52 protein-coding genes and 1 pseudogene are annotated in these 56,084 nt (G+C 70.7%); 26 read left to right on the top strand and 27 right to left on the bottom strand.

What is annotated here, in order from left to right:
• The 3 genes and pseudogenes from ACZ4S3_RS07815 to ACZ4S3_RS07805 form a co-directional block, all read left to right on the top strand.
• Positions 1-209, top strand: a pseudogene (locus ACZ4S3_RS07815) (Maf family protein); the annotation flags it as partial.
• 112 nt (positions 210-321) lie between these two features.
• Positions 322-1,185: an MOSC domain-containing protein gene (locus ACZ4S3_RS07810; protein WP_467929620.1), complete on the top strand. Its 864-nt coding sequence runs from the start codon at positions 322-324 to the stop codon at positions 1,183-1,185.
• Between the two features lie 163 nt (positions 1,186-1,348).
• Positions 1,349-1,918, top strand: coding sequence for a DJ-1/PfpI family protein (locus ACZ4S3_RS07805; protein WP_467927885.1), 570 nt, complete (start codon positions 1,349-1,351; stop codon positions 1,916-1,918).
• Positions 1,919-2,022: 104 nt separating this feature from the next.
• Here the strand turns inward: ACZ4S3_RS07805 and ACZ4S3_RS07800 are convergent, their stop codons facing one another.
• Positions 2,023-2,487: a hypothetical protein gene (locus ACZ4S3_RS07800; RefSeq protein ID WP_467929616.1), complete on the bottom strand. Its 465-nt coding sequence runs from the start codon at positions 2,485-2,487 to the stop codon at positions 2,023-2,025.
• A 489-nt stretch (positions 2,488-2,976) separates the two neighbouring features.
• On the opposite strand from ACZ4S3_RS07800, the gene ACZ4S3_RS07795 reads away from it, so the two are divergent.
• Positions 2,977-4,746, top strand: a complete 1,770-nt coding sequence (locus ACZ4S3_RS07795) for an acetyl/propionyl/methylcrotonyl-CoA carboxylase subunit alpha (RefSeq protein ID WP_467927882.1) — start codon at positions 2,977-2,979, stop codon at positions 4,744-4,746.
• Positions 4,747-4,849: 103 nt separating this feature from the next.
• On the opposite strand, the gene ACZ4S3_RS07790 is transcribed toward ACZ4S3_RS07795, so the two are convergent.
• Positions 4,850-6,034, bottom strand: a complete 1,185-nt coding sequence (locus ACZ4S3_RS07790) for an alpha/beta hydrolase (protein ID WP_467927879.1) — start codon at positions 6,032-6,034, stop codon at positions 4,850-4,852.
• A gap of 455 nt (positions 6,035-6,489) precedes the next feature.
• Here ACZ4S3_RS07790 and ACZ4S3_RS07785 point away from each other — a divergent pair, with 455 nt between their 5' ends.
• The gene (locus ACZ4S3_RS07785; RefSeq protein ID WP_467929614.1) at positions 6,490-7,041 is read left to right on the top strand and encodes a TetR/AcrR family transcriptional regulator; all 552 of its coding nucleotides are present in this window, start codon (positions 6,490-6,492) and stop codon (positions 7,039-7,041) included.
• Positions 7,042-7,166: 125 nt separating this feature from the next.
• Here ACZ4S3_RS07785 and ACZ4S3_RS07780 read toward each other — a convergent pair whose 3' ends face one another.
• Together ACZ4S3_RS07780 and ACZ4S3_RS07775 are read right to left on the bottom strand one after the other, a co-directional pair.
• Positions 7,167-8,111 carry a DeoR/GlpR family DNA-binding transcription regulator gene (locus ACZ4S3_RS07780; RefSeq protein ID WP_467927874.1) on the bottom strand — a complete coding sequence of 315 codons (945 nt, stop codon included), beginning with the start codon at positions 8,109-8,111 and terminating at the stop codon, positions 7,167-7,169.
• A 236-nt stretch (positions 8,112-8,347) separates the two neighbouring features.
• Positions 8,348-9,793 (bottom strand): NAD(P)H-quinone dehydrogenase, encoded by a 1,446-nt coding sequence (locus tag ACZ4S3_RS07775; RefSeq protein ID WP_467927870.1) that lies wholly within the window; start codon positions 9,791-9,793, stop codon positions 8,348-8,350.
• A gap of 151 nt (positions 9,794-9,944) precedes the next feature.
• On the opposite strand from ACZ4S3_RS07775, the gene ACZ4S3_RS07770 reads away from it, so the two are divergent.
• From ACZ4S3_RS07770 to ACZ4S3_RS07755, 4 genes are all read left to right on the top strand, one after another.
• Positions 9,945-10,382, top strand: coding sequence for a gamma-glutamylcyclotransferase family protein (locus ACZ4S3_RS07770; RefSeq protein WP_467927865.1), 438 nt, complete (start codon positions 9,945-9,947; stop codon positions 10,380-10,382).
• Positions 10,383-10,574: 192 nt separating this feature from the next.
• Positions 10,575-11,396 (top strand): purine-nucleoside phosphorylase, encoded by an 822-nt coding sequence (locus tag ACZ4S3_RS07765; RefSeq protein WP_467927861.1) that lies wholly within the window; start codon positions 10,575-10,577, stop codon positions 11,394-11,396.
• A gap of 219 nt (positions 11,397-11,615) precedes the next feature.
• On the top strand, positions 11,616-13,298 hold the full coding sequence (locus ACZ4S3_RS07760; protein ID WP_467927857.1) for a phospho-sugar mutase: 1,683 nt from the start codon (positions 11,616-11,618) through the stop codon (positions 13,296-13,298).
• Positions 13,299-13,448: 150 nt separating this feature from the next.
• Complete coding sequence (locus ACZ4S3_RS07755; RefSeq protein WP_467927853.1) at positions 13,449-14,705, top strand: hypothetical protein; 1,257 nt, start codon at positions 13,449-13,451, stop codon at positions 14,703-14,705.
• 17 nt (positions 14,706-14,722) lie between these two features.
• Here the strand turns inward: ACZ4S3_RS07755 and ACZ4S3_RS07750 are convergent, their stop codons facing one another.
• Positions 14,723-15,343 carry a PH domain-containing protein gene (locus ACZ4S3_RS07750; protein WP_467927850.1) on the bottom strand — a complete coding sequence of 207 codons (621 nt, stop codon included), beginning with the start codon at positions 15,341-15,343 and terminating at the stop codon, positions 14,723-14,725.
• Between the two features lie 213 nt (positions 15,344-15,556).
• Here ACZ4S3_RS07750 and deoC point away from each other — a divergent pair, with 213 nt between their 5' ends.
• Genes deoC through ACZ4S3_RS07735 form a run of 3 tightly spaced genes read left to right on the top strand, consistent with a single transcriptional unit; the run spans position 15,557 to position 18,898 of the window.
• Complete coding sequence (gene deoC, locus ACZ4S3_RS07745; protein WP_467929609.1) at positions 15,557-16,552, top strand: deoxyribose-phosphate aldolase; 996 nt, start codon at positions 15,557-15,559, stop codon at positions 16,550-16,552.
• Positions 16,553-16,557: 5 nt separating this feature from the next.
• The gene (locus ACZ4S3_RS07740) at positions 16,558-17,994 is read left to right on the top strand and encodes an aldehyde dehydrogenase family protein (RefSeq protein ID WP_467927845.1); all 1,437 of its coding nucleotides are present in this window, start codon (positions 16,558-16,560) and stop codon (positions 17,992-17,994) included.
• Positions 17,987-18,898, top strand: a complete 912-nt coding sequence (locus ACZ4S3_RS07735) for an aldehyde dehydrogenase family protein (RefSeq protein ID WP_467927840.1) — start codon at positions 17,987-17,989, stop codon at positions 18,896-18,898. The genes ACZ4S3_RS07740 and ACZ4S3_RS07735 overlap by 8 nt, the downstream gene beginning before the upstream one ends.
• A gap of 228 nt (positions 18,899-19,126) precedes the next feature.
• On the opposite strand, the gene ACZ4S3_RS07730 is transcribed toward ACZ4S3_RS07735, so the two are convergent.
• On the bottom strand, positions 19,127-19,531 hold the full coding sequence (locus ACZ4S3_RS07730; protein ID WP_467927835.1) for a hypothetical protein: 405 nt from the start codon (positions 19,529-19,531) through the stop codon (positions 19,127-19,129).
• 121 nt (positions 19,532-19,652) lie between these two features.
• On the opposite strand from ACZ4S3_RS07730, the gene ACZ4S3_RS07725 reads away from it, so the two are divergent.
• Both ACZ4S3_RS07725 and ACZ4S3_RS07720 read left to right on the top strand, forming a co-directional pair.
• The gene (locus ACZ4S3_RS07725) at positions 19,653-20,279 is read left to right on the top strand and encodes an ATP-binding protein (protein WP_467927831.1); all 627 of its coding nucleotides are present in this window, start codon (positions 19,653-19,655) and stop codon (positions 20,277-20,279) included.
• 70 nt (positions 20,280-20,349) lie between these two features.
• The gene (locus ACZ4S3_RS07720; RefSeq protein ID WP_467927827.1) at positions 20,350-20,826 is read left to right on the top strand and encodes an OsmC family protein; all 477 of its coding nucleotides are present in this window, start codon (positions 20,350-20,352) and stop codon (positions 20,824-20,826) included.
• A gap of 246 nt (positions 20,827-21,072) precedes the next feature.
• On the opposite strand, the gene ACZ4S3_RS07715 is transcribed toward ACZ4S3_RS07720, so the two are convergent.
• Positions 21,073-21,864, bottom strand: a complete 792-nt coding sequence (locus ACZ4S3_RS07715; RefSeq protein WP_467927824.1) for a SigE family RNA polymerase sigma factor — start codon at positions 21,862-21,864, stop codon at positions 21,073-21,075.
• Positions 21,865-22,089: 225 nt separating this feature from the next.
• Here ACZ4S3_RS07715 and afsQ1 point away from each other — a divergent pair, with 225 nt between their 5' ends.
• From afsQ1 to ACZ4S3_RS07690, 5 genes are all read left to right on the top strand, one after another.
• Entirely contained in the window at positions 22,090-22,767 is a 678-nt protein-coding gene (gene afsQ1, locus ACZ4S3_RS07710; RefSeq protein WP_026169550.1) for a two-component system response regulator AfsQ1, read from the top strand.
• Positions 22,768-22,871: 104 nt separating this feature from the next.
• Positions 22,872-24,491: an ATP-binding protein gene (locus ACZ4S3_RS07705; protein ID WP_467929605.1), complete on the top strand. Its 1,620-nt coding sequence runs from the start codon at positions 22,872-22,874 to the stop codon at positions 24,489-24,491.
• Positions 24,488-25,117, top strand: coding sequence for a hypothetical protein (locus tag ACZ4S3_RS07700; RefSeq protein ID WP_467927820.1), 630 nt, complete (start codon positions 24,488-24,490; stop codon positions 25,115-25,117). The genes ACZ4S3_RS07705 and ACZ4S3_RS07700 overlap by 4 nt, the downstream gene beginning before the upstream one ends.
• A gap of 180 nt (positions 25,118-25,297) precedes the next feature.
• A complete protein-coding gene (locus ACZ4S3_RS07695; protein WP_467929600.1) occupies positions 25,298-25,810 on the top strand; it encodes a VanZ family protein in 513 nt (170 codons plus the stop codon).
• A gap of 91 nt (positions 25,811-25,901) precedes the next feature.
• Positions 25,902-26,111, top strand: a complete 210-nt coding sequence (locus tag ACZ4S3_RS07690; protein ID WP_467927816.1) for a PspC domain-containing protein — start codon at positions 25,902-25,904, stop codon at positions 26,109-26,111.
• Between the two features lie 119 nt (positions 26,112-26,230).
• Here the strand turns inward: ACZ4S3_RS07690 and ACZ4S3_RS07685 are convergent, their stop codons facing one another.
• Together ACZ4S3_RS07685 and ACZ4S3_RS07680 are read right to left on the bottom strand one after the other, a co-directional pair.
• The gene (locus tag ACZ4S3_RS07685; RefSeq protein WP_467927811.1) at positions 26,231-26,515 is read right to left on the bottom strand and encodes a hypothetical protein; all 285 of its coding nucleotides are present in this window, start codon (positions 26,513-26,515) and stop codon (positions 26,231-26,233) included.
• Positions 26,516-26,677: 162 nt separating this feature from the next.
• Positions 26,678-27,838 carry an adenosine deaminase gene (locus ACZ4S3_RS07680; RefSeq protein WP_467927807.1) on the bottom strand — a complete coding sequence of 387 codons (1,161 nt, stop codon included), beginning with the start codon at positions 27,836-27,838 and terminating at the stop codon, positions 26,678-26,680.
• Between the two features lie 103 nt (positions 27,839-27,941).
• On the opposite strand from ACZ4S3_RS07680, the gene ACZ4S3_RS07675 reads away from it, so the two are divergent.
• Positions 27,942-28,757, top strand: coding sequence for an alpha/beta fold hydrolase (locus tag ACZ4S3_RS07675; RefSeq protein ID WP_467927802.1), 816 nt, complete (start codon positions 27,942-27,944; stop codon positions 28,755-28,757).
• A 77-nt stretch (positions 28,758-28,834) separates the two neighbouring features.
• Positions 28,835-29,182 carry a hypothetical protein gene (locus ACZ4S3_RS07670; RefSeq protein WP_467927798.1) on the top strand — a complete coding sequence of 116 codons (348 nt, stop codon included), beginning with the start codon at positions 28,835-28,837 and terminating at the stop codon, positions 29,180-29,182.
• Here the strand turns inward: ACZ4S3_RS07670 and ACZ4S3_RS07665 are convergent.
• Entirely contained in the window at positions 29,136-30,074 is a 939-nt protein-coding gene (locus ACZ4S3_RS07665) for a LysR family transcriptional regulator (protein ID WP_467927793.1), read from the bottom strand. The genes ACZ4S3_RS07670 and ACZ4S3_RS07665 overlap by 47 nt on opposite strands.
• A gap of 119 nt (positions 30,075-30,193) precedes the next feature.
• Here ACZ4S3_RS07665 and ACZ4S3_RS07660 point away from each other — a divergent pair, with 119 nt between their 5' ends.
• Positions 30,194-31,525, top strand: coding sequence for an MFS transporter (locus ACZ4S3_RS07660; protein ID WP_467927788.1), 1,332 nt, complete (start codon positions 30,194-30,196; stop codon positions 31,523-31,525).
• 86 nt (positions 31,526-31,611) lie between these two features.
• On the opposite strand, the gene ACZ4S3_RS07655 is transcribed toward ACZ4S3_RS07660, so the two are convergent.
• The 12 genes from ACZ4S3_RS07655 to ACZ4S3_RS07600 all read right to left on the bottom strand — a co-directional run bounded on the left by ACZ4S3_RS07655 (position 31,612) and on the right by ACZ4S3_RS07600 (position 46,386).
• Complete coding sequence (locus ACZ4S3_RS07655; RefSeq protein ID WP_467927784.1) at positions 31,612-32,208, bottom strand: Uma2 family endonuclease; 597 nt, start codon at positions 32,206-32,208, stop codon at positions 31,612-31,614.
• Between the two features lie 96 nt (positions 32,209-32,304).
• The gene (locus ACZ4S3_RS07650) at positions 32,305-33,582 is read right to left on the bottom strand and encodes a thymidine phosphorylase (RefSeq protein ID WP_467927779.1); all 1,278 of its coding nucleotides are present in this window, start codon (positions 33,580-33,582) and stop codon (positions 32,305-32,307) included.
• A 99-nt stretch (positions 33,583-33,681) separates the two neighbouring features.
• The gene (locus ACZ4S3_RS07645) at positions 33,682-34,077 is read right to left on the bottom strand and encodes a cytidine deaminase (protein ID WP_467927774.1); all 396 of its coding nucleotides are present in this window, start codon (positions 34,075-34,077) and stop codon (positions 33,682-33,684) included.
• Between the two features lie 73 nt (positions 34,078-34,150).
• Positions 34,151-35,440 carry an ABC transporter permease gene (locus tag ACZ4S3_RS07640; RefSeq protein WP_467927770.1) on the bottom strand — a complete coding sequence of 430 codons (1,290 nt, stop codon included), beginning with the start codon at positions 35,438-35,440 and terminating at the stop codon, positions 34,151-34,153.
• Positions 35,437-36,543, bottom strand: coding sequence for an ABC transporter permease (locus tag ACZ4S3_RS07635; protein ID WP_467927766.1), 1,107 nt, complete (start codon positions 36,541-36,543; stop codon positions 35,437-35,439). The genes ACZ4S3_RS07640 and ACZ4S3_RS07635 overlap by 4 nt, the downstream gene beginning before the upstream one ends.
• Entirely contained in the window at positions 36,540-38,168 is a 1,629-nt protein-coding gene (locus tag ACZ4S3_RS07630; RefSeq protein ID WP_467929596.1) for an ABC transporter ATP-binding protein, read from the bottom strand. The genes ACZ4S3_RS07635 and ACZ4S3_RS07630 overlap by 4 nt, the downstream gene beginning before the upstream one ends.
• Before the next feature lie 179 nt (positions 38,169-38,347).
• A complete protein-coding gene (locus ACZ4S3_RS07625; RefSeq protein WP_467927762.1) occupies positions 38,348-39,385 on the bottom strand; it encodes a BMP family lipoprotein in 1,038 nt (345 codons plus the stop codon).
• 735 nt (positions 39,386-40,120) lie between these two features.
• Positions 40,121-41,356 carry an amidohydrolase gene (locus ACZ4S3_RS07620; RefSeq protein WP_467929591.1) on the bottom strand — a complete coding sequence of 412 codons (1,236 nt, stop codon included), beginning with the start codon at positions 41,354-41,356 and terminating at the stop codon, positions 40,121-40,123.
• Positions 41,357-41,542: 186 nt separating this feature from the next.
• On the bottom strand, positions 41,543-42,598 hold the full coding sequence (locus ACZ4S3_RS07615) for a hypothetical protein (protein ID WP_467929587.1): 1,056 nt from the start codon (positions 42,596-42,598) through the stop codon (positions 41,543-41,545).
• 176 nt (positions 42,599-42,774) lie between these two features.
• Positions 42,775-43,707 (bottom strand): N-acetylneuraminate synthase family protein, encoded by a 933-nt coding sequence (locus ACZ4S3_RS07610; protein WP_467927759.1) that lies wholly within the window; start codon positions 43,705-43,707, stop codon positions 42,775-42,777.
• A gap of 67 nt (positions 43,708-43,774) precedes the next feature.
• Positions 43,775-45,058, bottom strand: coding sequence for a cytidylyltransferase domain-containing protein (locus ACZ4S3_RS07605; RefSeq protein ID WP_467927756.1), 1,284 nt, complete (start codon positions 45,056-45,058; stop codon positions 43,775-43,777).
• 44 nt (positions 45,059-45,102) lie between these two features.
• Positions 45,103-46,386: a DUF6716 putative glycosyltransferase gene (locus tag ACZ4S3_RS07600; RefSeq protein ID WP_467929586.1), complete on the bottom strand. Its 1,284-nt coding sequence runs from the start codon at positions 46,384-46,386 to the stop codon at positions 45,103-45,105.
• A 223-nt stretch (positions 46,387-46,609) separates the two neighbouring features.
• On the opposite strand from ACZ4S3_RS07600, the gene ACZ4S3_RS07595 reads away from it, so the two are divergent.
• The 3 genes from ACZ4S3_RS07595 to ACZ4S3_RS07585 are packed head-to-tail and all read left to right on the top strand — an operon-like array spanning position 46,610 to position 50,105.
• Positions 46,610-47,587: a glycosyltransferase family 2 protein gene (locus ACZ4S3_RS07595; RefSeq protein ID WP_467927754.1), complete on the top strand. Its 978-nt coding sequence runs from the start codon at positions 46,610-46,612 to the stop codon at positions 47,585-47,587.
• Complete coding sequence (locus ACZ4S3_RS07590; RefSeq protein ID WP_467927751.1) at positions 47,587-48,951, top strand: polysialyltransferase family glycosyltransferase; 1,365 nt, start codon at positions 47,587-47,589, stop codon at positions 48,949-48,951. Before ACZ4S3_RS07595 ends, ACZ4S3_RS07590 begins: the two co-directional genes overlap by 1 nt.
• The gene (locus tag ACZ4S3_RS07585) at positions 48,948-50,105 is read left to right on the top strand and encodes an acyltransferase family protein (RefSeq protein WP_467927747.1); all 1,158 of its coding nucleotides are present in this window, start codon (positions 48,948-48,950) and stop codon (positions 50,103-50,105) included. The genes ACZ4S3_RS07590 and ACZ4S3_RS07585 overlap by 4 nt, the downstream gene beginning before the upstream one ends.
• Here ACZ4S3_RS07585 and ACZ4S3_RS07580 read toward each other — a convergent pair whose 3' ends face one another.
• Complete coding sequence (locus ACZ4S3_RS07580) at positions 50,106-50,762, bottom strand: TetR/AcrR family transcriptional regulator C-terminal domain-containing protein (protein ID WP_467927743.1); 657 nt, start codon at positions 50,760-50,762, stop codon at positions 50,106-50,108.
• A gap of 38 nt (positions 50,763-50,800) precedes the next feature.
• On the opposite strand from ACZ4S3_RS07580, the gene ACZ4S3_RS07575 reads away from it, so the two are divergent.
• Positions 50,801-52,420, top strand: coding sequence for an FAD-dependent monooxygenase (locus ACZ4S3_RS07575; protein WP_467927739.1), 1,620 nt, complete (start codon positions 50,801-50,803; stop codon positions 52,418-52,420).
• Between the two features lie 210 nt (positions 52,421-52,630).
• Here the strand turns inward: ACZ4S3_RS07575 and ACZ4S3_RS07570 are convergent, their stop codons facing one another.
• From ACZ4S3_RS07570 to ACZ4S3_RS07555, 4 genes are all read right to left on the bottom strand, one after another.
• A complete protein-coding gene (locus tag ACZ4S3_RS07570) occupies positions 52,631-53,779 on the bottom strand; it encodes a DUF1266 domain-containing protein (RefSeq protein WP_467927734.1) in 1,149 nt (382 codons plus the stop codon).
• Between the two features lie 361 nt (positions 53,780-54,140).
• The gene (locus ACZ4S3_RS07565) at positions 54,141-54,500 is read right to left on the bottom strand and encodes a hypothetical protein (protein WP_467927731.1); all 360 of its coding nucleotides are present in this window, start codon (positions 54,498-54,500) and stop codon (positions 54,141-54,143) included.
• Between the two features lie 317 nt (positions 54,501-54,817).
• The gene (locus ACZ4S3_RS07560) at positions 54,818-55,015 is read right to left on the bottom strand and encodes a DUF397 domain-containing protein (protein ID WP_467927727.1); all 198 of its coding nucleotides are present in this window, start codon (positions 55,013-55,015) and stop codon (positions 54,818-54,820) included.
• A gap of 11 nt (positions 55,016-55,026) precedes the next feature.
• Entirely contained in the window at positions 55,027-55,872 is an 846-nt protein-coding gene (locus ACZ4S3_RS07555) for a helix-turn-helix domain-containing protein (protein ID WP_467927723.1), read from the bottom strand.
• Between the last annotated feature and the right edge of the window lie 212 nt (positions 55,873-56,084).

Below are 56,084 nucleotides of genomic sequence, written 5' to 3'. Positions count from 1 at the left end.
TACGGCGACCCCAGCGACACCGAGATCGCCGCCTACGTCGAAAGCGGCGAACCGCTCTTCGTCGCGGGCGCCTTCACCCTCGACGGCCGCTCGGCCCCTTCATCGACGGCATCGACGGCGACCCCGGCAACGTCATCGGCCTCTCCCTGCCGCTGCTGCGCCGCCTGCTCGCCGACCTGGACGTGGCCATCACGGACCTGTGGACGTGAACTGACCGCGCAGCTCCCGCGCACCTGACGCGGATGTGCCGCGGTCTGCCGCTGTCGGCGGCTTCGTCCGGCGCCGGGCGGCCCCGTGCAGCAAGCTGACCGCATGACGAAACTGGCGACAGTCGCAGAACTGATCAGTTACCCCGTCAAGGGCTGCGCGGGGGTCCCGGCGACCGAGGCGGAGCTCACGCCCGCCGGGCTCCCCTACGACCGGAGCTTCATGGTGGTCGGCGAAGGGGGCGTGTACCGCAGCCAGCGCAGAGACCCCAAGCTGGCACTGATACGCCCCGAGGTCGGCGCCGAGGGAACCCAACTCACCTTACGGACCACGGGAGTTGATCCGGTCCGTATCCCGGTGGCCATCGACGCGGCGAGGACCCCCGTCGACCTGTTCGGAGTGCCGTATCAGGGCATCGACCAGGGCGAGGCGGCCGCCCGGTGGCTGTCCGCCGTGCTCGGCGCGCCCAGCCGCCTGGTGCGGGTACCGCCGGAACACGACCGGGTGGAGGACGGTCACTACTCCGGCACCTCCGGTTACGCCGACAGCCACGCCCTCCACGTCCTGTCCCGGGCCACGCTCGACGACCTCAACGCCCGCTACGCCGCGGCCGGCAAGCCGGCTCTGCCGATGAGCCGTTTCCGGCCGAACATCGTGGTCGACGGATGGGATGCGCCGCACCAGGAGGACCACGCACGGCGGGTGGTGATCGGCGATGCCGAGCTGGGGTTCGCCAAGCCGGCCATCCGCTGTGCCGTCACCCTGGTCGACCAGGACAGGGGCGCCAAGGCCGGACCCGAGCCGCTGCGCATGCTCGCCTCCTACCGGCGGGCGCCGGAGGGGGGCGTGGCATTCGGGGCGCTGTACTGCGTACTGCGGACGGGGAAGCTGGCGGTGGGCGACGCATTCGCCGTTGCCGAAAGAGCCGGAGAAGTCGAAGGAGTTGAAGGAAGTCCGCCGGGCGCCGGGGCGTCGTAGTGGCCCGGAGCGCTCCGGCCGCCCGGGGGCCGTCCGGGTGGATTCTCCGGGCGGACCGTCCACGATGGCCTGAATCCGGCCCCGGATATTCCGTATCGGCGGGCCGGTACGCGCATCGTGGCGGGACCGCATCACCCCGATGTCAGCGCGAGGAGTGCCCGCCATGCCCAAGATCCTGATCATCGCCGGCGACGCCACCGAGGACCTGGAGTTCTTCTACCCGTACCAGCGGATGCTGGAGGAGGGCTACGAGACCCACGTCGCGGCCCCATCCCGCAAGAAGCTCTCGTTCGTCACCCATGACTTCGTCGACGGCTTCGACACCTACGTCGAGCGCCAGGGCCACTCCTGGCCGTCCGACCTCGCGCTGTCCGAGGTCGATCCGGCCGAGTACGCCGCCCTGGTGCTCCCGGGCGGCCGCGGGCCCGAGTATCTGCGCAACGACCCCGACTTCGGGCGCGTGGTGACGCACTTCTTCGACGCCGACAAGCCCGTCGCCCACATCTGCCACGCGGCCATCGCGCTCGCCCCGCTCGGCGTCCTCAAGGGCCGCCGCACCTCCGCCTACCCCGCCTGTGCGCCGGATGTGGAGCTGGCGGGAGGCATCTTCGTCGACGGCTCGGCGGTCGTCGACGGCAAGGTCGTCTCGGCCCGCGCCTGGCCCGACCAGCCGGACTGGATGCGGGCCTTTGTGCGGGTGCTGCGGGAGGAGGCGCCGGTCGAGGACCGCTGACCTCGTCATGTGTGCGACGGGACCGTAGGCCGCCCGCCCCGCACCGGGGCGGGGCGGCCTCAGAACACCGGCAACGCATACAGCGACTTGCCGCCTGCCGGCGGTCAGGCCGAGCTGGGCACCGTACCGATCCCTCCGCCGCCGCCTTCGCCCTCGCCGTCCGCCGCCGCCGCGATCCGCGTCTCGCCGTACGCCACCAGCGTCATCACGATCATCCCGAGGACGACCATCATCGCGACGAACGCCGCCCAGCCCACCAGCCCGATGGCGAACGCGCCGATCAGCCCGTGGACCACCGCGCAGCTGATGAGGACGATGCGGGTGAACCCGCCGGGCGCGCGGTCGCGCACCGCGATACGCGCCATCACAACGGCGCAGAAGAGCAGATAGAGACCGAAGAGGGCGCCCGCGGCCCACGCTCCGGTGGACATCGCGCCGGGCTTCAGGCCCGCGAGGGACATGTGCTGGTGGTCCACGACGATGCTCAGGATCCAGTTGAGCAAGACGATCCCGAGCGCCTCCAGGACCAGCACCACCGCCGCCACCAGAGCCACCGGTCTGCGTGCCACCACCCCGCCCACCCACTTCCGCCGTATGCCGCTCACTGGCTGATACCGCTGTTACCGCGAGTACCAAAGACATCGCGCACGCTACATGGGGGTCCCCCCTGCTCGTGAAGAGCCTGGGGGAGGGTAATAGCCAAGGCAAGGGTTCTGCGCGGGTGGTGTCACCGGTGGCGTGCGGGTGTACGGGAGACGGCGCGTCGGCCGGGCGAGCGGAGCGCAAAGTTTCCTTCGCCCATTCGTAGGGACTCCACAAAGAATTGACGACCCGCCGAACATCTGCGGCCAGAGACCTAGACCACATCGAGCCTTGGTGCCCGGCCCCCGATTCCGGGCCTACCCTGGGATATCAGGGGTCTTCGGCCCCTCACTGGCGCCATCGGCACGCTCCGTGTGGGCAAGGTCACCACTGGGAACGACTCGGCACGCGGTGTCGCCAGTCCCTAAACTCGCGACGTTAATTAGTTGCGGCGAAGCGCCAAGGAAGGACCCATCGTGCGCAAGGTGCTCATCGCGAACCGTGGCGAGATCGCCGTTCGGGTTGCCCGTGCCTGCCGGGATGCCGGAATCGGGAGCGTAGCGGTCTACGCCGACCCGGACCGGGACGCCCTGCATGTCCGCGCGGCAGACGAGGCATACGCCCTGGGCGGTGACACACCTGCCACCAGTTACCTGGACATCGCCAAGGTGCTGGCCGCCGCCGCCGACTCCGGCGCGGACGCCGTCCACCCCGGCTACGGCTTCCTCTCCGAGAACGCCGAATTCGCCCAGGCCGTTCTCGACGCGGGCCTGACCTGGATCGGCCCGCCCCCGCACGCCATTCGCGACCTCGGCGACAAGGTCGCCGCCCGCCACATCGCCCAGCGCGCCGGCGCCCCGCTGGTCGCCGGCACCCCCGACCCGGTCTCCGGCTCCGACGAGGTCGTCGCCTTCGCCAAGGAGCACGGCCTGCCCATCGCCATCAAGGCAGCCTTCGGCGGCGGCGGCCGCGGCCTGAAGGTCGCCCGCACCCTCGAAGAGGTCCCGGAGCTCTACGACTCCGCCGTCCGCGAAGCCGTCGCCGCCTTCGGCCGCGGCGAGTGCTTCGTCGAGCGCTACCTCGACCGTCCCCGCCACGTCGAGACCCAGTGCCTGGCGGACAAGCACGGCAACGTCGTCGTGGTCTCCACCCGCGACTGCTCCCTGCAGCGCCGCCACCAAAAGCTCGTCGAAGAGGCCCCCGCGCCGTTCCTGAGCGACGAACAGAACGCCGAGCTCTACCACGCCTCCAAAGCCATCCTCAAGGAAGCCGGCTACGAAGGCGCCGGCACCTGCGAATTCCTCGTCGGCCAGGACGGCACCATCTCCTTCCTCGAGGTCAACACCCGCCTCCAGGTCGAACACCCGGTCACCGAAGAGGTCACCGGCATCGACCTCGTCCGCGAGATGTTCCGCATCGCCGACGGCGAAGAACTCGGCTACGACGACCCCGCCATGCGCGGCCACTCCTTCGAATTCCGCATCAACGGCGAAGACCCCGGCCGCAACTTCCTGCCCGCCCCCGGCACCGTCACCCGCTTCGACGCCCCCTCCGGCCCCGGCGTCCGCCTCGACGCCGGCGTCGAATCCGGCTCCGTCATCGGCCCCGCCTGGGACTCCCTCCTGGCCAAGCTGATCATCACCGGCGCCACCCGCGAGCAGGCCCTGCAGCGCGCCGCCCGCGCCCTGGACGAGTTCACCGTCGACGGCATGGCCACCGCCATCCCCTTCCACCGCACCGTCGTCAGGGACGCCGCCTTCGCCCCCGAACTGACCGGCTCCACCGGCCCGTTCACGGTCCACACCCGCTGGATCGAGACCGAGTTCGACAACCAGATCCCGGCCTTCGCCGCACCCGGCGCCGACGAGACCGAAACCGACAGCCGCGAAACGGTCGTCGTCGAGGTCGGCGGCAAGCGCCTGGAAGTCTCCCTGCCGTCCTCCCTGGGCATGCCACTGGCCCGCGCCGCCGTCGCCGGCGGCGCCAAGCCCAAGCGCAAAGCCACCAAGAAGGCCGGCAGCGCCGCCTCCGGCGACGCCCTCGCCTCCCCCATGCAGGGCACCATCGTCAAGGTCGCCGTCGAAGAAGGCCAGCAGGTCACCGAAGGCGAACTCGTCGTCGTCCTCGAGGCGATGAAGATGGAACAGCCCCTCAACGCCCACCGCTCCGGCACCATCAAGGGCCTGACCGCCGAAGTCGGCGCCGCCCTCACCTCCGGCGCCATCATCTGCGAAATCAAGGACTGACGGCACGAGGGCACAAAGGACACAACGGAGGGCGCCCGGCGGAAATCCGCCGGGCGCCCTCCGTATGCCGGTACGACGTACGCAGCAACTCCGTATGCCGTGACTACGAGTTCCCGACCACATCCTCCGGGAACGTCAGCGACTTGCTCATCCACTGAAGCGCGGCGGGAAGTTCGCGCCGCCAGGTGGCGAAGTTGTGACTGCCGTGGTCGAGCACGATCGAGTCCGCCGTCATCGGCGCCCGCACGGCGCCCAGGAACGCCTTCGCCGCCGGATAGTTCTTCTCCCCGGTACGGCTCGTCCCCACCAGGACATTCACCTGCGGTACGGGCAGATGCTTCAGCCGCCACATCAGATCGTGCTCCTGGCGGCGGCGTATCCGGTCCTTGCCGTCCCCGAAGAGATTGCCGGTGGTGGGGTCGTTGCTGACTTTGTAATCGGGCGAGAGGGCCGCCGCAGCGGTGTAGGTCCGGTCGTGCCGCATGGCCAGCTGAAGGGCGCAGCTGCCACCGGACGAGTAGCCCAGCACGCCCCAGCCGCCCGGGTCGTGCCCGACGCGGTAGCGCGACCTCAGCGCGTCCGGCACATCCCTCGCGAAGAACGTCTCGGCCTGCGGGCCGCCGGGCACATCCACACACTGGGTGTCGCGCGGCGGCGCGATGGTGGGCCGCAGCATCACGATGACGGTCGGCTGCATCTTGCCCGTACGGATCAGCTGTGCGGCCGTCTGCGGCAGCCGCAGATGCTGGCCGAGCAGGAACGTCCCGCCCGGGTAGCCGCTGAGCGCGACGACGACGGGGAACCGCTGGCGCGCGTACTGCGGCTGGAAGTACTGCGGCGGCAGGTAGACGTACGCCCCGTCCACGACCCGGGTCCGCTTCCCCACTATCCGTACGGAGTCGACCTTGCCGGCCAGCTCCGGCCGCCCCTTCGGCAGCCCGTGCACCTTGTCCAGCCCGTCCGGCCCGGAGGCCTGGACGAGGCCCTTCGACGGGTCCCCGACGGGCCCGGCCGTCCCGCCGTCGCCCCACTTGCCGACGGCGGCCGGGGCGTCGTCGTACAGGCCCAGCAGCTCGTGCCAGGAGGCGTAGAACTCGAAGTTGGCGTTCACCGCGAGGCCGAGCGTGGCCACGATGGTCAGCTGCGTCGCCACGATGACCCCGAGCCGCCCCAGCAGCGCCCGCGGCCCCCGTCCGGCGAACCGCGGCCACAGCCGGAGGGTGAGCCCCACACAGACCACGGCGACCGCGGCCATGGCGTACAACAGCGATCGACTGGTCAGCCCCATGACGTTCTTCCCCAGATTTCGCCTGCCGTGGTTCCGTTACGTGACCCCACGCCGGACATTCCACGACGTTTTCCCACGGCCCCCGGAAGACCCCGGAAGACCTCATTGCGCCAGGTTTGATGGGCGTTGGGACGGTGGCGTTGCCAGGCGGGCGAGGTGTTCGGGTACGCGATGGCGGGGGTATTCCGGGGGTTCATTTGGTGTCCGCCGGGTGGCCATGAGGGGTCGCGGTGAGGGGCAGTACGGAGCGGGCCGCGCACCGGGGAACGCCCCCGCCCCCGGCCCCGCCCCCGGCCGGAGGAACCATCCGCTTCCGCAGTGGCATCCTGGACCCACCGGGCCGGGACCGGCCGGGGTGAGGGAGGACGGCGATGGGGACCGAGACGGCCGGGCCGCGGCCCGCGGCGAAGGGCTCGACGGCGCAGGTGTCCGCGGCAGCGTACGCGGTACGCCCCATGCGGGCGGACGCGCGCCGCAACTACGAGCGGCTGCTGAAGGAGGCCCGTACGGCCTTCATCGAGCACGGCACGGACAGCTCACTCGAGGACATCGCGCGCCGCGCCGGCGTCGGCATCGGCACCCTCTACCGTCACTTCCCCAACCGTACGGCCCTGATGGGCGCCGTCTTCCAGAGCGAGGTGGATGCGCTCCTGACGTACGCCAGGGAACTGGCCGACGCGCCGCAGCCGTGCCACGCCCTGGTCGACTGGCTGCGCGCGATCATCGCCCACGCCAGCACCTACCGCGGCCTGTCCCGCGCCCTGATGGCGGCGTCGGCGGACGACAGCTCGGGTATGGCGCGGTGCAGCGTGCCGATGCGGGAGGCCGGCGCGGCGCTGCTGAGCCGCGCCCAGCAGGCCGGCGCCGTACGTCCCGACGTGAACATCAGCGATCTGCTGCAACTGACCAACGGCATCGCCCTGGCCGTCGAGGAATCCCCCGACGACCCGAAGCTGGCCGACCGGCTGCTGACCCTCACCCTGAGCGGACTCAAGGCGGACTGCTGACCTCACGGGCCACCGCCCAGCCGGGCCTCAGCACCGCCCCGCCAACCCGCCGAACGACCACAGCCACCACAACGTCAACAGCAACCGACAACGGCTCCTGCCCCGGGTCACCACGACGTACGTGATCAGCGACGCCTTGGCGCCAGATCGGCGACCCGTCCCCCCGGTCCGTCGGTCAGCGACGCGGCCGAGCGCAGCGGTGAACTCCCGCTGCCCGGCGGGAGGTTACGGCGCTGGCCGGGCAGCGGCACGTCCCGTCGGGAAGCCCTGCGCTCCCCGGCGGCGCCCTCCGCGCCGGGCTGGCCCGCGCCCTGGCCGGGCCCCGCGCCACTGGCGACCGCGATCTGCACGCCCTGATCGGCCAGGGCCTGCAATTCGGTCGCGGCGCGGTCGTCGTGGGCCGGTGGCTCGTCCGTGACCAGCCGGGTGATGACGTCCGTGGGCACGGTCTGGAACATCGTGTCGGAGCCGAGCTTGGTGTGGTCGGCGAGCACCACCACCTCCCCCGCCGCCTGTACCAGCGCACGGTCGACGCTGGCGGAGAGCATGTTGGAGGTGGACAGGCCGCGCTCGGCGGTCAGCCCGCTGCCGGACAGGAAGGCGCGCGATACCCGCAGGCCCTGGAGGGACTGCTCGGCACCGCTGCCGACCAGCGCGTAGTTGGAACCGCGCAGTGTGCCTCCGGTCATCACGACCTCGACGCGGTTGGCATGGGCCAACGCCTGGGCGACCAGCAGGGAGTTGGTGACCACGGTCAGGCCGGGCACCCGGGCGAGCCGGCGGGCCAGCTCCTGGGTGGTGGTCCCGGCGCCGACCACGATGGCCTCGCCCTCTTCGACGAAGCCCGCGGCGAGATCGGCGATGGCCGTCTTCTCGGCGGTCGCTAGATGGGATTTCTGCGGGAATCCGGACTCGCGGGTAAAACCTCCCGGCAAGACCGCCCCGCCGTGGCGGCGGTCGAGCAGCCCTTCCGCCTCCAGCGCCCGCACATCCCGCCGTACGGTCACTTCGGAGGTCTGGACGACACGGGCGAGCTCCCGGAGCGACACCGCTCCGTTTGCGCGCACCATTTCAAGGATCAATTGGCGACGTTCTGCAGCGAACACGAAACTGACAGTAACGCCAACGCCCGTCTGTTTTCAGCAGGTTGCACCAAATACCGGAAGTTGCGCATGGCGCACCCGGTGTCGTGATATACGGCGCGCACCGCTCGAACTCATGGGTGCGGAATACGGTTTGACTGTTGGTCAGGTAATGCGCCCAGCCGTGTGTTCAGCCGTCCGGCCCATGCCCCCGGGGCCGCCGGCTACTCGTTCGCCGACTTGCGGGTGTGCAGCTGACGCGCGACCTCCGCGAGGGAGCCGGAGAGCGACGGGTAGACCGTGAACGCGCTGGCGATCTGCTCGACGGTGAGGTTGTTGTCGACCGCGAGGGAGATCGGGTGGATCAGTTCGCTGGCGCGCGGGGAGACGACGACGCCGCCGACGACGATGCCCGTACCGGGGCGGCAGAAAAGCTTGACGAAGCCGTCGCGGATGCCCTGCATCTTGGCGCGCGGGTTGCGCAGCAGCGGCAGCTTCACGACCCGGGCGTCGATCTTGCCGTTGTCGACGTCGGCCTGGGAGTAGCCGACGGTGGCGATCTCCGGGTCGGTGAAGACGTTGGCGGAGACGGTCTTGAGGTTCAGCGGTGCGACGGCGTCGCCGAGGAAGTGGTACATGGCGATGCGGCCCTGCATGGCGGCGACGGAGGCGAGGGCGAAGACGCCGGTGCAGTCGCCGGCCGCGTAGACGCCGGGCGCGGTGGTGCGGGAGACCTTGTCGGTCCAGATGTGGCCGGAGTCCTTGAGCTTGACGCCGGCCTCCGTCAGGCCGATGCCCGCGGTGTTGGGGATGGAGCCGACGGCCACCAGGCAGTGCGTACCGGAGATGGTCCGGCCGTCGGCCAGGGTGACCTCGACGCGGTCGCCGACGCGCTTGACGGCGGCGGCGCGCGAGCGGGCCATGACGTTCATGCCGCGGCGGCGGAAGACGTCCTCCAGGACGGCGGCGGCGTCCGGGTCCTCGCCCGGCAGGACGCGGTCGCGGGAGGAGACGAGGGTGACGCGGGAGCCGAGCGCCTGGTAGGCGCCGGCGAACTCGGCGCCGGTGACGCCGGAGCCGACGACGATGAGCTCTTCGGGGAGCTCGGTCAGGTCGTAGACCTGGGTCCAGTTCAGGATGCGTTCGCCGTCCGGCAGGGCGTCCGGGATCTCGCGGGGGTGCGCGCCGGTGGCGATCAGTACCGCGTCCGCGACGAGGTGTTCCTCGGTGCCGTCGGCGGCGGTCACCGTCACCCGGCGGGAGCCGTCCGGCGACTGACCCGGCTCCAGGCGGCCGCGGCCGCGCATCACGCGGGCGCCGGCGCGGGTCACGGAGGCGGTGATGTCATGCGACTGGGCGAGTGCGAGGCGTTTGACGCGTCGGTTGACCTTGCCGAGGTCGACGCCGACGACGCGCGCGGGGCGGTCGACGTACGGCGTGTCGTCCTCGACGATGATGCCCAGCTCCTCGTAGGAGGAGTCGAAGGTGGTCATCACCTCGGCCGTCGCGATCAGAGTCTTCGACGGAACGCAGTCGGTCAGTACCGACGCCCCGCCCAGACCGTCGCAGTCGACGACGGTCACCTCCGCGCCGAGCGAGGCGCCCACCAGGGCCGCCTCGTATCCGCCGGGTCCGCCACCGATGATCACGATCCGAGTCACGTACTCCATTGTCCCGCACGCCTCCGCGACGCTCTCCCCGGGGGCCGGTGTAGGCGTGTAGTGGCTGGCGGGGCGGGGTCCGTCCGGCCGCTTTGTACGAATCTCCGGTAGCAATCCGGTATCAAGAGCCGACCCGGGAACCTCCCGTACCCTCGGAACCATGTCGCTCTACGCCGCGTACGCCGGCAACCTCGACGCGCGGCTGATGTCCCGCCGCGCACCGCACTCGCCGCTGCGCGGCACGGGCTGGCTGAACGGCTGGCGGCTCACCTTCGGCGGCGAGCAGATGGGCTGGGAGGGCGCCCTGGCGACGCTCGTCGAGGCCCCGCGCTCGCAGGTCTTCGTCGCGCTCTATGACATCGCGCCGATGGACGAGGAGTCCATGGACCGGTGGGAGGGCGTGGGCCTGGACATCTATCGCCGGATGCGGGTGCGGGTGCACACGCTGGAGGGCGACGAGCCGGCCTGGGTCTATGTCCTCAACGGCTATGAGGGCGGTCTGCCCTCGGCCCGCTATCTGGGCGAGATCGCGGACGCCGCGGAGTCGGCGGGCGCGCCGCACGACTATGTGATGGAGCTGCGGAAGCGGCCCTGCTGAGCGGTGGCGGCCCGCTGAGGGCCGCGCGCCCGGCGGGATCACCGGGCGGGGCCGTGCTCCGTGCGGGTGTCGCCTCCGGTGGTGTGCGACGCGCCCGGGATACGGCGTTGTGAGAAGACACAAGCCGACGACCCCAGGACCGTGGGCAGTGACATCTACGCGCGTAGGGGATTAGCGGCTACCCTCGTCCGCGTGAACGCATCTGTTACCCCCGACATCGCCCGCGACCCCCAGGCCGCCGCGGACGCCGCCGCCGCCCGACTGCGCGAGCTCACCGGCGCCGAGACCCACGACGTCGCCCTGGTCATGGGCTCCGGCTGGGCGCCCGCCGCCGAGGCCCTGGGCGCGCCCGAGCACGAGTTCCCGGTCACCGAGCTGCCCGGCTTCCCGCCGCCCGCCGTGGCCGGTCACGGCGGCAAGATCCGCTCGTACCGCGTCGGCGAGAAGCGTGCGCTGGTCTTCCTGGGCCGTACGCACTACTACGAGGGCCGTGGGGTCGCCGCGGTCGCGCACGGCGTCCGTACCGCCGCCGCGGCCGGCTGCAAGACCATCGTGCTCACCAATGGGTGCGGCGGTCTGCGCGAGGGCATGCGCCCCGGCCAGCCGGTCCTGATCAGCGACCACCTCAACCTCACCGCGACCTCGCCGATCGTCGGTGCGAACTTCGTCGACCTGACGGACCTGTACTCGCCGCGGCTGCGCGCGCTGTGCAAGGAGGTCGACCCGAGCCTGGAGGAGGGCGTCTACGTCCAGTTCCCCGGCCCGCACTACGAGACCCCGGCCGAGATCAAGATGATCCGCACCCTGGGCGCCGACCTGGTCGGCATGTCCACGGTCCTGGAGGCCATCGCCGCCCGCGAGGCGGGTGCCGAGGTGCTCGGTCTGTCGCTGGTGACGAACCTCGCCGCGGGCATGACGGGCGAGCCGCTCAACCACGAAGAGGTGCTGCAGGCCGGCCGCGACTCCGCGACCCGGATGGGCAGCCTGCTCGCCCAGGTGCTCGGCAAGCTCTGAGCCCGTGTCCTTCGGCGGCCGGCCTGCGGGTCCCCCCGGACGAAGTCCGGGGGAGGGTGGTACGAGATGTACGGCACCCGCCGGGCCGCCCCGCCGCCCCCGCAGTGCCATTGGCCGGTACTGCGGCTCGAAGTACCCGCGCAGTGGGTAGGCGTGACGAGCCGAGCGCTCCCCCTCCGCACTGCCCGTCCGCATTGACCTGACCGTCAGGAGCATCACGTGGCTACCGATCGCACGGAGCTGATCACCCGGGCCGTGGCATGGCTGGCCGAGGACCCCGACCCGCAGACCCGGGAGGAGCTGGCCGGGCTCATCGCGGCCGAGGACACCGACGAGCTGGCCGTCCGGTTCTCCGGCACCCTGCAGTTCGGCACCGCCGGGCTGCGCGGCGAGCTGGGTGCGGGCCCGATGCGGATGAACCGCTCGGTGGTCATCCGCGCGGCGGCCGGTCTTGCCGCGTATCTCAAGGCGAAGGGTGACGGCGCGGGGCTGGTCGTCATCGGTTACGACGCCCGCCACAAGAGCGCCGACTTCGCCCGTGACACCGCGGCCGTGATGGTCGGCGCGGGTCTGCAGGCCGCGGTGCTGCCGCGTCCGCTGCCCACGCCCGTCCTGGCCTTTGCGATACGGCATCTGGGCGCGGTGGCCGGCATCGAGGTCACCGCCAGCCACAACCCGCCGCGGGACAACGGCTACAAGGTGTACCTGGGTGACGGCTCGCAGATCGTGCCGCCCGCGGACGGCGAGATCGCGGCCGAGATCGCCGCGATCCGCTCACTGACGGATGTACCTCGGCCCGAGGCCGGCTGGGAAACCCTCGACGACGAGGTTCTGCGGGCGTATCTGGCGCGTACGGACGCCGTGCTGACCCCCGGCTCCCCCCGCGATACGCACGTCGTTTACACGCCGATGCACGGCGTCGGCCGGGACACGCTCGTCGCCGCCTTCGCGCGGGCCGGCTTCCCCGCCCCGACGGTCGTCGCCGAACAGGCCGAGCCGGACCCGGACTTCCCCACCGTCGCCTTCCCCAACCCGGAAGAGCCCGGCGCGATGGATCTCGCCTTCGCCACCGCCCGGTCCGTGGGCCCCGGCGCCGTCGACATCGTCATCGCCAACGACCCCGACGCGGACCGCTGCGCCGTCGCCGTTCCGGCTCCCGGGACCGAGGACGGCTGGCGGATGCTGCGCGGCGACGAGGTCGGCGCGCTGCTCGCCGCCCACCTGGTCGGCAAGGGGGCGTCGGGGACCTTCGCGACCACGATCGTCTCGTCGTCCCTGATGTCCCGGATAGCCGCCGCGTCGTCCCTCCCGTACGAGGAGACGCTGACCGGCTTCAAGTGGCTGGCCCGGGTGGACGGCCTGCGCTACGCCTTCGAGGAGGCGCTGGGCTACTGCGTCGACCCGGAGGGCGTACGCGACAAGGACGGCATCACCGCCGCCCTGCTGATCACCGAACTGGCAGCGGAACTGAAGCGGTCCGGGCGCACCCTGAGCGATCTGCTGGACGACCTCGCGCTGGAATTCGGTCTGCACGCCACCGACCAGCTCTCGGTCCGCGTCGAGGACCTGTCGTTGATCGCCGATGCCATGGGCCGGCTGCGGGAGCAGCCCCCGGCGTCCCTCGCGGGCCTGACGGTGACCTCCTCCGACGATCTGAACAAGGGCACCGAGACGCTGCCGCCGACCGACGGGCTGCGCTACTACCTGTCCGGTTCGGCGGGCTCGGGCGTGGGTGCGGCCCGGGTGGTCGTCCGCCCCAGCGGCACCGAGCCGAAGCTGAAGTGCTACCTGGAGGTCGTGGTCCCGGTGGCGTCGGCGGCGGAGCTGCCGACGGCGCGGGAGACGGCCGCGGCGGTGCTGGCCGCGGTGAAGGGTGACCTGGCGGCGGCGCTGGGGATCTGAGGGGCCCGGGGCGGGCGAGCCCGCCCCTCCCCTGACGGGTGACCCCGTTACTGCATCTGCCGCAGCCCTCCCCCGCCCCGTGCCCCCGGCGCGGAACCCTGGAGCCGGACGACGACCACGTCGCGCCGCCCGGCCTCCAGGAGTTGCGCAGTGCCCACGACCGCGCCCCGTCCGCCCGCCGCCGTCCCCCCACCGCCGGCGCCGTCATCGGCCCGGCGTCGGGCCCTGGCCGCAGCGCCGGCCGCGGCGCTGCGCAGGGCCGCGCCCGCGCTGCTCGGGTACACCGCCGTCCGTCTCCTGGGCACGCTGGTCCTGATGCGGTGGGCGCATCTGCGGCACCACGGGCTGTGGCCGCTGCTCGCCGCCCAGTGGGATTCGCGCTGGTATCTGGGTATCGCCGAACACGGTTACGCCCGCGCCCTGAGCCCGGATGTGTTCGACGTGAACAACCTGGCTTTCTTCCCCCTCTACCCGGTGGTGGTCAAGGCCGTCGCCGCGATCACGCCCGGCTCCCGTGCCACCGTCGGGGTGGTCGTCGCCGTCGGGTGTTCGCTCGTGGCGGCGTGGGGGATCTTCGCGGTGGGTGAGCGGCTGCACGGGCGCCGGGTCGGCGCCGTGCTGGCCGTCCTGTGGGGGGCCACCCCGGTGGCCCTGATCCAGTGGATGGGGTACACCGAGTCCCTGTTCACGGCGCTGGTCGCCTGGTCGCTGTATGCCGTACTGGCAGGCCACTGGGTCCGGGCCGGTGCCCTCGCCCTGTTCGCCGGTCTCACCCGTCCTACGGGGCTCGCCATCGCCGTGGCCGTCTCGCTGTGTGCCCTGGTCGCCCTGTGGCGGTGCCTGCGCTCCACGGGTGCCGGGCGCGCCCCGGAGCCCGGCCGGTCCGCCGCCCCCACCGCCCCCGCCGTCCCGCGCCTCCTCGCCGCCGTCTTCCTCGCGCCTGCCGGCTGGCTGGGTTACGTCGGCTGGGTGGGCCTGCGTCTGCACCGGCCCGACGGCTACTTCGCCGTACAGAAAATGTGGCGCAACGAATGGGACGGCGGAGCCGAGACGCTGCGCTCGCTGCGGTCGATCCTCGGTTACCAGGCGCGGCCGCAGCTCTTCTTCGTCGTCGTCTCGCTGGTGCTCGCCGGGTCCGTGGTGCTCTATCTGCTCTGCCTCGCCGACCGGCAGCCGCTGCCGTTGCTGCTGTTCAGCGGTGTTCTGCTGGCGATCGTGCTGGGCAGCGGCGGCGTGTACTTCCCGCGCGCCCGGTTTCTGCTGCCGGGGTTCCCGTTGCTGCTCCCGGTGGCGGTCGGCATTGTCCGCGCCCGCCGCCGGACCGCCGTACTGGCGCTGGGGGGCGCGGCTGTGGGCTCCGCCTATCTGGGCGCGTACATGACGTTGGTGTACCCGGGAGCCCCTTGAACCCTGGCCAGGCGGTTCTAGAGGGCCAGCATCACGACCAGGCCGATCGCCCCCACCGCGATCGGCGCGAGGACGGGGTAGGACCAGCGCACCACGGGCTCGCCCTGGGCGCTGTCGCGGTGCCCGGCGCGTTCCTTGATCTCGCGCAGTTCGTCGAGGGTCTGGTCGGCCATGGCGCGCGGCACGGGGCCGGCGTCGGCGTCCATGCCGAAGCGGGCCCTGGGCGCGCCGCTCGCCGCCTGGCGGCCGACCTTCTTGCGCTGGCGCAGGGAGACCGGAATCGCCCACAGCTGGAACTTCCCGCGGCTGGTGAACACCTCGGCGGAGAACGCCGCCCGCAGGTCCTCGACGGCGCTCCAGGGCAGGGTGATCGTACGGAAGGGGTTGCGTACCGTCAGCCGGTCCGCGCCCGCCCGCACCAGCGGCCGCAGGGTGAACGCGATGACCAGCGGCACCCCGAGCAGCAGCAGGAACACCGTCGTGAGCTTGGTGTGCGCGCCGCCCCGCAGCAGTGCGTCGCCGCCGAGCCAGAGTCCGAGCAGGAGGAGCAGCGCACCGCCTACCAGGGCCGCGGGCGAGCGGTAGCTGCGGTCCGCGTACTGCTGCTGAGCGGGGGTGGACTGTTCCTGGCTCGTCATGCTGCCGATTGTGCCTGACCGTCCGGATGCCGGACATTGCGTTACGGCATCATTCGCGCCCGGTACGGAGGCCGTCCGAAGCCGCGGCGGGGCCGCCGGAAAGCCGTGGGTGAGCCGCCGTGGTGGTGCGACGGGGCGGTGCCGGAAGGACATCCGGCGGGCTTCAGGGGGATGACATGTTGCTACGCGCGTAGATATGCTCCCCTCGTGACCATGCCCATCACTGTTCCCGCATACGGCAAGGAAGCCGCGGGGCGTCTGGCGTCAATGGCGGATGTCACCGCCGACGACGGTGCGCTGCGCCGCTTCCTCCACGGCCTCCCGGGGGTCGACGCGGTCGGCCTGCAGGCTCGCGCCGCCACCCTCGGCACCCGCTCGATCAAGACGACGGCGAAGGCGTATGCCATCGATCTCGCCATCTCGATGATCGACCTGACGACCCTCGAAGGCGCGGACACCCCGGGCAAGGTCCGGGCGCTGTGCGCCAAGGGGGTCAGCCCCGATCCCTCCGACCGCACCGCCCCCAAGGTCGCGGCGATCTGCGTCTATCCCGACATGGTCGCGACGGCCAAGGAGGCGCTCGGCGACTCCGGCGTTCATGTCGCGTCCGTCGCCACCGCCTTCCCGGCCGGCCGCGCCGCGCTGCCGGTCAAGCTCGCCGACACCCGTGACGCGGTCGCGGCGGGCGCCGACGAGATCGACATGGTGATCGACCGGGGCGCTTTCCTCTCGGGCCGCTATCTGTCGGTCTTCGAGGAGATCAAGCAGGTCAAGGAGGCGTGCGTACGGCCCGACGGCAGCGCCGCGCACCTGAAGGTCATCTTCGAGACCGGCGAGCTCCAGACGTACGACAACGTCCGCCGGGTTTCCTGGCTCGCGATGCTCGCGGGCGCCGACTTCATCAAGACCTCGACCGGCAAGGTGGCCGTCAACGCCACCCCGCCGGTCACCCTGCTGATGCTGGAGGCCGTCCGCGACTTCCACGCGGCGACCGGCGTCCAGGTGGGTGTGAAGCCCGCCGGCGGCATCCGTACGACCAAGGACGCCGTCAAGTACCTGGTGATGGTCAACGAGACGCTGGGCGAGCCGTGGCTGACCGCCGACTGGTTCCGCTTCGGCGCCTCCAGCCTGCTGAACGATCTGCTGATGCAGCGCCAGAAGCTCAGCACCGGCCGCTACTCCGGCCCCGACTACGTAACGGTGGACTGACCGCTATGAACTCAGCATTCGAGTACGCGCCGGCCCCGGAGTCCCGCGCGGTCGTCGACATCGCGCCGAGCTACGGGCTGTTCATCGACGGCGAGTTCACCGAGGGCTCGGGCGGTGGGCTGGCCAAGACCGTCTCGCCCGCCACGGAAGAGGTGCTGGCCGAGTACACGCAGGCCAACGCCGAGGACGTGGACCGGGCCGTGAAGGCGGCCCGTAAGGCCTTCGAGAAGTGGTCCGTGCTGCCCGGTGCGGAGCGCGCCAAGTACCTCTTCCGGATCGCCCGGATCATCCAGGAGCGCTCGCGCGAGCTGGCCGTCCTGGAGTCGCTCGACAACGGCAAGCCGATCCGCGAGTCCCGCGACGCCGATCTGCCGCTGGTCGCCGCGCACTTCTTCTACTACGCGGGCTGGGCCGACAAGCTCGACCACGCGGGGTACGGGCCCAGCCCGCGCCCGCTGGGCGTCGCGGGCCAGGTCATCCCCTGGAACTTCCCGCTGCTGATGCTGGCGTGGAAGATCGCCCCGGCGCTGGCGACCGGCAACACCGTCGTCCTCAAGCCCGCCGAGACCACCCCGCTCTCCGCGCTCTTCTTCGCGGACATCTGCCGCCAGGCGGGCCTGCCCAAGGGTGTCGTCAACATCCTTACGGGAGACGGCTCCACCGGCGCCGCGCTGGTCGCGCACCCCGACATCAACAAGGTGGCCTTCACCGGCTCCACCGGGGTCGGCAAGGCCATCGCCCGTACGGTCGCCGGCACCGACAAGAAGGTGACCCTGGAGCTGGGCGGCAAGGCGGCGAACATCGTCTTCGACGACGCGCCCATCGACCAGGCCGTCGAGGGCATCGTCAACGGCATCTTCTTCAACCAGGGGCACGTGTGCTGTGCGGGCTCGCGCCTCCTGGTCCAGGAGTCGATCGCCGACGAACTGCTGGACGCCCTCAAGCGCCGTATGCAGACCCTGCGCGTGGGCGACCCGCTCGACAAGAACACCGACATCGGCGCCATCAACTCCGCCGAGCAGCTGGCCCGGATCACCGCCCTCGTCGACGCGGGCGCGGCCGAGGGCGCCGAGCGCTGGTCCCCGGCCTGCGAACTGCCCAGCGCCGGCTACTGGTTCGCGCCGACGCTCTTCACCGGCGTCACCCAGGCGCACCGCATCGCCCGCGAGGAGATCTTCGGCCCGGTGCTGTCCGTCCTGACCTTCCGTACGCCTGAGGAAGCGGTGGAGAAGGCGAACAACACCCCGTACGGGCTGTCCGCCGGAATCTGGACGGAGAAGGGCTCGCGGATCCTGTGGATGGCGAGCCGGCTGCGTGCGGGCGTCATCTGGTCCAACACGTTCAACAAGTTCGACCCGGCCTCGCCGTTCGGCGGGTACAAGGAGTCGGGCTACGGCCGCGAGGGCGGTCGCCACGGCCTGGAGGCGTACCTCAATGTCTGAGCGGCTCAGTGTCCTGAAGACCTACAAGCTGTACGTCGGGGGGAAGTTCCCCCGGTCCGAGAGCGGGCGGGTGTACGAGGTGGCGGACTCGAAGGGCGGCTGGCTGGCCAATGCGCCGCTGGCCTCGCGCAAGGACGCCCGGGACGCGGTGGTCGCCGCCCGTAAGGCGTTCGGCGGCTGGTCGGGCGCCACGGCCTACAACCGCGGTCAGATCCTCTATCGCGTCGCCGAGATGCTGGAGGGCCGCCGCGAGCAGTTCATCGCGGAGGTCGCCGACGCGGAGGGGCTGTCCAAGGCGAAGGCCGCCGCGCAGGTGGACGCGGCCGTCGACCGCTGGGTCTGGTACGCGGGCTGGTCCGACAAGGTCGCCCAGATCGCGGGCGGCGCCAACCCGGTGGCGGGGCCGTACTTCAACCTCTCCTCGCCCGAGCCGACCGGTGTGGTCGCGGTCCTGGCCCCTCAGGAGTCGTCCTTCCTCGGTCTGGTCTCGGTGATCGCCCCGGCGATCGTCACCGGGAACACGGTGGTCGTGGTGGCCTCCCAGGACTCCCCGCTGCCCGCGCTCTCCCTGGCCGAGGTGCTCGCCACCTCCGACCTGCCGGGCGGCGTCGTCAACATCCTCTCCGGCCGTACGGCGGAGATCGCGGCTCCGCTCGCCGCCCACCAGGACGTCAATGCCCTCGACCTGGCGGGCGCGGATGCCGAGTTGGCGAAGGATCTGGAGACGGCCGCGGCCGACAACCTCAAGCGGGTGCGGCGCCCGCCCGTCGCCCGCCACCGCCCTTCGCAGGAAGCGCTTCGCGCTGCCCCTTCTGATGGGACCGACTGGACCGCCGACCCGGGTACCGACCGCCTGCTCTCCTTCCTGGAGACGAAGACGGTGTGGCACCCGATGGGTGTCTGAGGCCGGGCGCCTTCGGCGTTGAGATACGGGGTCCCTTCCGCTGCGGAAGGGACCCCGTATCCGTGCGGCGGGACGATACGACCATGACGTCGGCAGGGACACGTCACATGCGTCCCGGACCGGCGATCCCCCAGGAGCGGGCAACGGATGAAATGGAGCTGTTCGTGGGCGCCTGGGACGGCCGCCGAGCGGACGGCCGGGCCCCTCACCGTGGCAGCACTCGGCGGCTTACCCGGGCAGCACCCGCATCGCGGTGCCGACCAGCGGCAGGTCCTTCGGGGCGGCGCCGCCCGCGAGGGTGCCGGTCACCGTCGTGGTGCCCACCGGCTTGAAGTCGGCGATCTGGGTTTCGACGCCGTTGGTCAGCGGGTCGACCGCGGTTTTGGCCAGCGGGTCGAGCTGGAATCTCTTGATCATGCCGGTGGTGCCCGCGACGTCGGTCCACAGGCCGCGGGCCGGCCCGTGCGCGGCGGCGTCGGCGCCGCGTGCGGGTCCGGCCGTGGGCGCGGTCGCCGCGCTCGCCGTTGCCGCGCTGCCCGCTGCCAGCGCGGCGCCGGCCGCGGAGACCGCCAGCGCGGTGTGCAGCAGCGTGCGGGGGATGCGGCTGGGCTTGGGGTGTGCGTGTGAAGCCATGAGCGGTGCCACCTGCCTTGGAGTAATCATTCGACTGCGTAGAGTAGTTGACGCCGCGTCGGCGGATCCACCTCGCACGCCGGGGTACTCCCAACGGCCCAATGCCCGACAATGGGTACCCGTGACCTCCCAATCCTCCGCCCGCGTCGTCCTGCTGACCGGCCCCTCGGGCTCCGGCAAGACGTCCCTCGCCGCGCTGACCGGCCTGCCCGTCCTCAACCTCGACGACTTCTACAAGGAGGGCACGGACCCGACGCTGCCACCGCTGCCCAACGGCGGTGGCGCCGACTGGGACTCGCCGCGGTCCTGGGACGCCGATGCCGCGGTCGCCGCGATCGCCGCGCTGTGCCGGACGGGAGGTACGTCCGTCCCCGTGTACGACATCTCCGTCAGCGCCCGCGTCGGCGCGTCGCGGCTCGAACTCGGCGGCGCCCCGCTGTTCATCGCGGAGGGCATCTTCGCGGCCGATGTCATAGCGGGCTGCCGCGCCGCGGGGCTGCTGGCCGACGCGCTGTGCCTGCGCGGCCGCCCCACCACCACCTTCCGCCGGCGCCTGGCCAGGGATCTGCGCGAGGGCCGTAAGTCGGCGCCGTATCTGGTGCGCCGCGGTCTGCGTCTGCTGCGCAACGAGCGGTCGATCGTCGCCCGGCACACCGCACTGGGCGCGTATGCCTGCGCCAAGCCGGAGGCGCTGGCGCGCATTTCGGCCGCGGCGGCGGCTGCGGTGGACCTGTCCGTGCGCTCCTGACGCACCCGGCCGTACGCTCACCGGGCGCGGCCCGAACGGCCGCCGACCGCGAACGAGGGGATGCAGGCCGATGCCCAGGCAGCACAGCTATCGCACCAGCGTCACTTGGACCGGCGACACCGGCTCCGGGACGAGCGGCTACCGCGCGTACGACCGGGATCACGAGGTGCGTGCCGAGGGCCCGCCGCCGCTGCCGGGCACCGCGGACCCGGCGTTCCGCGGCACGGCCGACCGCTGGAATCCGGAGCAGCTGCTGCTCGCCTCGCTCGCGCAGTGCCACATGCTGTCGTATCTGGCGCTGTGCGCGCTGGGGCGTGTGGTCGTCGTCGGGTACACGGACGAGGCGGTGGGCACGATGGCGGAGGACGGTGCCGGCGGAGGAAGGTTCACGGAGGTGGTGCTGCGGCCGCGGGTCGAGGTGGCGTCGGCGGACGATGCCGAGCGGGCGCGGGCGCTGCACGCCGAGGCGCACAAGAAGTGCTTCATCGCCAACTCGGTGAATTTCCCGGTGCGGCACGAGCCGGTGGTGGCGGTGCGGGGCGCGTAGCTCTGCCCCGGCCGCGGCGCTCCTGGCGTCCACGGTGCATACGAAGAAGCGGGCTCGGACAGACCCCCCGGCCGCCCGAACCCGCTTCTTCTCCCCCGTGTTCCCCCTACTTTCCCCCGTATCCCCCGATACATCCGGTCTTGGTTGATTGCTCGCCCTTGGCCGGTTTCCCCCGTATCCCCGTTTCCCCCGGTTTTCCCCCGTCCCCGTTCCCCTCGGGCACGTTCCCCCGGTTTCCCCCCGCCCTCAGGCCACCAGCTCGCCGAAGGACTCTTCCTCGTCACGGCCGAAGCTGAGGACCTCGTCCTCGCGCAGCCGGCGCAGGGCGCGCCAGATGCTCGACTTCACCGTGCCGACACTGATGTTGAGGATGTCCGCGATCTCGGGGTCCGTGCGGCCCTCGTAGTAGCGCAGCACCAGCATGGTGCGCTGCGTCTCGGGCAGCCGGACCAGTGCCTGCCACAGGACGGCGCGCAGCTCGGTGCCACGCATCGCGTCCACGTCGCCGGCCGTCTCGGGCAGTTCCTCGGTCGGGTATTCGTTGAGCTTGCGGCGGCGCCAGGCGCTGATGTGGAGATTGGTCATGGTGCGCCGCAGATAGCCGCCGAGCGCCGCCTTGTCGCTGATCCGGTCCCACGCCCGGTAGGTCGAGAACAGTGCGCTCTGCAGCAGGTCCTCGGCCTCGTAGCGGTCGCCGGTCAGGTGGTAGGCGGTGGCGTACAGGGAGGCGCGGCGCTCCTGGACGTAGGCGGTGAAGGCCGCTTCGGCCTCGGCCGCCTCCGACGCGGAGCGCCGTTCCCCCGTGTCCTCCCTGTACTCCGTTCCCCCGTTGTTTCCCCCGTGGCTCCCGTGTCCCCCGTCGGCCCCGGTGAATGACACCGACGTCGCGTCGATGGCCACCATGTACGGCGGCCGCTGACGCCCGGTGCCGCGCGCGCACCCCCGTCCGCTCACGGCACCGGACTTCTCCCCGGCCCTGACGACGTCATGGAGTCGCGTGATAACTGCGCTGGAAGTGGTGCCGTGCAGTGTGTTCATCTCGCGCCCCCCGTCGTAGAGCCAGCTCGTTCGGTGTGTCCCGGGTGTTGATCTCTCCCGGTGCCCAAAAGACTGCCAACCCAGTTTCATCACGTTGTCTGCCGACTGTCACAGCCCTGTCACAGGGGCTGGTGAGGTACGGCGCGGGGGCACCGCACGACCGGGGCACATATGAGAGGGGGCCACTGGTCGATCTCCTGGGGTCCCATGGGCCAGAATGGCGAGGTGCCTTTCCTGTTGCTGATCGAGGACGACGACGCCATCCGCACGGCCCTCGAACTCTCCCTGTCTCGCCAGGGTCACCGTGTGGTGACCGCGGCGACGGGCGAGGACGGCCTGAAGCTGCTGCGCGAGCAGCGCCCGGACCTGATCGTGCTGGATGTGATGCTGCCGGGCATCGACGGTTTCGAGGTGTGCCGGCGGATCAGGCGTACGGACCAGCTGCCCATCATCCTGCTCACCGCGCGCAACGACGACATCGACGTCGTGGTGGGGCTGGAGTCCGGTGCGGACGACTATGTCGTCAAGCCGGTGCAGGGGCGGGTGCTGGACGCCCGTATCCGGGCCGTACTGCGCCGCGGGGAGCGGGAGTCCAGTGACTCGGCGACCTTCGGCTCGCTGGTGATCGACCGCTCCGCGATGACGGTCACCAAGAACGGCGAGGATCTGCAACTGACGCCGACCGAGCTGCGGTTGCTGCTGGAGCTGAGCCGCCGGCCCGGACAGGCGCTGTCGCGGCAGCAGTTGCTGCGTCTGGTGTGGGAGCACGACTATCTGGGCGACTCGCGTCTGGTGGACGCGTGTGTGCAGCGGCTGCGCGCGAAGGTGGAGGACGTGCCGTCGTCGCCGACCCTGATCCGTACGGTCCGCGGTGTCGGCTACCGGCTGGACTCCCCGCAGTGACGGGACGCATCACCGAGAGCAGCAACGACGACAGGAGCGAAGACGCCGCGGCGCCCGTACCGGGCGGCCGTCCCGCGCGGCTGCTGCGGCGCGCCTCCGGGCTGCTGCGCTGGACGAGCCTGCGGCTGCGGCTGGTCGTCGTCTTCGCGCTGGTGGCGCTGACCGCCGCGGTCTCCGCGTCCGGTATCGCCTACTGGCTCAACCGCAACACCGTCCTGGACCGCACGCAGAATGCCGTGCTCAATGACTTCCGTAAGTCGCTGGAGGACAGTACGCGGTCGCTGGCGGCGCGGCCGCGGTGCTCCGAACTCCAGGATGCGGCGCGGCAGATGGCGGGCGGGCCGCAGAATTACGCGGTGCTGCTGATCGGCGTGGACCGGGAGGGCAAGGCCTGCGCGGCCACCACCGACAAGGATCTGCTGACGCTCAAGAGCGTGCCGAAGACGCTGCGTACGGCGGTGAACGAGGTGCGGCCGGTCGATGAGTCCAACCGCTTTGCGCACCATCTGTACTGGCAGCGCCAGGAAGTAGGGGACGTCCCCTATCTGGTCGCCGGGGCGAAGGTGATCGGCGGCGGCCCGACCGGTTACATGATGAAGTCGCTGGCCGCCGAGCGGCAGGACCTCAACTCCCTGGCCTGGTCGCTGGGGATCGCCACCGCGCTGGCGCTGGTCGGCTCGGCGCTGCTGGCGCAGGCCGCGGCGACGACCGTGCTGCGGCCCGTCCAGCGGCTGGGGTATGCGGCGCGGCAGCTGGGCGAGGGGCGGCTGGACACCCGGCTGCGGGTGACCGGCACCGATGAACTCGCGGACCTCTCCCGTACGTTCAACCGCACGGCGGAGCGGCTGGAGCAGCGGGTCGAGGAGCTGAGCGCGCGGGAGGCGTCCTCCCGGCGGTTCGTCGCCGACATGTCGCACGAGCTGCGCACGCCCCTGACGGCGATCACCGCGGTCTCGGAGGTGCTGGAGGAGGAGGCCGACTCCCTCGATCCGATGATCGCGCCCGCGGTGCAGCTGGTGGTCAGCGAGACCCGGCGGCTGAACGACCTGGTGGAGAACCTGATGGAGGTCACCCGCTTCGACGCGGGGACGGCCCGGCTGGTGCTGGACGATGTCGATGTCGCCGACCAGGTGACCGCGTGTATCGACGCGCGGGCCTGGCTGGACGCGGTCGATCTGGACGCGGACCGCGGCATCGTGGCCCGGCTGGACCCGCGGCGGCTCGATGTCATCCTGGCGAATCTGATCGGCAATGCCCTCAAGCACGGCGGCTCGCCGGTACGGGTGTCCGTGCACACCGAGGAGACCGAGCACGCCGAGCACACCGAGCACGCCGGCCTCCCCGAGCAGGCCGACCGCGCCGGGGATGCGGAGGATGCGGACGGCCTGGAGGGCGAGGCGGCCGGAAGCGGGGAGCTGGTGATCCGGGTGCGGGACCACGGTCCCGGCATCCCGGAAGAGGTGCTGCCGCACGTCTTCGACCGCTTCTACAAGGCGAGTGCGTCCCGGCCGCGGTCGGAGGGCAGCGGCCTGGGCCTGTCCATCGCGTTGGAGAACGCGCATATCCACGGCGGCGAGATCACCGCCGCCAATCTGCCCGAGGGCGGCGCGGTCTTCACGCTGCGGCTGCCGATGGACGCGTCCCGGCTGACGGACGGCGGGCAGGGCGGCGAGGGCCGCAATGCCGGCGGCGCGGCCGGCAAGGGCACGGAGGGGGACCGATGACGATCCGGGGTGCCCGGGGGTGGCGGCGGACCGCCGCGGTGGCGGCGCTGGCGCTGGCCGCCGCGGGCTGCGGTATCCGGGGTACGTCCGTGCCGGTGGATGCGGGCGGCGCGCCGTCGCGGGTGAGCTGCAAGGTCCTGGCCGGCGCTACGGAGCCGGCCGCGCCCGATGGCGTTCAGGTCCCCGTCTATCTGGTGTGCAGCTCCACGCTGGCCCAGGTGGAGCGTTCCGTGCCCCGGCCCAAGAGCACGACGGCCGCGGCCATCCGTCTGGATTCGGCGCGGGCGCTGCTGGCGGAGCTGCGGCAGCAGCCCTCGTCGGCGGAGAGCGGAGCCGGGTTCAGCAGCGCGGTGCCCGAGGATCTGAAGGTGACCGGCCCGCACGCGGGCGACCCCGCGGACGCGCTGCGGCTGAGCATCCGTCCCGACGATCTGCCGTCGTTCGCGCTGGCGCAGCTGGTGTGCACCTACGGCGCGGCCCCGGCGCTGGGCCGTAGGCATGCGGCGGTGCTGGGCGGGCCCGGCAAGGACGCGCCGCACCGCTACGACTGCTCCGCCGATGTGCTCGCCAACCCGGACATCGCCCAGAACGCGGGCTGGGGCGACCCGCTGTCCCAGGAGGACTGAGTACGGGGTTCCCCAGGGGGCGGGGCCTGTGCCCGTACAGGTCGGGCCACGGTGGCGGGTCCGGTCCCGGTGGCGGGCATCCGGCCAAGACGGGCGCAACAGGGCGGAACCGCGGCCCCCGCTACCGGCGTCCTGGCCTTTGTGCAGCGTCATGGTTCCGGCGACACCGCCGCCCTCCGTATGCGCGCCACCGGACTGCTCCTGCTGGTGGCGCATCTGCTGATCGTCGGCTGGCTGACGCTGCGTCCCCGTACGGTGCCATGGGTGCCGGCGCCCAATCTCGAGCCGCTGGCGTCGATCGGTGCGGAGCTGGCCCGCGGCCCCTGGCACGCGGTACAGGGCCTGAGCGGCCAGGTGCTGCTGCTGGCGCCGCTGGGGGTGCTGCTGCCGATGGCGGCCGGGCGGCTGTATGTGTCCCCGCTGGTGTCGCTGACCCGTACCGTCTTCGCCGGCGCGATGATCTCGCTGGCCATCGAGCTGCTGCAGGCCGGAGTGCCGGGACAGGTCCCGGATGTGGACTCGGTGCTGCTGAATACGCTCGGGGTGGCACTGGCCCATCTGGTTGTCGTACCTGGGTTCAGGTGCCGGCTCCGCCGCCGGAAGGAGCATCTCGGGGGTGCGACCCCGAAGATCTCCAGGGTTGGACTGCCACCACAGGCGGATGTTCTCTCCGCCACCCGGACCTACCTTTGAGACATCGGGGCAAACGCCCCGCGATGCCGGGCAAGGCCCCGCATCGACGTCGCCTCGTGCCGGAATCACGAGCCGCAAAGGAGTCGCCATCATGGCCGCCGCACTGGTCCGCCCCCGCAACAACCGAATGATCGCCGGAGTCTGCGCAGGCCTGGCCCGTCGCTTCGGCACCACCCCGACGACGATGCGCGTGATCTTCGTGCTCTCGTGTCTGCTGCCGGGCCCGCAGTTCCTCCTCTACCTGGCGCTGTGGATACTCCTCCCCTCGGAGGACAAGGCCACCAGCGTCGCCGCCTGGTAACCAGGCGCCCCGCCACGGCCGTGCGGCGGACAGCGGACAGGGCCGTGGACAGGGCGGTGCCCCGGCGCATACGCACTGCGGCGTACGCGCCGGGGCACCGCTCAGGGCTCGGCGACCGCTCAGCCGTTGTTCAGCGGCAGGTTCCTGGTGACACCGTCGAGCGGCAGACCGCCCAGGGTGTTGCCCTTCGAGCGGGTGTGGGTCTTGACCCCGCCGTCGGCCGGCTTGGCGTGGGTGGCACCCGACACGGTCTCGGTGGCCGCCTTGACCGGCAGCTTGTGCAGCAGCGCGGTGGCGTCGGCCGCGTCCACCGGCGAGGCCGCGGACGCGACGCCCGCGGCGGTGACGGCGAAAGCGGCACCGAGCATGGCGGTACCGAGAGTCTTGATGGTTCCCTGCTTCATCGAATTACGTCCTCGAGATGGGGTTTGTGATGAGGGCTTGACCGGCAAAACAACCTAGTGACGCGGTTACCGCCACCGCAAACACCCACAGTCGAAGAAAAACGGCCGGTGGACATCCACCGACCGTTCCGCTATATCGCGCGCCATGGCGCCCGATGGGCCTTACTCAGCGTCAGAACTCCTGCTCACGCTGGGAGTTGCACCTACCGACCGGAACAGCCATTCGGCCCGCAGTTCGGCATATCCGGGCTTGATGACGTCATTGATCATGGCCAGACGTTCATCGAAAGGAATGAACGCTGATTTCATCGCATTGACTGTAAACCACTGCATGTCATCGAGCGTGTATCGGAATGTCTTGACCAGGTGCTCGAATTCGCGGGACATGCTGGTGCCACTCATCAGCCGGTTGTCGGTGTTGACCGTGAGGCGGAACTGCAGGCGGCGCAGCAGCCCGATGGGGTGCTCGGCGTAGGAGGTGGCGGCGCCGGTCTGGAGGTTGGAGGTGGGGCACATCTCCAGCGGGATGCGCTTGTCGCGGACGTACGAGGCGAGCCGGCCGAGCTTGACCGCGCCGTCGTCGTCGACCTCGATGTCGTCGATGATGCGGACGCCGTGGCCGAGACGGTCGGCGCCGCACCACTGGAGCGCCTGCCAGATCGACGGCAGGCCGAAGGCCTCGCCGGCGTGGATGGTGAAGTGGTTGTTCTCCCGCTTGAGGTACTCGAACGCGTCGAGGTGGCGGGTGGGCGGGAAGCCGGCCTCGGCGCCCGCGATGTCGAAGCCGACGACGCCGAAGTCGCGGTAGCGGTTGGCGAGTTCGGCGATCTCCAGCGCGCGGGCGGCGTGCCGCATGGCGGTCAGCAGGGCACCGACGCGGATGCGGTGGCCCTTCTCCCGGGCCCGCCGCTCGCCCTCGCGGAAACCCTCGTTGACGGCCTCGACGACCTCTTCGAGGGTCAGGCCCTGCTCGAGGTGCTGCTCGGGCGCGTACCGGATCTCGGCGTAGACGACACCGTCGGCGGCCAGGTCCTCGGCGCACTCGGCGGCCACCCGGGCCAGTGCGTCGCGGGTCTGCATGACGGCGCAGGTGTGCGCGAAGGTCTCCAGGTAGCGCTCGAGGGAGCCGGAGTCGGCGGCCTCACGGAACCAGATCCCGAGCTTTTCCGGGTCGGTTTCGGGCAGTCCTTCGTAGCCGGTTTCGCGGGCCAGGTCGACGACCGTCGCGGGACGCAGCCCGCCGTCGAGGTGATCGTGGAGCAGCACCTTGGGGGCGCGGCGGATCTGTTCACTGGTCGGGAGTGTCGTGGTCTCGCTCGTCATCTCGGCACTCTAGACCCTACGCGCGTAGATCTCACCGAACGATACGTAACAGTGACCCGTCCACAGGGTGGCGGGCACGCCGCCTTCTGCCATCGTTCTCGTCATGGCTCAGCAAGCGCTGCCGGTGCGCGAGGCCCGGCTGGGAAAACCGCGCGGAACGGCCGGGGACGGAGGGGCGCGCGCGGCGCTCCGGTGGAAGAGCGGTGGTGGGCACGGGGCCGGGTCGGTGAGCGGCGTCGCCCTTTTACTGCCCGAGGGCGACCCGACCGGGGTACGGCGCCCATCGCCGATCTCCGCGCTGGCGGTCCGCCCGCTCGCGGTCCGGCTGGCGAAGGCCGGCCGCCCCGAAGGCCTGACCTCCCATGTCCTGCGCTACCGCTGCCGCGGCTGGAACGGCTCGGCCGCGCACCCCGCGCGGGACGCCACCTGGGCCCTGGACGAGATCGTGCGCCGCTACGGCGATGTCCCGGTCTGTCTGGTCGGTACGGGCATGGGCGCCCGCGCCGCCCTGCACGCCGCGGGCCACCCTGCCGTGCACTCCGTACTGGCCATCGCCCCCTGGTTCCCCGACCCCCATCCCGTCTCCGAGCGCCCCGATCCGGTGAAACAGCTCATCGGCCGCCAGGTCCTGCTCATCCACGGCACCAATGACGAACGCACCGACCCCGACCTCTCCTACCGCTACGCCGAGCGCGCCAAGAAGGTCAACCGTGACACCTGCCGCTTCGAGGTCCACTCCGACGGCCACTCCCTCCACCAGCACCGCGCCGAAGTCCTCTCCCTGGCCGCCGACTTCATGCTCGGCTCCCTCTTCACCCGCGACTACGCCCGCCCGGTGAAGGACGCGCTGGCTGCACCCCCGCCACTGGGCCTGCGGATGCCACTGGCGTCGGGGTTCGGGGCGTCGTTGCGGCATTGAGTACGGTGGGTAACGGGGCGGCGCCGAGGGGCATTTACCGGCGGCCGGGCCGATCCCGTACGGAGGCGGGACCCACCATGACGGACCACAGCATGCTGCAGATCCACCGGGTGGAGTCCGTGGACGGCGCGACGGTGAGGTGTGTCGTGCGGTGCGTCGGCGGCGTCGCGCGCGCCGGCCAGGTCTTCGTCGTCGGCGGCTCAGCGGCAGGGGCGGAGGCAGGCGACGGCGTTCCTCCCCGCCTGGAGCTGAGGGAAATCACGCGCTACGACCGGCGGGTGGCCTTCTTCGAACCTCCCCACTCCGCCCTGGTCGACCTGGTGGCCCTGGCCGGCCCGACCGGCACCGGAATCCGAACCCTGGCCAGAGGGACCGTCCTCACCGAGGCAGCAACACCCCCCGCCGGCTCAGCAGAAACTTCTTGAACGCGGCCACCGGCGGTGTGTCCTGGTGCCCGTCCAGCCAGGCCACGCCGATCTCCCGGACCGCCCGTGGTGCCGTCACGGTCAGCTCGGCGACGCCGGGCCGGGGTACCGCGGGCGGCGGCAGCAGCGCCACCCCCAGACCGGCCGCCACCAGCCCGCGCAGCGTCTCCGCCTCCTCCCCCTCGAACGCGACCCGCGGCGTGAACCCCGCCTCGGCGCACAGCGCGTCGGTGATCCGGCGCAGCCCGTACCCCGGCTCCAGGGTCACGAACAGCTCGCCCGCCGCCTCCGCCAGCCGGATCCGCTTGCGCCCGGCGAGCGGATGGTCGTCCGGGACGACGAGGCGGAGCTTTTGCTCGTCGAGGCGGCGGGCGACCAGGTCGGGATAGTCCGGCACCGGCGACGTCAGGCACAGATCGAGATCGCCGAGCCGCAGCCGCTCGATCATTGCCTCGCCGTAGTTCTGGACGAGCTGGAAGCGGACCCGCGGATGGTCGGCGCGGAAGGTGCGGATGAGGCCGGGGACGGTCTCCGACCCGAGGGTGTGCAGAAAGCCGAACGCCACCTTCCCGGCGGTGGGGTCGGCATCGGCCCGTACGGATTCCGTCGCCCGCCCCAGATCCGTCAACGCCCGTTCGGTGGTGGCGAGAAAGGCCCGGCCGGCCGGGGTGAGCGAGAGGGTACGGCCGTGCCGGGCGAAGAGGGCGATGCCGAGGTCCTCCTCCAGCCGGACGATGGCACGGCTGAGGGTCGGCTGGGGCATGCCCAGCTCCTGCGCGGCGCGGGTGACATGCTCGTGCCGGGCCACGGCGGTGAACTGCGCGAGGCGTGGCGCGAGCGCGTACGCCCACGAATCGACGCCAAGATCAGTGGCCTCCGCCACTTCCGGCATGACTTTTCTGTTGCGGGGTTGCGACAGAGCACCTCGTGAACTGGGATCATGCGTCACAGCATTGATTATGCCGTTTCTATGCATTGGACGCATGAAACGCAGGGTCCTACCTTCAAAGCATGCCTCCCGCTGATACCGGGGCGTCCGTCATCATCCGTACGGCCGCCTCTCCCCCGTCGTCCACAGACACTTCTTCCCCCGCAGCCGCTGCCGTCGACCCCGAGTCCGACAAGCTGCACCCGGGCGGCCCCGGCTACCGCCGGATGAGCTTCGCCCTCTTCGCCGCGGGAATCGCCACCTTCGCGCTCCTGTACTCCACACAGGCGCTGCTGCCCGCGATCTCCAGCGACCTCAAGGTCTCGCCGGACCAGGCGAGTTGGACCGTATCGGCGGCCACCTTCGGCCTCGCACTCGGTGTGATCCCGCTCAGCGCGGTCTCCGAGCGCTTCGGCCGGCGCACCCTGATGACCGCCTCCCTCTCCGTCGCCGCCCTGATCGCGATGCTGGTCCCCTTCGCCCCGTCGCTGGGCGTACTGATCGCGCTGCGCGCCGTCCAGGGCATCGCGCTGGCCGGTCTGCCCGCCTCCGCGATGGCCTTCCTGGCCGAGGAGGTACGGGCCAAGGCGCTGGTGGCGGCCATCGGACTGTTCGTGGCGGGCAACAGCATCGGCGGGATGTCCGGCCGGATCGTGACCGGCTGGGTCGCCCAGGCCTGGGGATGGCGGGCCGCGCTCGGCGCGGTCGGGGTGATGGCGGTGGTGTGCGCGGTGGCGTTCCGGCTGCTGGTGCCCAAGGCGCGGCATTTCGCGCCCCGTTCGGTGGGCCCGCGGGCCCTGGCCGGCACTCTGGCCGGCCACCTGGCCAACCCGCTGCTGCGCCGCCTCTACGGCATCGGCGCGCTCTTCATGACGGTCTTCGGCGCGGTCTACACCGTCATCGGCTACCGCCTGACCTCCGAGCCGTTCAACCTCCCGCAGGGCATCGTCGGCTCGATCTTCATCGTCTACCTGGTCGGTACGGTCTCCTCGGCCGCGGCGGGCACGCTCGTCGCCCGGATGGGCCGCCGCGGCGCCCTCTACCTGGCCGTCGGCGCGACCTCCACCGGCCTGCTCCTCTCCCTGGCCGACTCGGTCGCCGCGGTGCTGGCGGGCCTGATCCTGATCACCGCGGGCTTCTTCGCGGGCCACGCGGTCGCCTCGTCCGCCGTCAGCCGCACCGCCAGGACGGCCCGCGCCCAGGCGTCGGCCCTCTACCAGTGCGCGTACTACGTCGGCAGCAGCCTGGGCGGCGCGCTCGGCGCCGCGGCCTTCCACGCGGCGGGCTGGGAGGGCACCGTCGTCCTGGGCCTGGTGGCCATGGTCGGCGCGGCGTCGATCACGCTGTACGCGACGCGCAAGGCGGTCGTCGAGCGGCGGCTGCTGCATCGCACGCACCTGGAGAAGGCGGCGTAGCCGCACCCCCGTAAGCCGAAGGGCCCGCCCCGCCACCTGTCCTGGTGGGGCGGGCCCTTCGCCGTTCCCTGGAGTCCTCGTCGCCTTCAGACGCCGCCGAAGGGGAACACGCCGGTATCGATGGTGAGCCCGAAGGGGTCGGGGAGGTGGACCTCCTCGCCGAACTTCACCTTCTGCAGCTCCCGGTAGACCTCGCCCTTGGGCTCCCCGTACAAGGTGACGGTGGGCCCGGCAGGGGCGAAGCGGTCGATGAGGAGATACAGCGGAACACCCGCCTGTGCGTAGGCCGCCGCCTTGTTGATCCGGTCGAAGCTCGCGTTGGACGGCGAGGTGATCTCGACGACCAGTTCGGCTTCGGTCAGCGGGGCGGCAGCGCCCCCCTCCAGCGCGTCCACGACATCGTCCGGGAAAACGACGAGGTCAGGGATGTAGAGGCGCCCGCGAGTGGGGTGGGCAACTCCCAGGGTCTGATGGGCCCCCCAGTCTTTGGGAAGCACGGTGTACAGACTGCGCTGAACCTTGTCGGCAATGCGACTCTGGGGCGCGGCAGGCGGTGGTGTCACAACGATGATCCCATCAATGATCTCCACCTTGCTGCCCTCGGGCCAGTCCGACTCCTCCCAGAAGCGGACGAGCTCATCCCAGTGCTGCCCCGGAGCGGGGTCGGCGGGGAGTGCACTCATGGCGGTCTCCTATCTCGGTATGACGCCGATCCCAGCATGCCGAACAGGACCCGAACCGGTCCACAGGTCCCGTTCACCCATACGAGAAACCCCAGGTCAGCCGATACGTTCCAGCACCACGGGCGAGGCGGTGAAGTCCGCGTCCGCCGGGCCGACGAGCACCGCGCCGTCCAGTGCCTCCAGGGCGTACGGGAGCTTTTCCGGGGTGTCGGTGTGCAGGGTGAACAGCGGCTGGCCCTCGCGCACCGCATCCCCCGGCTTGGCGTGCAGTTCGACGCCCGCGCCGGCCTGGACCGGGTCTTCCTTGCGGGCGCGGCCGGCGCCCAGGCGCCAGGCGGCGAGGCCTACGGCGTAGGCGTCGAGGGTGGTGAGGGTGCCGGAGGCGGAGGCGGTGACGGTGTGCTGTTCGCGGGCCACGGGGAGGGGCGCATCGGGGTTGCCGCCCTGGGCGGTGATCATGCGGCGCCAGTGGTCCATGGCGGTGCCGTCGGCCAGCGCCTTGGCGGGGTCGGCGTCCTTGAGGCCGGCCGCGTCGAGCATTTCGCGGGCGAGGGCGAGGGTCAGTTCCACCACATCGGCCGGGCCGCCGCCGGCCAGCACCTCGACGGATTCGCGGACTTCGAGGGCGTTGCCGGCGGTGCGGCCGAGAGGGGTGGCCATGTCGGTGAGCAGAGCGACCGTCCGTACGCCGTGGTCGGTGCCCAGCTCGACCATGGTGGCGGCCAGTTCGCGGGCGTCGTCGAGGTGCTTCATGAAGGCGCCGGAGCCGACCTTGATGTCCAGGACGAGGGAGCCGGTGCCCTCGGCGATCTTCTTGGACATGATGGAGGAGGCGATGAGGGGGATGGATTCAACGGTGCCCGTCACGTCGCGGAGGGCGTAGAGCTTTTTGTCGGCGGGGGCGAGGCCGTCGCCCGCCGCGCAGATGACGGAGCCGGCGGAGTGGAGGACGTCCAGCATCTCGTCGTTGGAGAGGTCGGCGCGCCAGCCGGGGATGGCCTCGAGCTTGTCGAGCGTGCCGCCGGTGTGGCCCAGGCCCCGGCCGGAGAGCTGGGGGACGGCCGCGCCGCAGGCGGCGACCAGGGGGGCGAGCGGCAGGGTGATCTTGTCGCCGACGCCGCCGGTGGAGTGCTTGTCGGCGGTGGGGCGGGGCAGGGAGGAGAAGTCCATGCGGTCGCCGGAGGCGATCATCGCGGCGGTCCAGTGGGCGATCTCCGTGCGGTTCATACCGTTGAGGAAGATGGCCATCGCCAGGGACGACATCTGTTCGTGGGCGACCTCGCCGCGGGTGTAGGCGTCGATGACCCAATTGATCTGATCGAGGGTCAGCTCGCCGCGGTCGCGCTTGGTGCGGATGACGGAGATGACGTCCATGGGGCGTGGCTTCCTTTCGGACTGCGTACCTCGAACTTCGCACGAGGAACGTGACGCCTCCCGTTCTACACGCATAGAACGGGAGGCGGCCAGCATCCGTCATCTCTTCAGATGGCCCGGCCCGAAAGCGTCCGGAAGGAGATCGGACAGCGGCCGGATTCCGGCGGCCGTATCGACCAGGAGGTCCGGGCCGCCGTGCTCGTACAGCAGCTGGCGGCAGCGGCCGCACGGGACCAGGAGCTCGCCCTCGCCGTCCACGCAGGTGAAGGCGGTCAGCCGGCCGCCGCCGCCGGCGAACAGGGCGGAGACCAGGCCGCATTCGGCGCACAGCGCGAGACCGTACGAGGCGTTCTCCACGTTGCAGCCGGTGACGGTGCGACCGTCGTCCACCAGGGCGGCGGCGCCCACGGGGTAGCCGGAGTACGGGGCGTAGGCCCGGGACATCGCGTCCCGGGCCTGCCGCCGCAGCGACTCCCAGTCGGGAGCTGTGCTCATGCCGATGCCTCGGTTCGCGAGGCCTCGCACTCGCTCGGCGCACACCTCTCCATGGCTCTCTCGCTGCGCTCGCTCACTTGCCCTGGCCTCTTCGGTAGATCTTGCCGATGGCCTTCGGCGGCCGCAGTCGCTGCGCGGCCAGCGAGAGCACCAGCAGCGTGGCGATGTACGGGGCGACGCCGACGATCTCCAGCGGGACCGTGTCGGTGGTGGCGTACCAGAGGGCGAGCAGCGCGGCGGCGACCAGGCTGATCACGGCCTGGGTGCGCTGCCCGCCACGCAGCTTCCACACCGCCAGGCCGACCAGCAGCACGGCGAGCAGGAGCAACAGCGCGTGGACGGTGGGGCCGCCACCGCGCAGCTGGAGCGCGTCCATGAAGCCGAACAGGCCGGCGCCCATGGCGACACCGCCCGGCCGCCAGTTGCCGAAGATCATGGTGGCGAGGCCGATATAGCCGCGGCCGCCGGTCTGGCCGTCCTGGTAGATGTGGACGTAGATCGCGAGGAACGCGCCGCCGAGGCCGGCCAGCGCTCCGGAGACGGCCACCGCCGCGTACTTGTAGCGGTAGACGTTGACGCCCAGCGACTCGGCCGCGATCGGGCCCTCGCCGCAGGAGCGCAGCCGCAGACCGAAGGAGGAGCGCCACAGGACGAAGAAGCTGAGCACGAAGATGACGACGGTCAGCAGGGTCAGCCAGGAGACGTTGGTGACCAGGGAGCCGAGGATGCCGGCCACGTCGGAGACCAGGAACCAGTGGTGCTGCTCGATGGAGTAGAGCCAGTCGGACAGGCCGGGGACGGTGAACGTCGGCATGTCGGGCATCGGTGGCGACTGCTTGTCGTTGCCGCCGGCGGCCGCCGCCGCGCTGCCGTCCGCGCCGAACCACAGCTTGGCGAGGAACTGGGTCAGGCCGAGCGCCATGATGTTGATGGCGACGCCGGAGATGATGTGGTCGACGCCGAAGGTGACGGTGACGACGGCGTGCAGCAGTCCGCCGAGCGCGCCTCCGACGATGCCGGCCGCCGCCGCGGCCCAGGGGCCGTGCTGCCAGCCGACCGCACCCGCGGAGAACGCGCCGAGCATCATCATGCCTTCGAGGCCGATGTTGATGACGCCGGAGCGCTCGGACCACAGACCGCCGAGGCCGGCCAGGCCGATCGGCACGGCGGCGTTGAGCGCGGCGGTGTACTGGCCGGATTCGGTCAGGTTGTTGGCGCCGGTGATCACCCGCAGCAGGGACAGCAGGATCAGGCTGCCCGAGATGATCAGCAGGACCTTGGGGTAGCTGAGCTTGGCCCGGGGGGTCTTGGGCTTGTGGTGATGGGGGCTCTGGTCGACCGGAGCCGTGAGGTTCGTACTCACGAGGACACCTCCGCCTTCTCGGTCTTACGGGCCTGGGCGGCGAGCTCCGCGCCGACCTGCCGCTGCTGGAGTCTGAGGCCGTAGCGCCGTACGAGTTCGTAGGCGACGACGACGCACAGCACGATGACGCCCTGCATCACACCGACGATCTCCTGCTGGTAGTCCTCGAATTCGAGCTGGGTTCCGGTGCGCTCGAGGAAGCCCCACAGCAGTGCGGCGGCGGCCATTCCGACCGGGTGGTTGCGGCCCAGCAGCGCGATGGCGATGCCGGTGAAGCCGATGCCGACGGGGAAGTCGGTGCCGTAGTTGTACGACTCGCCGAGCAGCGTGGGCATACCGATGAGGCCCGCCGCGGCGCCGGACAGCAGCATGGAGGTGACGATCATCCGCTTGACGCTGACACCGCCCGCCTCGGCCGCGGACTCGGACTGGCCGACCGTACGGAGGTCGAAGCCGAAGCGGGTGCGGTTGAGCACGAACCAGTACACGAAGCCGACGACGACGGCGATGACGAGGAAGCCGTCGAGAGGAGCGGGCTGGGTGGGGATGGTGAAGAAGTGGCTGGAGGCCGGGAGGTTCGGCGTGTGGAAGAGGTTGCCGTCCTTGACCGCGAGCCGGCCGTCCTGGAGGAAGTAGCCGATGACCGCGGCCGCGATGGCGTTCAGCATGATCGTGGTGATCACCTCGCTGACGCCGCGGGTGGTCTTCAGCAGGCCCGCGATACCCGCCCAGACCGAGCCGACCAGCATCGCGACGATGATGATGATCGGGATCTGCAGGAAGCCGGGGAGCGTCAGCGCACCGCCGACCACCGCGGCGAAGAACGCCGCGATGCGGTACTGGCCGTCGACGCCGATGTTGAAGAGGTTCATCCGGAAGCCGATGGCGACGGCCAGCGCGGACAGGTAGTACGGGATCGCCTTGTTGATGATCCAGACCTGGCTGTCGCTCTTGGAGCCGAAGTCGGCCATCACCAGGTAGGCGTGGATCGGGTCCTTGCCGGTGGCCAGGATGATCAGCGAGGTGATGGCCAGCGCCGCGACGATCGCCAGGACGGGCGCGGCGATGCCCAGGATCAGCTTGTTCTTGTCGAGCTTCTTCACTCGGACTCCCCCTCCTGGGACGAGCGCGGCTGCGAGTCCGCGGCGGAGTCGCTGTCGGAATGGGTGAGATGGCCGCTGGCGGCGCCGGTCATGGCCGAGCCCAGCTCCTCCGGGGTGATGGTGGCGGGGTCCGCGTCCGCGACGAGCCGGCCGCGGTACATCACCCGCAGGCCGTCGGACAGGCCGATCAGCTCGTCCAGGTCGGCCGAGATCAGCAGTACGGCGAGACCTTCGTGGCGGGCGGTGCGGATCTGGTCCCAGATCTGTGCCTGGGCGCCGACGTCCACGCCCCGGGTGGGGTGCGCGGCGATCAGCAGCTTGGGGTGATGGCTCATCTCACGGCCGAAGATCAGCTTCTGCTGATTGCCGCCGGAGAGCGAGGCCGCGGTGACCTCGATGCCGGGGGTGCGGACGTCGTACTCGGCGACGATCCGCTTGGTGTCCGCGCGGGCGGCCTTCAGGTCGAGCAGCCGGCCCTTGGCGTTGGGCTTCTGGGTGACATGGCCCAGGATGCGGTTCTCCCACAGGGGGGCCTCCAGCAGCAGGCCGTGCCGGTGGCGGTCCTCGGGGATGTAGCCGATGCCGTCCTCGCGCCGGGTGCGGGTGGAAAGGTGGCTGATGTCGATGCCGTCCAGCGCGATCGTGCCGCCGTCGGGGTCCCGCATGCCCATGATGGCTTCGACCAGTTCGGCCTGGCCGTTGCCCTCCACACCCGCGATGCCCAGGACCTCGCCCTTGTGGATGGTCAGCGACACATCGTCCAGGACGGTGCGCTCCACCCCCTCCGCGTCGGCGGTGGTCAGCCGCAGCCCTTCGACCTTCAGCATCTCCACGTCCGTGACGGTGGACTCGCGGGTCTGCGGCGAGGGCAGTTCGCTGCCGACCATCAGCTCGGCGAGCTGCTTGGGCGTGGTCTCGCTGGGGACGACGGAGGCGACGGTGGTGCCGCGCCGGATGACGGTGATGTCGTCGGCGACCGAGAGCACCTCGCCCAGCTTGTGGGAGATGAAGATGACGGTCAGGCCCTCGGCCTTGAGCTCGCGCAGGTTGTCGAAGAGCGCGTCGACCTCCTGGGGGACCAGGACGGCGGTCGGCTCGTCGAGGATGAGCGTACGGGCGCCGCGGTAGAGAACCTTGAGGATCTCCACGCGCTGACGGTCGGCGACGCCGAGGTCCTCGACGAGGACGTCGGGGCGGACACCGAGGCCGTAGCGCTCGGAGATCTTGAGGATCTCGGCGCGGGCCTTGCCGCCGATGCCGTGCAGCTTCTCACCGCCGAGGACGACGTTCTCCAGGACGGTGAGGTTGTCGGCGAGCATGAAGTGCTGGTGCACCATGCCGATGCCGCGGGCGATGGCGTCGGCCGGGCTGTGGAAGCTGACCTGGTCGCCGTCGATGCTGATGGTGCCCTCATCCGGCTTCTGCATGCCGTAGAGGATCTTCATCAGCGTGGACTTGCCCGCGCCGTTCTCGCCGACCAGCGCGTGCACGGTGCCGCGGTGGATGGTGATGTCGATGTCGTGGTTGGCGACGACTCCCGGGAACCGCTTGGTGATCCCGCGGAGTGCCACCGCCGGTGCCGCGGCGGGGGCGCTGTCTGCCTGGGGGCTGCTGGACGCTTTGATGGCGCACTCTCCTCGGGGGACAGGGAGTGGTACGAAGGAGCGGGGAGGCGAAGATATCGCGCCAACTCCACGCTACGCGCGTAGTGTTGGCGCCGAAAAAAGCCGAAAAGCTGCCGGGTTGTTCCGGCGAACGGCCCGGCGCGGCGGCGTGGTGGCCGCTGCGCCGGGCCGACAGGACCCTACTGCTTGGCGGGGGTGTCGCTGACCTTCACCTGGCCCGACGCGATCTTCTTCTTCGCCGCGTCGATCTTGGCCTGGATGTCGTTGATGAAGCCGCCCGAGGTGGACAGCCGCACGCCGTTGTCCTTGAGCGTGTAGCTCTTGTTACCGGTCAGCGGCTTCTTGTCGTGCACGCTCTTGACCAGGTCGTACACCGCCACGTCGACGTTCTTCATGACCGACGTGAGGATCGAGCTCTTGTACTTGGCCAGACCCGGCTGCAGGTACTGGTCGGAGTCGACGCCGATGGCCCAGGTGCCCTTCTTGCCGGCGACCGTCTCGATCGAGCCGTTGCCGGACTGGCCGGCCGCGGTGTAGATGACGTCGATTCCGGCGTCGAGCATGCCCTTGGCCTTGCCCTTCGCGGCGGCCGGGTCGTTGAAGCCCTTGTCGTCGTTGGCGTAGAGGTACTCGGAGGTGACCTTGGTCTTGGCGTCGGTGTCCTTGACGCCCTGCTCGAAGCCGGCCTGGAACTTCTGGATCAGCGCGTTGTTCACACCGCCGATGAAGCCGACCTTGTGGGTCTTGCTCTTCAGCGCGGCGGCGACACCGGCGAGGTAGGAGGCCTCGTTCTCGGCGAAGACCATGCCGTAGACGTTCTTGGCCTGGGAGGCGGAGTCGACGACGCCGAAGGTGGTCTTCGGGAACTGCTTGGCGACCTTGTTGACGGACTTGCCGTAGTTGAAGCCGACGCCGATGACGGGGTTGTAGCCCGCCTCGGCCAGCGAGGACAGCCGCTGCTCGCGGTCCGCCTCGGTCTCGCCGTTCTTGGCGGTCATCATCTTGGACTTCACGCCGAGGTCCTTCTGGACCTTGTCCACGCCACGGGCCGCCGCCTCGTTGAACGAGTGGTCGTCCCGGCCGCCGACGTCGAAGGCGAGGCCGACGCCCTTGTCCTTGCCGCCGGACTCGGTGGACGACTCGCCGCAGGCGCTCAGCGAGAGCGTGAGGGCCGCGGTGGCAATGCCCGCAGCAACGATCTTGGATACTCGGTGCACGAGGGCCCCTTCGACTCGCAGCGCCTTCTTTGGCGCCGGCTTGTCGGGAGATTAACGCGCGTAGACCCGGCGCAAAACCCTCCACTGCGTGGACGTTATCGATTTGTCGCGAAGGGGGCAGTCGTAACCGGGCGGCAACCGCAGGTCACGGGGCGGGTGGCGAGGCCGGGGACGGGGTGGTGGCCGGGCCCGCGTTCAAGATCGCATCGAGGCCGGGCTGCGCCATCCGGGTCTCCCCCGCTCCGCCCGTTCCGGCGTCCGTCCACGGCCGCGATCATCCGAGCCGGCCCGCTCCCACCCAGCCGGTCCCGACCGCACCGCCGCCGCGTCGGGCCGCAGCATGATCAACCGGAACTGCCGCGGTGCGGTGATCGTCCAGCCCGCCACGGACCGTACGACGACCATCGGGAGCGCGGCCGCCCGTCGCCCGCCGGCCTTCGCCGGCATACGGGGCCAGTCGAGGTCGGCTCCCCTACCGCCCGGCGAACGAGCGCCCTGCCGTAGCGGTCGCCGACCGGCGCGGCATGCGGGCGCGGAGCCCTCGCACCGGTGCGTCCGAGACGGCCTCGCACGGCTCGGGGACGGCGGCGCGCTGACCTTGTGCGAGGTGAAGCCGATGGCCGGCGGCAACGAGACGGACCGACTGCGCGCCGGAATCGCCCAACTCCTCGACTACGCGGGCCACTTCCGCCACCACCGCGACGGCCAAGGGGGCGGGGCGGCTCGGATACGGGGTCAGCCCGAGAGTTCCCCGTCGAGAAGCGCCGCCGCGGTGAAGAGCTCGACGCCCACCCGGATCGCTTCCTCGTCCACGTCGAAGTCGCCGCGGTGCAGGTCGTACTGGTGCCGCGCGCCGGGGCGGCGGACGCCGAGGCGTGCCATGGCGCCGGGGACGTGTTCGAGGTACCAGGAGAAGTCCTCGCCACCCAGGGACTGTTCGGTGTCCTCGAGGGAGTGGGGGCCGCGGCGGGCGGTCATGGCGTCCTGGAGGAGCTGGGCGCTGACCGGCTCGTTGACGACCGGCGGGACGCCGCGCACGTAGTTGATCTGGGACTTGGCGCCGTGCAGGGCGGCGGTCTCGTCGATGGCGGCGTGGACCAGGTCGGGGGCCTGGTGCCAGGCGTCGAGGTCGAGGCAGCGGACCGTGCCGGAGAGCTCGGCGTGCTGCGGGATGACGTTGCAGGCATGGCCGGATTCGAGGCGGCCCCAGGTGACGGCGAGGCCGGCGCGGGCATCGACGCGGCGGGCGATCAGCGCCGGTACGTCGAGGGCGACCCGGGCGGCGGCGGTGACCATGTCGGTGGTCAGGTGGGGCCGGGCGGTGTGGCCGCCGGGGCCGTCGAGTTCGACCTCCAGCCGGTCGCAGGCCGAGGTGATCGGTCCGGTACGCAGACCGAGCCGGCCGGCGTCGACGCGCGGGTCACAGTGGACGGCGAGGATGCGGCCGACATTTTCCAGGACGCCGGATTCGATGGCGTCGGTGGCGCCGCCGGGCAGGACTTCCTCCGCGGGCTGGAAGAGCAGCCGTACGGGGCGGGGCAGCCCTCCCTCGCGGGCCAGTTCGGCCAGGATCAGGCCGGCGCCGAGGACGACGGCGGTGTGCACGTCGTGGCCGCAGGCGTGGGCGCGGCCGGGGACCGCGGAGGCGTAGGGGACGGTCTTGGTGTCCGGGATGGGGAGGGCGTCGATGTCCGCGCGGAGGGCGAGGAGGGAATGCTTCCCGTCCCCCGGCTCCGTGCCGTTCCCCGGCTCCATGCCGATGTCGCAGATGAGGCCGGTGCCGGTGGTCAGGACGCGGGGGTGGAGGCCGGCCTGTTCGAGACGCGCCTTGATCGCCGCGGTGGTGCGGAGTTCCTGGTTGCCGAGCTCGGGGTGGCGGTGCAGATCGCGCCGGAAGGCGATGAGTTCGGCGAGGAGGGGCTCGGGGACGGTACCGGGGAGCAGGGTCGGGGCGGCGGCATCGGGGGACATCAAGTGGTTCACCCGTTGAAGGTTAGGGCCCCGGGTGGGTCAACTGTCCCTCGATCAACAAAAGTTCAACCCGTTAGGGGACGAAAATCAGCCCGGTTGGTGCATGGATGCTTGATGTCAGGGGTATGCCGTTAGGTTTCATCCGGCCGTCTACCCAGCCGTCTACCCAGCCGTCCATCCGGCGGTTCATCCGGTGGCCAGTCCCCCGGTGAACTGGAGGCGCCGGACATCGCGTGCGCTCCCCGTCACGCCGTCGAGGAAGCCCTGGGCGCGCGGTGAGGCGTTGGCCGTGAGCCAGGCGGGGTCGATGTCACAGACCGCGACCTTCACTTCGGTGCCCTGGAGGGCGAGCGGCAGGGTGTGGACCACGGTGGAGGGGAAGCTGAGGATCAGGCGTCCGATGGGGCCGCGCCGGGCGATCAGTTCGAGGGGGAGGTCGGGGCGGACGATCTCCAGGCCGGTCTCGGTGGCGAGGCGGCGGAGCTTGTCGGTGCTCTCGCGGCGGTGGGCGAAGTAGCGGGTGGCGCCGTGGGTGCGTGCCAGGGCGTGGACCGCCTCCAGGTAGCGGTCGGCGTCCACCACTCCCGTTTCGACCAGCGAGGTGCCGACGAGGTCGGTGCCGCGGGTGAGCAGCGGCGGGCCGAAGCGGGCGCGGGTCCAGGCGAAGTCGTTGGTGGTGACGTGGACGCCGGGCGGGACCTCTACGGGCATGGAGCTGAAGAGGCCGATGGTGCGGCGGCCGCCGTCGGGGGCCGGCGTGAGGCGGCGGCGCGCGATGCTCGCGAACGGCGCGAAGATCAGGTCGCGGGCGCCGCGTCCGCTGCCGTGCCGGTGCCAGCGCACCAGCCGTTCGCCGCGGGCGAGTTGGCCGATGAACTCCATGGTGGCGGTGCCGTCGTCGACCACGACCAGGTTGCGTGCCCGGGTGAGGGTGAGCAGCAGCTGGACGTAGCGCGAGAAGGGGTCGCCGAGGACGATGCGGCGGGCGCGGCGCAGGAGCGGGGTGAGGCCGCCGATGGTGCGCATCGGGGCGGTCGGGCCGCCGCGGGCCTCTTCCCAGCGCACCGCGTGGCCCTCGTCCCGGGCGAGCTCGGCCATCCGGCGCAGCTGGCCGCGGGTCATCGGGTCGTGCGGGGAGAGCACGACGACGGTGAGGGCGGTGGCTTTGGCGGTGTGTGCCCATTCCAGGACGTTGAGCAGTTGCACCGGGCTCTCCACGAAGGCGAGGGTGCCGGTGTCCATGGGGGCTCCGCTCTCGTCGTTCCCGCAGGGTGCGGTCCGGTTGCGCTGCCGGGGCACCCCCAGGAGACGACGGGCGGGAGTACCCGTCGTCTCCTGGGGCGGGACCTCGGCGCCGGGCGCGGCGGCGTGGGTCCCTTCGCGTGAGCTCACAGTGGGAACTCCTGTCTGCCAGGTGGTCAGACGGCGGCCGGCTCGCGGTCGGCGTCCTCGGACTCGGCGACCACACCGGCGACGCGGCGCAGCTTCTTCATCGGGCCCAGCTCGGACTCGTAGACCTTCTTGACGCCGTCGCCGAGGGACTCCTCGATGGTGCGGATGTCGCGGACCAGGCGGGTCAGGCCGCCGGGCTCGACGGAGGCGGCCTGGTCGGAGCCCCACATGGCGCGGTCGAGGGTGATGTGACGCTCGACGAAGGTGGCGCCGAGGGCGACCGCGGCGAGGGTGGTCTGCAGGCCGGTCTCGTGGCCGCTGTAGCCGATCGGGACGTTGGGGTACTCCTCCTGCAGGGTGTTGATCATGCGCAGGTTGAGCTCCTCGGCCTTCGCCGGGTAGGTGCTGGTGGCGTGGCAGAGCAGGATGTTCTCGCTGCCCAGGACCTCGACCGCGTGGCGGATCTGCTTCGGGGTCGACATGCCGGTGGAGAGGATCACCGTGCGGCCGGTGGCGCGCAGGGCGCGCAGCAGCTCGTCGTCGGTGAGGGAGGCGGAGGCGACCTTGTAGCAGGGCACGTTGAACTTCTCGAGGAAGGCGACGGACTCGACGTCCCACGGGGAGGCGAACCAGGCGATGCCGCGCTTCTTGCAGTACTCGTCGATGGCGCGGTAGCCGTCCTCGTCGAACTCGACGCGGTGGCGGTAGTCGATGTAGGTCATCCGGCCCCAGGGGGTGTCGCGCTCGATGTCCCACTGGTCGCGCGGGGTGCAGATCTCCGGGGTCCGCTTCTGGAACTTGACGGCGTCGCAGCCGGCGTCGGCGGCGGCGTCGATCAGCGCGAACGCGTTCTCCAGGTCGCCGTTGTGGTTGATGCCGATCTCGCCGGTGACGTAGACGGGGCGGCCGGGGCCGGCCTCGCGGTCGCCGAGGGTGCGGAGGCGGGAGTTGCTGCTCATGGGGAGGTTCCTTTGATATCGGTGGAGCGGTAAGGGGTGTGCGGGGGGATCGGGTTCTGTAACGGAGTTACAGGGACGGGCCCAGGAGCCAGGCGGCGATCTCTCGGATCGCGCCGCTGCCTCCGGGGGTCGCGGTGACCGCGCGGGCCGCGCCGCGCACCACGTCGTGTGCTCCGGCGACCGCCACCGGCCAGCCGACGAGGTCGAAGCACGGGAGGTCGTTCACGTCGTTGCCGACGTAGAGCACGCGCTCGGGGTCGGTGCCCGTCTCCTCGCACCACTGCTTGAGGGCGAGGTCCTTGCGGTCGATGCCGTGCAGAACGGGCACCTGCAGCTTGCGGGCCCGTGCGGCGACGACCGGGTTCTGCTCGCTGGACAGGATCAGCAGCTTCAGCTCCGCCTTGCGCAGCGCGGCGATGCCAAGGCCGTCACCGCGGTGCACGGCGACGATCTCCCGTCCATCGGAGTCGATCAGCACCCGGTCGTCGGTCTGGGTGCCGTCGAAGTCGAGTACCACCGCGTCGATGTCCTCGCGGGTGGGCAGTGCGCCGGGGCGAGGGCCGTCCAGCAGCGGCGCGAGCGCACGGGCGCGGGCGAGGTCGTGCGGGTCGTCGACCTCCAGCACCCGGGCGGGGTCGGTGCGTACGAGTTCCGTACGGCCGAAGAAGCGGTGGCCGCCGGCGCGGAAGCCGGCCGCGTCCATGGCGTAGGCGGCGCCGGTCTCCAGCAGGTCCTGGGGGCGGTCCTGGCGGCGCGGCCGGAAGGACTTGTCGTGGTTGACGCCGTAGCCGCCGACGGTGGTGACGGTGGCCGGGGCGGTGGTGGACGACGGGGCGCCGGCGGCGGACTGGGCGGGAATCGCCGCGCCCACGCCCGCGTCATCGGCCGCGTCGCGCCATACGAAGCCGTGGAAGGGAGCCACGGTCAGTGCGCTGTCCGCGCCGTCCTCGACGACCGCCGAGGCCACTCCGTCGATGTCCTCGCGGACGATGAACGGGCTGGTGCACTGGACCAGCAGCACGGCGTCGACCTTGGTGCCCTGCTCCGCCTCGTAGGCGTCCATCGCGTGCAGCACCGCGGCCTCGCTGGTGGCCGTGTCGCCCGCGATGTCCGAGGGGCGGCGGACGACCAGCGCGCCCGCGCCGCGCGCCGCGGCCGCGATCGCGCTGTCGTCGGTGGAGACGATCACATCGGTCACCAGGCGGGAGGCGCGGCACTCGCGGACCGCGCGGGCCACCAGGGGCACGCCCCCGACGACGGCGAGGTTCTTGGCGGGCACGCCCTTGGATCCGCCACGGGCGGGGATGACGGCCACCACGGTCGGGGGGCTGCTCTGGGGGCTTTGCGGCATATCGGGCTCCTTCCGGGGGTGGGGGCTCCGGGTGTACGGGTCGGTCACAGCTGGCCCCAGCGGCGGATGGCGGGGGCGACGCGCTGCACGCCGTGGCGGTAGGCGCCGCGGGCGGCCTCGCGGACGGTCTCGCGGGCGACCCGGCGCAGTCCGCCGGTCTCCTCGGGGGCATCCGCGTAGCCGGCGATCGGCTCGCCGTGCGGGTCCAGGCCGTGGCGGGCGAGGATGCCGGGGAGGTAGCCGGGTGCGGTGCGGGGTGTGTAGTACGGGGTGATCGGCGGCAGCCGGTCGGCGGTGCGCAGCTCGGTGACCCGGGCGCGGGCCGCGTCGAAGGCCTGCTCGTAGGGACCGTCGGCCGCAACTCCCTGCCGCGCCAGCCATCCGGCGTCGGGCTCCGGGCGGTGTCCGGCGTCCAGCTCGTCCCAGGAGGCGAGGCAGCCGGAGCCGAGGAAGGAGTGGTTGCCGAGCGCCTCGCGGATGCCGAGGTCGGTGAGGACGGCGGTGGGAATGCCGCGGTGCAGCGACTCCAGGGCGGCGGTCGAGCTGACGGTGACCATCAGGTCGGTGCGGTCCAGGACCTCGCCCATGTTCCCGTACACCAGACGGCAGTTGGCGGGGAGTCCGCCGGGCGTCTTGGCGGCGAGCTTCTGGTAGGGCAGTTCCTCGATGTGCGTGGTGTGCTCGCCCGGCTTGCTGCGGAGTTTGATCAGCACCTCGCGGTCGGGGTGCTTGCGGGCGTGCTCCACCGCCCGGCGCAGCAGGTACGTCCGGTCGGCCCGGCTCTCCGGTACGGAGGGCTGCGCCGCGAACACCACGGTGTATGGGTCGTGCCGGCCCGTATAGGGGTCGCCGCCGAGGAAGGGGAGGGCGCATTCGACGACGCTGCCGTCGTCGGCGCCGACGCCCCGGTAGACCTCGCGGAACCGGTCCGCGTCGTGCCGGGAGTTGGCGAGGACGACATCCGCGCCGTGCCGCAGCAGCAGCCCGTCGGCGAGCTTCTCGTAGACCACGCCGACGTAGCCGGTGACGACGACGGGGCGCCGCTCGGCGTTGCGCCAGGCGTGGGCGAGGCCGTGCAGCATCGCCTGCACCGCGCCGCCTACGCAGGCCAGCACGACGACGTCGTATCCACTACGGTCGATCTTGCGTACGAAGTCGATGCCCCTGATTTCGCGCAGCGAGTCCGCACGGGCGCCGACCTCGTCGAGCTGGCGGACCGTGGGAGTGGCGCGGCCGCGGAGCAGGTAGCCGTCGAGCCGGATGTCCGGTTGGATTCGGTACGCTGTCAAAGCGCCCCATTTCCACCGGGTATCCGAGTCGGCGAGCACGGCGACTCGCGGCGTAGAAGTGGTACGTGATGGCACGTCGAAGACGCTAGGAAGGCATTCCGTTTGGCGGGCCAACTGGGCCGCAACAAAGGGTTAACAGCGGGTCGACGAATGGCGAACCGGCCCGGTTGGCGGCCTGGTTAACCATCCCGACATTCTTCGTTCACCCTGAAGTCTGGATCACGTAAAGACGAATGCCGACTCCGCCCCTAACGTCACCCGGGTGGTTAAGCTCTCCGTCATCGTGCCGTTCTACAACGTGCAGACATACGCGCCCGACACCCTGAAAAGCCTGGCGGCCAATGCCCGCGAGGACTTTGAATTCCTGCTCGTCGACGACTGTTCGCGCGACGAGACCCCGGAGATCCTTGCGCGCGCCGAGCGCGAGCTGCCGGGCGCCAGAGTGCTGCGGCACGAACAGAACGGCGGCCTGGCCACCGCCCGGAACACCGGCCTGGACGAGGCCCGCGGTGAATACGTCACCTTCCTGGACGGCGACGACTGGCTCGCGCCCGGATACTTCGGCGAACTCCTCGGCGCGATAGAGGAGTTGGGCTGTGACTTCGTGCGCACCGACCACGTCCAGTGCACGAACCGCGCCCGCACCGTCCACCGTGTCCCGCACGGCCGGCGCGGCGTGGTCATGGACCCGCGCGCGCTGATCCTGCCCGCCGACCGCTCCACCTCCGTCGACTACGCCTACGCCTGGGCCGGGATCTATCACCGCAGGCTGCTGGACGACGGGGTGCTGCACTTCCGGCACGGGCTGCGCACCGCGGAGGACCGCCCCTGGATCTGGCGGCTGCACCGCGAGGCGAAGTCCATGGCGGTGGTCGGTCTCCTCGGCGTCTTCTACCGGCGCGGGGTGGCGTCTTCCCTGACGCAGATCGGTGACGTGCGGCAATTGGACTTCATTCGCGCCTTCGACCAGGTGATCGAAGAAACCGCGCAAGATCGCGATGCGGAGGTGCTGCTCCCGAAAGCGGTGCGCACCTATTGCGCGATCATTTCTCACCACCTCGGCTCGATCGAACGATTCGAACCGCAGGTCGCCCGTAAATTGCGTGCGATGAGTGCCGCGGCCATGAAACGCATGCCGCAGGACGTACTGAAGGAAGCCCTGGATTCGATGGATGTGCAGCGTGCGTCCCGGCTGCGGCGGCTGCGCCGTCGTCCGGTCCCTGCGGAGGTCGCCGCCTGATGCCGAACCGGCCCCGTACCCAGATCTTCATGGCGTCCACGCTCTACGGCGCGGCGACCCTCGCCGCCGCCCTGGATGCCGACTGCTTCGAGCCGGCCGACCGCCGTCTGCTGCTGCTCAGCAACAACGCCACGACCCCGGAGACCACCGCGTCGCTGGACACCATGCCGGGCTTCGCGCGGCTGCGCGGCCGGTTCGACCGGGTGCTGTCGTGGAACGAGACGATCAGCCCGTTCCACCCCGGCGGCTGGTCCCCGCGCCCGGACGACGCCCCGCTGTGGGAGCGGCATCTGCGGCTGCTGTGGGGGCTGGGCGACTCGGACGTCGAGCTGGTCGTCGAATCGATCCAGGTCAACCCGGCGATGGCGCTGGCCCAGGTGTTCCCGGGCGCGCCCCTCGACGTCTACGCCGACGGCCTGATGAGCTACGGCCCCACCCGCAACAAGCTCGACCCGCTGATCGGCACCCGCATCGGCCGCCTGCTGCATCTGGACCTGGTGCCGGGCCTGACGCCGCTGCTGCTCACCGAGTTCGGTGTGGCGCCGCAGACCGTACCGACCGAGGCGTTCACCAAGGTGCTGGCCGAACTCGCCGACGCGAGCGGCGAGTTGGCCGATCTGGACGTACCGGAGGGCGGCGCGCTTCTGCTCGGCCAGTACCTCTCCGCGCTGGAGATCCTCACCCCCGAGGAGGAAGAGGAGCTGCATCTGCGGATGGTGCGCGGCGCCCTCGAGCGCGGTCACCGGGAGATCGTCTTCAAGCCGCATCCGTCCGCGCCCGCCCGCTGGTCGCGGCTGCTGGAGCGGGAGGCGGAGAAGCTGGACATCGAGCTGACGGTGCTGGACAGCCCCGTACTGGCCGAGGTCCTCTATCAGCGGATGCGGCCCGCTCTCGTCGTCGGCTGCTTCTCCACCGCGCTGCTGACCGCCGCCACCTTCTACGGCCTGCCAACCGCACAGACCGGCACCGGCCTGCTGCTGGAGCGGCTCACCCCGTACCAGAACAGCAACCGCATCCCGGTCACGCTCGTGGACGCGCTGGTACCCGATCTCGGGGACACCGGCGAGCGGCCGCGCGGCCGTGCCACCGCCGAGGATGTCGGCGGGCTGGTCGGCGCGGTCGGCTATGCGATGCAGCACCAGATCTACCCGGACCTGCGCCCGGTCGCCGAGCGCTATCTCGCGGCCCATCTGGACCAGCACACCTGGCGCTACTTCAAGCGCCGCCGGCTGACCGCGCTGGCGCTGCCCGGCGCGCTCCCGTCCCAGCTGTCGTTCATCCCGCGCAATGCCACCGTGCGCCGGGTCGCCCGCCGGGCGCGGGCCGTACAGCGCAGGATCAAGAAGCGGGCCGCGTTCGGATGACCACCACTCCCCAGCTGGCGACCGGCGCGCAGCCCCTGGCGCCGGCCTCCGTCACCCCCACCGCCCGGATACGGGTGCGCGGCCGGGAATCGGGACCGTCCCGGCTGCGCGCACTGGACGGGCTGCGGCTGCTCGCCGCGCTGATGGTCGCCGCGTACCACTACGGGGGCCGCGGCGGCGAGATAGCCGGGGCCTGGGGCGGCTCGCCCGCCCAGCAATTCCCCACCTTGGCGCCCCTGTTCGCGTATGGCTGTCTGGGCGTCCAGATCTTCTTCGTGATCAGCGGCTTCGTCATCTGCCTCAGTGGCTGGGGCCGCACCCTCCGCGCATTCATCGCCTCCCGTATCTCGCGCCTCTATCCGGCGTACTGGGCCGCGATCCTGATCATCACCCTTGTCTTCGCCCTCCCCTGGGTCGCCTACAAGGCGCTCACGCCCAGCGAGGTGCTGACGAACCTGACGATGCTTCAGCAGCCGCTCGGGGTGAAGCGGGTGCTCGGCGTCTGCTGGACCCTCTGGGCCGAGATGCGGTTCTACGCGCTGTTCGCCGTCTGTGTGATCCTGCCGGGCGCCACCCGCAGCCGCGTCGTCCTCTTCTGCGCGGGCTGGACGCTGGCGGCGGCGCTCGCCCAGGCGGCCCACCAGCCGTTCCTCGATGTCGTGCTGATGCCCGAGTACGCCCCGTTCTTCATCGGCGGCGTGGGCCTGTACCTGCTCCACCGCTACGGCGCCCGCGACCCCATAGCCTGGGCGATAGTGCTGGTCAGCTGGCTGATCGGACAGCATTACGCGGTCGCCGGACTCTGGCACGCGCCGTCCGTCCACGCCTTCTCCTACCGCTCCACGGCCGGCATCATCGCCGTCGTCACGATCGGATTCGTCCTGGTCGCGGCCGTCGCCCTGGGGGGATTGCGCTGGGCGAACTGGCGCTGGCTGACCGTGGCGGGCGCGCTGACCTACCCCTTCTACCTGGTGCACGAACACCTGGGCTGGGTCGTCGTCCGCGCCCTGCACCGCAACCTGGGCCTGCCCTCGTACGCGACGCTGATACTGACCGTCGGGCTGATGCTGCTGCTGGCGTGGGTGCTGCACCGGTGGGTGGAGCGGCCGCTGACACCCGTACTGAAACAATCGGTCGATCCCCGGCGGCGGTGATCAGCCCGCCGCCCCCGGGCCGACCGTGACCTCGATCCCGGCAACGATGAAGCGCAGGCCGGCCTCGAAAGCGGCCTCGATGTCGCCGAACGTGTCCCGCCCCGCCTCGACCGCGAGCGGATAGGTCTCGCCGAGCCGTCGCTCGCGGCTGTCGAAGTCGTAGGCCGGGTCGACGTCCGCCGGCTCAGCCGGGTCCGGATGGACCGACTGCTCCTCGATCACCAGCCCGACGGTGAAGTTGTACGCCGTCCACCAGGCGTGCGCCGCGTCGCGCGGCGCGAAGCCCGCCTCGACGAGCCGGGTCAGGAGCCTCTCGTACGGCTCGGCGTAGCTCTCGTCCGTCATCCGCGTACCGCTGAAGACCTGGCCGCCGTCGCGGTAGGCGAGGAGCTCGCGGCGCAGCCCGCGGCAGCTGGTGAGCAGCGTCTCCTGCCAGGTGCCGCGCCCGGCCGTCAGCCCCCCGGCCATCCGCCGGAACATCTCGGTGGCCATCTCGTCCAGCAGCTCCTGCTTGTTCTTGAAGTGCCAGTACAGGGCGGGGGCCTGGACGTTCAGCTCCTTCGCGATACGGCGCAGGGTGAGCCCTTCGAGCCCCACCTCGTTCAGCAGGCGCAGGGCGGTCTCCACTACCTGTTTCCGGTCGATTCGCGATGCCATGTTGACAACTTAACACCGTTAAGCGCATCCTCGGAACCATGGAACTTAACAGCGTTAAGGAAGCGAACTCCGTTGCCGAATCTGTTACGACCGCGGGATCCGTCACGACCGCGGGAGCTGTCACGGCTGTCGACGTACTGATCGCCGGCGCGGGCCCGACCGGCCTCGCCCTCGGCATCGACCTCGCCCGGCGCGGCGTACGCGCCCTGATCGTCGAGCGCCAGGACCGCCTCTCCCCCGGCGCCCGCGGCACCGGCCTGCAGCCGCGCACCCAGGAGGTCTACGAGGACCTCGGCGTACTGGAGGCCATCCAGGCGGCCGGCGGGACGTACCCGGACATGGCCCTGTGGGAGGACGGCCGCATCGTGTCCTCCCACCAGATGATCGAGCGCGTCGACCCCACCCCCTCCACGCCGCACTCCAACGCCCTGATGGTCCCTCAGTGGCGCAACGCGGAAATCCTCCACAACCACCTGCTGGAGCTGGGCGGCGGCGTCCTCTTCGGCACCGAACTCACCTCGTTCGAGCAGGACCTGGACGCCGTACGGGCCCGCCTCGCCCTCCCCGACGGCGGCGTACGCACCATCGAGGCCCGCTACCTGGTCGCCGCGGACGGCGGGCGCAGCACCATACGCAAGGGGCTCGACGTCGGCATGAGCGGCCCGGCGCTGGAACCGGGCGTCGCGGTCCTCGCCGACGTCCGGGTGGACGGCCTCGACCGGGACCACTGGCACCGCTGGATGCACCCCGGCGGCGGCTTCGCCGCCCTGCTCCCGCTGGCCCACACCGACCTCTTCCAGGGCATGGTCGTGGCACCCGCCACGGAACCGGACACCTCACCCGAGGCCGTCCGCGCCCTCTTCGCCGCCCACACCCACCTCGCCCCCGAGCAGATCCGCGAGGTCGTCTGGTCCTCCCTCTTCCGCCCCAAGGCCGGTATGGCCGACCGCTTCCGCTTCGGCCGGATCTTCCTGGCCGGCGACGCGGCCCACATCCACTCCCCGGCCGGCGGCCAGGGCCTGAACACCAGCGTCCAGGACGCCTACAACCTCGGCTGGAAGCTCGGCCAGGTGCTGCGCCACGGCGCTCCCGACACCCTCCTGGACACCTACGAAACCGAGCGCCGCCCCATCGCCGCCCACATCCTGGACACCAGCACCCGCCTGCACCGCTCAGGCTCACTGCGCCGCGGCCGGGACCTGCACCAACTCGACGTCGGCTACCCGGACAGCCCCCTGACCCAGGAACTGCGCCCGGAGCTCCCCGACTCCGCCCTCCACGCCGGCGACCGCGCCCCCGACGCCCCGTGCACCACCGCCGACGGCCGCCCCACCCGCCTCTTCTCCGCCCTCCGCGGCCCGCAGTTCACCGTCCTGGCCCTCAACGGAGCCGAAGTGGCCGACACCGCCCTACCCGCCGACCCGAACCTGCTGCGCACCGTGCGCATCGGCGGCCCGTCCCCGGACCTGATCGACACGGACGGCCACGTCCGGGACGCGTACGGCTCCGACCCGGCCGTCTTCCTCATCCGCCCGGACGGGTATGTCGCCGTCGCGGCGGGGGCGGAGGGGGCCACGGAGCACATTGCTGGTGCCCTGGACGCGTACGTCGGGGCGGGCGCGGCGGTCGGCGCGGGCGCGGCGACGGCGGCGCGCTGACGCGCATCGGCACCGTCCGCAGGCAACTGCCGCACGTCTGCGTCTTCCCGGGCCTGGCCGATGGGCCCGGGTCCGGGAAGACGCCCATCCCCACTTCCGGACGGCAACCGGCTGACCCGTGTTCCTGATGGCACCGGTGACGGCGGTATGGAGAGCGGTGCGACCGAATGGATCTCACGCAGCAACGGCCGTCCGCACAGGACCGCGCGCTCAGCGGCCGGCCGCCGCCACCTCAGCCGTCTCCCCCCGCTCCCCGAACCAAGGGATGTTGAGCCATGGGCTGCCCGGATCCGACATCAACGTCCGGTACACATCCACCATCTCGGTGAACCAGCTGCCGAACTTCTCCTTGTCGAAATGCAGACACCGACCGAGTACGAACCCCAGCCCAAAATCGGCCCATGAGCTGTACGCCGCCCGGCTCAACTCCGCGGTCTGCACAAGCCTCTGTTCCGTCTCCCCGATGTCACAGAACCGAGCGCCCAGGCCCCATCGCGCCATATTCGAGGCACGCCCCAGATACCAGGCCCGCACCGACGACACGCACTGATCCTCGGCCAATATCCCATCGGCCCGGAACCGCGCCTCGTACCGCAGAATCTTCCCAATGATCCCGCCGGCCTTCTTGATCCCCTTCTCGCTCTCCCCCTCCGCCCGCAGTACCTGCTCCGTCGCGGACCGCCATGTCACGGCATCTACCGGCCGCCCCGTCGCCTGCGTGACCCCCTGCCGCACCATGAGCACGAACTCCCAATAGGAGTTCCCAGCCGCGGGACTGAGCAGCGCCTCCTGCTGCTCCAGCCAGCCCGCCCGACTCTCGACGCCCCACCACTTCTTGAGTGATTCCTTCTCGCCCCGATAGCCCGCGCCATGCCAATTGACCATGTTCCACGGGAACCCGTTATTGATGCACAACTGCGCACCACAGGCGAGCCCTTGAGCCAGCAGACCACGCGTCGGCCCAGTACGGATGGCCCGCAGCCGCTTGGTCTGATCGGACGTCTTCACCCGCTGCTCATGCATACGCCACAGCTGCGGGTTCGGCGGAAAGTACCCTTCGCACGGCGTCCCCGGATTGACCGCGAGCCACCAGCCTTCCAAGGCCAGCCATTCCCCGAGCTGATGCAGATACGGACTGTGGAACACCACATCAGCACTCGGTACCGGCAGCATCCCCTCCGTCACCACGGTCAGACACCACTGCCCGATCGCCGGATTCCACCATTCCGCGCCTATGCTGGATTCGCCGTGGCCCGCGTCGACCTCACGCCGCCCGTCCGCCAAAAACACATGAGTGGCAGCCAGGACATCGAAATAGGCGGCCCAGTCTCCTCGGGCTCGAGCGTCGAACAGGCCCATTTCCACATCCGTGGCTGGCAGCCACGGAACCCCCACCTCGTTCACCCGGGATCTTCCCAATCTCGTCGAATACTTGGCCCGGTGCAGTGATCGACTACCGAGCTTACTCATCCCGCGCAATCCGCAGCCGCCTACGCCGTCGGCACATCCAAACCCCTCGGTCGAGTCGACCCGGGCACGGTGACAATGAAGATAGGCGTCGCCCCAGGCGTCCCGGTACGGCGGACGCGCCCGCCAGCGGTGTTCGCCCTGTGGCCGACGGGCGCATCCGCTGACGCAGCCTAGACCGCGCACCCAGGCGGCGGAGATGACCCTTCTCGCTCAGGCCCAATGTCGCCGAGGCACGACAAGGCGCGGTGACTCAATCGAGGTATGTCCGACTTACTGAAAGCTGATACCTCTGCGCGATTTCAATGATCCCCTCTATGATATCTTTCAACGCGCGCTCCAATTCCTTCAGTTTGGGAATTCGCTCTTCGAGGCTGGGCGCAGACTTCACCCCTTCCCAAACTTCGAAATATGCCTCCTCCAGTGGCAGCACAAACTCAGCGATATCAGCCATCTGCTCAATCGGCAGACCGCCGCGCTCCAGTGCGGCCACGCTGAGCTGCGCATCGACCGAGATCAGGTCACCAACCAGCCGAACATGACTCGTTCCAACTTTTTTACTCAGGATGATCTCGGCAAGAACTTCATTGGGATTCACTTCTCCCGCGTGCACTGCGACTCCTAGTCTCTTAGCATCTTTCTGAGAACAATCATTCCTTTTGCACCCCGCGGGATATCCACTCAGCACTGACACTACGAGTCGAACACGCCAGCGATAAAACCGGCCTGATGGTCTTTTTGAATTCAAGTGATGGGGAGTCTGGGCACGGTACAACAACGGCTGTAGCCGGGCCCGTTGCGTTGGGACCTGGCTATCGCGTCAGGTGGATGCCGAGTTCCACGTCGCCGCGCGCCTCGGCACGCTGCGACATCAGCGACCCGGGCGCACGCGCTCCGGGCCGCCGACAGGGCCGTCGTTCGGACCGTCGGTCAGCGGGGTGGCCCACCCAGTGAGTCCGTCTTCACGCCGAGGATCAACCCGCGCAGCGCACCCCGGCCGGTCGTGACGACCTGGGTCGGGGCGTCGCTCTCCCGGAGCGCCACTCCCTCGCCCGTCGCGGCGACCTCGACACAGGCGTTGGCGGAAGCCTCCGAGAACGAGGACTTGAGCCACTTCAACTCGGTCACGACAACCCCTCTTACAGATGCTTGGCGATGTCGAGGATGAGGTCCCTCGAACGCTTTGGATTCAACGCCACCTGTTCGACCGAGTCCAGCCGCCGACGGAAGTTGGCCAGTTGAGTTGGGGAGTCAAAGAAGACCGCGCCGATCGGGGAATCCACCTGCACGGTGTCCAGGTGCGGGTTTTCGGCCGAGGCGTACACCATCGTGTCTCCGGCCATGGGGAAGCCGCCGGCTACGAAGGGAATCGCGAGGAGACGGACATTTTCGCGTTCGCTCTCCTCGAGGAGGCGGTTCAACTGAGCCTTGGCGACACCGCATCCGCCGATCCGCATCCGGAGGGCCGCCTCGTGGACGAGACCCACGTATGGCATCCCGGAAACGATCACATGGTGGCGGGCCAGACGGTGAGCAATTCGCAGCTCCACCTCCAGCCGCGGCAAGGCCGGAACGAAGAGATCGAAGAGCGCACGAGCATGGTCCTCCGTCTGAAAGAGGCCAGGAACGTGTGCCGTTTGGAGTGTCCGCAGGTTCACGGCATGGTGCTCCAGCTCCGCCAGATCCAGGAAGTCCGGCGGAACCTTGCCCCGGTATTCGTCCCACCATCCCTTCGGCCGACCCCCGGTCATCGCGGCAAGGGCATCGACCAGCTCCGCATCACCACACTCAAAGATGCTCGCCAGGCGGCGCAACCGCTCCTCGCTGATACCGAATCGCCCCGACTCGATGTTAGAGATCATCGTGCGGTCGGACCCAAGCCGTTCACCCGCTATGGGGGCTGACATGCCGACGGCTTCGCGCAGACGACGGAGCTCTGCACCGAAACGGCGCTGTCGGATGGTGGGGGCCTGACGCGGTGCCATGGGCTCAACTCCTCGCTCGGAAACACAGTTTGCCGATCCCGGACACCGTGCGTCCATCAACGATGTTCGTACTACTCGTTTGAGTGAGTTAGGTAGCACGCGTTGTATCTGCGCATTACGGTGTGCCACACGCCACTCACTCACTGGCGCCGCCCCACGGAAGCGCACCGCGCCAACCAAGCCCGGCAATGCCACCGTCCGGCCCCGGCGAG

Source organism: Streptomyces sp. NPDC028368 (assembly GCF_055565615.1).
The sequence above is the reverse complement of the archived record's forward strand: the minus strand, read 5'-3'. Positions and strand labels throughout refer to the sequence as shown.

Excerpts from the sequence above, each read along its gene's own strand:
- ACZ4S3_RS07740 (WP_467927845.1), top strand. The coding sequence starts at position 16,558 with ATGAACTCAGCATTCGAGTACGCGCCGGCCCCGGAGTCCCGCGCGGTC.
- ACZ4S3_RS07590 (WP_467927751.1), top strand. The coding sequence starts at position 47,587 with ATGCCGAACCGGCCCCGTACCCAGATCTTCATGGCGTCCACGCTCTAC.
- ACZ4S3_RS07790 (WP_467927879.1), bottom strand. The coding sequence starts at position 6,034 with ATGGGGCTGACCAGTCGATCGCTGTTGTACGCCATGGCCGCGGTCGCC.
- ACZ4S3_RS07785 (WP_467929614.1), top strand. The coding sequence starts at position 6,490 with ATGCGGGCGGACGCGCGCCGCAACTACGAGCGGCTGCTGAAGGAGGCC.
- ACZ4S3_RS07660 (WP_467927788.1), top strand. The coding sequence starts at position 30,194 with ATGCCTCCCGCTGATACCGGGGCGTCCGTCATCATCCGTACGGCCGCC.
- ACZ4S3_RS07770 (WP_467927865.1), top strand. The coding sequence starts at position 9,945 with ATGTCGCTCTACGCCGCGTACGCCGGCAACCTCGACGCGCGGCTGATG.
- ACZ4S3_RS07695 (WP_467929600.1), top strand. The coding sequence starts at position 25,298 with ATGCGCGCCACCGGACTGCTCCTGCTGGTGGCGCATCTGCTGATCGTC.
- ACZ4S3_RS07620 (WP_467929591.1), bottom strand. The coding sequence starts at position 41,356 with ATGTCCCCCGATGCCGCCGCCCCGACCCTGCTCCCCGGTACCGTCCCC.
- ACZ4S3_RS07680 (WP_467927807.1), bottom strand. The coding sequence starts at position 27,838 with ATGACGAGCGAGACCACGACACTCCCGACCAGTGAACAGATCCGCCGC.
- ACZ4S3_RS07610 (WP_467927759.1), bottom strand. The coding sequence starts at position 43,707 with ATGAGCAGCAACTCCCGCCTCCGCACCCTCGGCGACCGCGAGGCCGGC.
- ACZ4S3_RS07580 (WP_467927743.1), bottom strand. The coding sequence starts at position 50,762 with ATGGCATCGCGAATCGACCGGAAACAGGTAGTGGAGACCGCCCTGCGC.
- ACZ4S3_RS07575 (WP_467927739.1), top strand. The coding sequence starts at position 50,801 with ATGGAACTTAACAGCGTTAAGGAAGCGAACTCCGTTGCCGAATCTGTT.
- deoC (WP_467929609.1), top strand. The coding sequence starts at position 15,557 with ATGCCCATCACTGTTCCCGCATACGGCAAGGAAGCCGCGGGGCGTCTG.
- ACZ4S3_RS07750 (WP_467927850.1), bottom strand. The coding sequence starts at position 15,343 with ATGACGAGCCAGGAACAGTCCACCCCCGCTCAGCAGCAGTACGCGGAC.
- ACZ4S3_RS07555 (WP_467927723.1), bottom strand. The coding sequence starts at position 55,872 with ATGGCACCGCGTCAGGCCCCCACCATCCGACAGCGCCGTTTCGGTGCA.
- ACZ4S3_RS07585 (WP_467927747.1), top strand. The coding sequence starts at position 48,948 with ATGACCACCACTCCCCAGCTGGCGACCGGCGCGCAGCCCCTGGCGCCG.
- ACZ4S3_RS07685 (WP_467927811.1), bottom strand. The coding sequence starts at position 26,515 with ATGAAGCAGGGAACCATCAAGACTCTCGGTACCGCCATGCTCGGTGCC.
- ACZ4S3_RS07675 (WP_467927802.1), top strand. The coding sequence starts at position 27,942 with ATGGCTCAGCAAGCGCTGCCGGTGCGCGAGGCCCGGCTGGGAAAACCG.
- ACZ4S3_RS07805 (WP_467927885.1), top strand. The coding sequence starts at position 1,349 with ATGCCCAAGATCCTGATCATCGCCGGCGACGCCACCGAGGACCTGGAG.
- ACZ4S3_RS07650 (WP_467927779.1), bottom strand. The coding sequence starts at position 33,582 with ATGGACGTCATCTCCGTCATCCGCACCAAGCGCGACCGCGGCGAGCTG.
- ACZ4S3_RS07720 (WP_467927827.1), top strand. The coding sequence starts at position 20,350 with ATGCCCAGGCAGCACAGCTATCGCACCAGCGTCACTTGGACCGGCGAC.
- ACZ4S3_RS07615 (WP_467929587.1), bottom strand. The coding sequence starts at position 42,598 with ATGGACACCGGCACCCTCGCCTTCGTGGAGAGCCCGGTGCAACTGCTC.
- ACZ4S3_RS07670 (WP_467927798.1), top strand. The coding sequence starts at position 28,835 with ATGACGGACCACAGCATGCTGCAGATCCACCGGGTGGAGTCCGTGGAC.
- ACZ4S3_RS07645 (WP_467927774.1), bottom strand. The coding sequence starts at position 34,077 with ATGAGCACAGCTCCCGACTGGGAGTCGCTGCGGCGGCAGGCCCGGGAC.
- ACZ4S3_RS07775 (WP_467927870.1), bottom strand. The coding sequence starts at position 9,793 with ATGGAGTACGTGACTCGGATCGTGATCATCGGTGGCGGACCCGGCGGA.
- ACZ4S3_RS07690 (WP_467927816.1), top strand. The coding sequence starts at position 25,902 with ATGGCCGCCGCACTGGTCCGCCCCCGCAACAACCGAATGATCGCCGGA.
- ACZ4S3_RS07715 (WP_467927824.1), bottom strand. The coding sequence starts at position 21,864 with ATGAACACACTGCACGGCACCACTTCCAGCGCAGTTATCACGCGACTC.
- ACZ4S3_RS07665 (WP_467927793.1), bottom strand. The coding sequence starts at position 30,074 with ATGCCGGAAGTGGCGGAGGCCACTGATCTTGGCGTCGATTCGTGGGCG.
- ACZ4S3_RS07655 (WP_467927784.1), bottom strand. The coding sequence starts at position 32,208 with ATGAGTGCACTCCCCGCCGACCCCGCTCCGGGGCAGCACTGGGATGAG.
- ACZ4S3_RS07780 (WP_467927874.1), bottom strand. The coding sequence starts at position 8,111 with ATGGTGCGCGCAAACGGAGCGGTGTCGCTCCGGGAGCTCGCCCGTGTC.
- ACZ4S3_RS07730 (WP_467927835.1), bottom strand. The coding sequence starts at position 19,531 with ATGGCTTCACACGCACACCCCAAGCCCAGCCGCATCCCCCGCACGCTG.
- ACZ4S3_RS07570 (WP_467927734.1), bottom strand. The coding sequence starts at position 53,779 with ATGGGCCTGTTCGACGCTCGAGCCCGAGGAGACTGGGCCGCCTATTTC.
- ACZ4S3_RS07735 (WP_467927840.1), top strand. The coding sequence starts at position 17,987 with ATGTCTGAGCGGCTCAGTGTCCTGAAGACCTACAAGCTGTACGTCGGG.
- ACZ4S3_RS07605 (WP_467927756.1), bottom strand. The coding sequence starts at position 45,058 with ATGCCGCAAAGCCCCCAGAGCAGCCCCCCGACCGTGGTGGCCGTCATC.
- ACZ4S3_RS07700 (WP_467927820.1), top strand. The coding sequence starts at position 24,488 with ATGACGATCCGGGGTGCCCGGGGGTGGCGGCGGACCGCCGCGGTGGCG.